This is a genomic window from Bartonella sp. EBT8 (genome assembly GCF_055796165.1).
In genome coordinates this window covers 115344-173014 of sequence record NZ_JBTTDJ010000003.1, presented here as the reverse complement: position 1 = coordinate 173014, position 57671 = coordinate 115344, and the positions used below count along the sequence as shown (strand labels likewise).

Below are 57671 nucleotides of genomic sequence, written 5' to 3'. Positions count from 1 at the left end.
GATCTCGCCTTTTATAACTCCATAAGATAACAGAGTGTCAAGATAGAAACCATTGTCATGCTGTAGGCTTGCATAGGCTGTCAGAGACCATTTATCCACTGTGCTCTTACTGACATCTGCTATATCCTTTGGTGTGAAGGACAGTTGCCCATAGGTTCCTAAAAGACCAAAACGAGTATTGACGTTTTGTCTCTCAATTGGTGCCAAAGTCACACCGGCTTGGAGAGCCGCATAGCGAATATCGGCGCCATAACCATATTTGAGAGGACCACGTTCAGAGGATAATGTTCCAGTACTTCCATAAGTATAGAGGAAGAAACCGGTGTTTTTCTCTTCTTCTTTTCTTGGGATGGATGTTCTGATATTAGCTAAAAGTGCGTTTTGCTTGGCCATATCGGTTAAGCCTGTGTAGAAGAGAGCATTTGGCATGACCAAATAGTTCGCGGTTTGTGGGACAGGGGCAGCTATAGCACCACCAGAGCCACCACTGGAGCTTGAATTACCACTAGGATCGGTTTTAAGCAGTTCAGGTTGTAAGCGGAAATCCCAGAAGTCTTCGTTCTTTTCATCCAATAGGTTTTGCGCAATATCGGCTTTCCCATGGCTTGAATCTGGTCCATAGGCACGGAGTGTATACATATCTGGTGAACCACTTCTTGTGGTATAGCCATGTGCTAATTTAAAGGAGTCTTCTTGTGCTTTTCCAGAAACTTGAATGAGTGAAAGACCACGTCCATTGGCAGCGGCAGAGGTATTTTCTTCAACATTGTTTTCTCCTAAGCGCCTTGTGACATAAACCGCTGTTGTTCCAGATACATCGCCATTGATCAAAAGTCTGTCGGTTTTTTGATCGGCAATTGCTGCACCATCACTCCATTCAGCATTAAAGTAAATCTTCGCTTCCCCTGTTGCCTTGTAGACTTCTTGTGTGTCTGGTTTACCAGACCCTATGTGCAATGTGTGATAATGCTCTTCTGTTGGATCATTAAAAATAACAGAGCTGTCATTGAGATTAAGCACAGAAACATCAGACCGTGATCTTTGCGCAATATCAAGTAGATTGCCATCCTTATCTTTTTCTTTCGTGCTGTTTTTTAATGTCCATGTGGTGTTGTTCAGATCAAAGTGTACATTTCTGTTTTCAGCAATACTCGCTCTGCCCTCTAGGGTAGAATGATCTGCGTTTAATGTGAAGGTACCATTGGAGATCGCTTTAACATTTTTATCGTCCCAATAAGTGCTTTTTAGTGTAAATTGGGGATCCTCAAACATCCCGTCTGCTAATAGGACGTCGGCATGGATTTCTGAGTTTTTGAGATTGACTCTACCAACCGACAAACCTGAAAAATCTTGAATGCTATCGTTCGTAAAACCTCCAGCAAAAATTCCTGTGCCATTTTCAACGTGAAGATTTGCATTGGTTAAATTAATTTCATTGCTTTGACATTTTAGTGGATCATATGGATCACTTTTATCAATATCAGAGATAGCTAAGAACTGCAAACCACTTTTTTCTGCTGTTATAGAAACATTTTGGAGATCAACATATCCGCCATTTATTACAAATATAGCAACTTTTTTTACTGCTATTTTATTTTTCTTCGAAGCACTGAATTTGTTATCTAAACCTTCAGAATGAGCATCAATAGTGCTGTTACTTGTTTTAATTGTAGCATCATCAGTTGCAACAAGACCAATATCAACATTTTGAATGGTTGTTTTGCCATTTAATTCAACTACACTATTAGGCTCCGAACTGCTAATACCAGTAGTTATTTCTTTGGAATCACCACCGGTTATTGTTAAATCCCCGCTAATGAGTTTGCTTCCATCCTCTACAAGAAAACCTTTATCAAAATTGTGAATGGTTGTTTTGCCCGTTAACTTAATTTCACTCCCAGAGCCTGTTGTCCATATACCAGAGCGTTTTTTGTTGGGTTTTTCATTTGTTACTTCACCACCAATGACTGTTAAATTTTCGCTGGTAATTTTGCTTCCCTTTTTTGCTATAAGTCCGTTTTTAACATTTTCAATGGTTGTTTTGCCTTTTAATTCAATTATACTTCCAGAGTCATTGGCACCTGCACCGATCCCGAAGTCATTTGTTGTTAGAGTAACATCCGTAACTTCAATATGTCCACCAGCTGCTACGGTTAGTGCAATTTTTTTTGCTGCTATTTTATTTTCTACTGCACTTTGTGTTGCACCAACATCACCATTTTTCATCTTAATCGTGCTATTATTGACTGCAGCAAGTCCAGTATCAAAATTTTGTATGATTGTTTTACCATTTAATTCAATTGCACTATTAGGCTCATAACTTCCTATACCAACGGTTGTTATTTCTTTACTTTCACCACCGATTATTGTTAAATCTCCGCTAATGATTTTACTTCCACCATCGGCATAAAAACCTTCATCAACATTTTTAATGATTGTTTTGCCCGTTAACTTAATTTCACTCCCAGAGCCTGCGGTCCATAGACCAGAGCGGTCTTTGTCGAAATTTTTATCGCTGGGTTTTTCATTTGTTACTTCACCACCAATGATTGTTAAATTTTCGCTGGTGATTTTGCTTCCCTTTTTTGCTATAAGTCCATTTTTAACATTTTCAATGGTTGTTTGGCCTTTTAATTCAATTATACTTCCAGAGTCATTGGCATTTGCACCGATCCCGAAGTCATTTGTTGTTAGAGTAACATCTGTAACTTCAATATGTCCACCAACTGCTACGGTTAGTGCAATTTTTTTTGCCGCTATTTTATTTTCTACTGCATTTTGTGTTGCACCAACATCACCATTTTTCATCTTAATCGTGCTATTATTGACTGCAGCAAGTCCAGTATCAAAATTTTGTATGATTGTTTTACCATTTAATTCAATTGCACTATTAGGCTCATAACTTCCTATACCAACGGTTGTTATTTCTTCGGAATCGCTACCGGTTATTGTTAAATCTCCACTAATGATTTTACTTCCACCGTCGGCATAAAAACCTTCATCAACATGTTTAATGATTGTTTTGCCCGTTAACTTAATTTCACTCCCAGAGCCTGCGGCCCATATACCAGAGCGTTCTTTGTTGGATTTTTCATTTGTTACTTCACCACCAATGACTGTTAAATTTTCGCTGGTAATTTTACCACTGTCAACGGCTTCAAGTCCGTTTAAAGTATTGTTAATTGTTGTAGCGCCATGCAATTGAATTATGCTGTTTTTGCCAAGTGCAACCGCACCAGTTCCTTTGCCACCTGTTGTTAGAGAAACATTCGTGGCATCAATCCGTCCCTCTTTTTCCGCAGTTAATGCAGGGCTTTCATTCTTTGTTGTTACTGTTCCTCCTGCCATTGTGATCTGAGATCCTAGACCCTCTGCATGGAGACCTCTGCCTTCAGAGGATGTGATTGTAGCACTGTCTTTTAATATAACGGTGCTGTTGCTTCCAGCATATACACCATCAGCTTTTCCATCGAATGATCCTCCAGAAACTGTTATTGTGGAGTCATTATTTGCAAATATGCCTGTCGTTGCTTGAGTGACGGTTACTTTGTTTAAAGTCACGGTGCTTTTTTCGGCACTTATTCCCTTATCCATCAAGGTGTCATCTTTACCACTCGATAGCGTTACATTCTCCAGCATGCTTACAGCATTCTTGCCCTCATTAAAAAGAGCACCTATTTGAGAAGCTACAATAGAACCATCGGTCATCTTGATTGTTGCTTCATTGCTTACCTCAAGCCCATTTTTGAAATTTTTAATGGTTGTCGTCCCCATTAAATTAATTTCACTACCAGCACCTTTTGATGACGCACCAGTGTGAATTTTTTGAGGATCAGAAGAGATTACGTTTAAATTTTCGCCGTTTATTTTTCCACCACTTGTTACCTCAATTGCATCATAGGAACTACCGCTAGGGGCAGTCTTTTCTTCTCCACTTTTAGCGCTAAGAATTTCGGCATACGCGTTGAAATGGGTATTAAGAAGCATAACAGCTACGGCAGCTGTACAGGATAAAAGAAATTTTTTATACATTGATATTTTCCTAACTTATAAACCCACACATTCCTCCCCCGCTTACAAGAAGGATATCAAATGGATGGTTATCTTTATGATGACTTAGATTGTTTTTATTTTTATGTAAAGTATAATAATAATTTTATAGTAAAATACAGAATGCTTTGTTTGATTTTATATTCCGTTCTATTTGAATTTTATTAATATTGTTTTTCTATAATAAAATTAAATTCTTATAAGAATTATATTGTTATATTGATGTTTTTATTAATATTAAACATCATTTTGTATTAATCTTAATTGATCTAAAATAAGAGAGAAAATAAAACAAGAAGAAAAATAATCATTGAGAATAGGGGGATTTGCGCAACTGTAACCGTGCAAATGGAAGATTTTTTTTATGTTGTCATTTCAAAATCAGATAGGAAGGTCAAAATCAGATGGAGAGGTTTTGAGAAATTCTTACAAAGTATTTGGAGATTTCAAATGATCTTTGGAAAGGTCTTTGAAGCCCCTTTGAGAGCCCTTTGAAAAAATGAAAATCCCTTGAAAAGGAGGTTATTTTTACAAAATATGATGCAAATTATATAAAATTCATTGATGTCTACGCACATATTTTACAGATTTTAGGTGTAAAATGATATGGTGCTGCAAAAGATGGATCATCATAAATTGTAATTCTGAGCAGAGCAAAATAAGATTCATGAAAGCGGCTCTAAACACCTCTCTTAAAGCTGCTTTGAAAACCGCCTAAAAATGCTGTGAAAAAAGTGAATTGTTGCAAAACCTAGTGGCAAGATATAAAGCTAAAGACAATGCTTTGAAAAATATTCCAAGAAAGAGAATGGTAGCGGAGGAGGGATTTGAACCCCCGACACAAGGATTATGATTCCTCTGCTCTAACCTACTGAGCTACTCCGCCGAAATTAATAAATATGATTGTAACTTATCTCATCTTTTGCGGATATAAGAGGTAGAATAGTAAGATGTCAAGCATCGTTTTAAGCTTTTTGCTTGTCATTCTATTTTATCCTCGATATGGAGTATAGAAGAATATAATTTTTATGGGATGAGTAGGGTAAGGCATAAAAATGGTGCCACGTGTAGCGGTTTTAGGGTGCGGTCATTGGGGTGGGAATCATATACGAACTCTCCATGGACTTGGTGCTTTAGCAGCAGTTTCTGATATGAATATTGAGCGTGCTGCAAGCTTTGCTTGCATGTACGGTGTTGATGTTGTTGCACCTGAAGATCTTTTTACGCGTAAAGATATTGATGCAATGGTGCTCGCGTTACCTCCGCAATTCCATACAGAGAATGCGCTATGCGCTCTTGAAAATGGCAAAGATGTGTTGGTTGAAAAACCAATTGCTTTGAATGTAGCAGATGCTGAAAATCAACTCGAAGTTGCTGGTAAATATGGACGAATTTTTATGGTGGGCCATATTTTGCGATTTCATTCTGCTTTTGAAAAAATGTGTGAATTGGTAGAAAAGGGAGAATTAGGGGAGGTACGCTATATCTATTCTCATCGATTAGGCTTTGGAAAATTCCATATTCAAAGCGATGCTTTATGGGACCTTGCTCCTCATGATCTCTCAATGATTTTAGCTCTGACAGGATGTGAACCTTCTGAAGTTCGTGGTGAAGGTTCTGCTGTCATTGATCAGCTTTCTGATTTTGCCCATATTCATATGATTTTTCCAAATGGTATACGGAGTCACCTTTTTACTTCACGTGTTAGCCCCTATCGTGAAAGGCGTTTAACTGTTGTTGGTACAAAGGCTATACTTGTTTTTGATGATATGGAACCATGGAATCGTAAATTGGCATTGCATCGTTTTGCTGTTTGGAAGGAAAAACAAGAGTGGGCTTTTAGCACTGATGCGTTGCATTATATCGATGTTTGTGAAAATTTGCCACTTACTTGCGAATTGCGACACTTCCTACATTGTATTGAAACGCGTCGATCACCTCGCACAAATGGTGATGATGCTCTTGCTGTTTTACGGATTCTAACTGCTGCGAGTGTCAAATCTTATTAGATAAAAAAGATAAGCAGCACTTTTGCATTATTATGATGAGCAATGGAGTTAATATGCAATTCATCGACCTTGGAGCGCAGCGTGCGCATATTGAAGAGAGGATTAATTCTGCAATTGCACGAGTAGTTGCGAGTGGTAAGTATATTTTAGGACCAGAAGTAACAGAGTTTGAAGAAAAATTAGCAGATTATCTTGGTGTTAAACATGTGGTGGCATGTGCTAATGGAACCGATGCTTTGAAAATGCCTCTTATGGCTCAAAATATTGGTCCAGGGGATGCTGTGTTTTGTCCTAGCTTCACATTTTGTGCAACTGCTGAAGTTGTCGCTTTGGTAGGGGCTGAACCTGTTTTTGTTGATGTCCTTCCCGATACATTCAATATTGATGTTGAGAAACTTTGTGAAGCAATCGAAATGATTAAAAAAGAGGGGCGTCTTAAACCAAAGGCAATTATTGCTGTTGATTTGTTTGGCCTTCCTGCTGATTATAGGCAAATTACTAAAATAGCTGTACAAGAAAATCTTTTTGTTATTGAAGATGCTGCTCAATCGATAGGGGGAAGACGCGATAATATTATGTGTGGGGCTTTTGGTAATGTTTCTGCAACAAGTTTTTATCCAGCAAAACCATTGGGATGTTATGGTGATGGAGGTGCTATGATGACCAATGATGATAATTTGGCAGCACTTTTACGTTCTCTTTTGTTCCATGGGAAAGGTGAGACTCAATATGACAATGTGCGTATCGGTATGAATTCACGTCTCGATACTCTTCAGGCAGCAATTTTGCTTGAAAAGCTTGTGATCTTTGAAGAGGAGATGGAAAAACGTGTGGCAATTGCCCAACATTATTCTGAGGGTTTAAGAGATATTGTCACCGTTCCACAAATGGAAGAGAATGTCCGTTGTGCCTATGCACAATATACTATTAAGGTGAGAGAACGTGATAAATTAAAGGAATATTTACAAAAAAAATCTATTCCTACAACAGTTTATTACAAGACTCCATTGCATCAACAGCTAGCTTATAAACATTTTTCCTATGTAAAAGACTCTCTTTCTGTTTCTGAAACTTTAGGAAACTGTGTTTTAAGTTTACCAATGCATCCTTATTTAATGAAAACTGATCAGGATATGATTATCCAGACAATAAGAGACTTTTACCATTCTTGAGCAAATATTTTTACCCTTAAAGTTGCTTAAGAGGGGGCTTGGTTGTTGGTTTTCTTCTTGGAAGAGATTTTTGATTTGTAATTTAAAAATAAAGTTAGAATGATTATCTCTTCTGTTAAAAGAAGAGCTTACTTCTCCAAGACATCCCTTATAAACTTTACACAATATGACAATGAAGATGTTTGCATCATGAGAGTGTCGCCATATTCGCTTGAGTCATTTTCTTAAGTAACTTATGGAAGGGGCGTTTTTTTGCTGGAGGTTACTTTTTCGCGAATACGTGATGCTAGATCGTTTTTACTTTTAGCATTTTGGATCAATGTGTTGATTGGGGATGCTTCACCTTCTTGTAATGCTATTTGTGCAGCTAATGTTGCTGCTAATTCCTTTATTTCTTCACGCAATTCGTCCAAGAGTTGGCGGTTTGTTTTGGTGTCAAGTGCATTGGTTTGAATTTTTTGTAAAAGTTGCTGATAATGTGCGATTTTTTCACGCATAGTTTTGATTTCCATTGTAAAACTGTTTGTTGTAAGACCATTTTGCTCGGTTACAAGTTTCTCTTGTGAAGGAGAAGATGTGTTTTGTGTGGGGGGACATAATTTATAAAGCTGCTCGGTTACTTGGCTAAGCTGTATTTTTTGTTGGGCATATTTTTTATACAAAGAGTTGTACTTTTGTTCATTTTGCACTTGTTCTACAGCATGTTTTGCACGAAGAAAATCATAGTTTGCTTGCATTTCAATGGATGATAGGGGAATTTGTGCAGAAACATGTTTATGAGCAAAATGAATGGCTTTGCGCCAAATAAGAGGGGCAAAAAGCACAAGTAACCACGAAGTGCAAGCAATTCCAAAAATAAAAAAAAGAAACGATTGTATAAACATAAGTTCTCTTTTCAATAAGAGTTGGCTCTAAAATGGATTCCATGTCGGTTTCGGTGTTAATTTTAAATACCCCACATTGATGCCAAGACGTGCACCAATTCCTGTGCGGATTGGAACTAACAAAACATTGTGGTGTTTGAGGACATGAAAACCAACACCTGCAATTAAATAGGCCGAACCCGAAATACCACCATAGCGTCCCCATAAATTATTTATATGATTAAGATCATAAACTAAGATCATTAAACGAGAACCTTGTCCGCCAAAATCCCATCCCACAGAGGGACCTTGCCAAAAAACTCTGTGTTGACCATAAAGTTTGGTAAAAATTGTTCCTTCGCCATAGGTTAATCCAGCAAAAAAAGCACCAGAAGCTTCTTCCCCTAAAATATAGGCATTTGGATAACCGTACTGTGAAAAGATATTTTGAATTGCTACTGCTATACCGCTAGCAGTTTTTCCAAAAAAAGCATGACCGGAATCGATAATTTCTTGTAGTGAATAATGGGGTTCGTTTTGTTCTATTTGTCGGAATTGAGCGTTTGCCGTATTGGTGATGATGAATAAAAGGAAGATTACAGATACAATCTTTTTGTACCAGCGGTTTAGAAGAGAGAGAGCCATAGAAATTTTCCCTTAGTTACAAACAAAAAGATAATATTAGCATTTTCATTCTACTCAAATAAAAAATAAGATGGAAGATTATTTAAATAATTGTTTTTTTTTAAACATTTTTAATGTGATTGTTAAAATTCCGTGTATGTGTGCATGGGATGTTAAGAGTTTTTCTTTAAAATGAAGCTTGTTTTTAAATCTTAGGAGTTCTCAAAATTATGATGTTAGCTGTTTCTTTAAAGCCTGCCGATCTTGCTGCTTTACTCTGTAGTCGTATTTGTCATGATTTGATTTCACCTGTTGGTGCTATTCAAAATGCGATGGAGCTCTATGATGAAGGGGGGGCTGAAGAGGATGCTTTGCAATTGGTGCGTTGGTCCGTTGCCAGTGCTTCCGCACGTCTACAATTTGCACGGTTGGCTTTTGGATTTGCAGGGGCTAATGGGGAACAAATAGAGACACGTTCTGCTGAGCAGGTTGCACAACAATATATGAAGGAAGAAAAAGCAATTTTAAATTGGCAAGCTCCCTCTCTCCTTTTACCAAAAAATGAAATTAAACTTTTGCTTAATTTAGTATTGATTGCAAATGCAACAGCTTCTCGTGGGGGCGAAATCGTTGTTATGATTTTACAGGAAGAAAATAAACGTTCTTTTCGTTTTAAAATTTCCGGTAAATCTTTACGTATTCCTTCTCATTTTATTGCATTATATAATAGAGAAATTCAGGAAAAATGTATCGATGCTCATGCTATCCAATTTTATTATACGATGTTACTTGTTGAGATGACAGATATGCAAATAAATATTAATGAAACGGAAAATTGTATTCTTTTGGAAAGCGTAAAAAAGCTTTGAATGAGATAAAGGCGATTGAGCTATGTCGAGAAAAGAGGGTTTAGATTGTATTGGTGAGCGATAAGGTTATACCCGTAAAGGGGAATGTTGGTCTTTCTGCGCTTTAAATATTCTCATACATAAGAGATTTTTTGTGTACGAGACTTTTATTGCAACAGAGAAAAAATCTCGGCCCGCTATACTCCGAGATTTTACGATGTGCATTTTTACTGCTTAAGCGGTTTTACGTACGTTTTCTTCAACTGGATCACGTAAAACGTAACCACGTCCCCAAACTGTATCAATGTAGTTTACATGAGAAGAGATTGCTTCTAATTTCTTCCGTAGTTTACAGATAAACACGTCGATAATTTTAAGTTCTGGTTCATCCATCCCACCATAGAGATGATTAAGAAACATTTCCTTGGTGAGGGTAGTGCCTTTGCGTAGAGAAAGAAGCTCTAGCATCTGATATTCTTTACCAGTTAAATGAACGGGGTGCCCAGCAACTTCGACTGTTTTTGCGTCAAGGTTAACGGTGAGATCGCCGGTAACGATAACGGATTGCGCATGCCCTTTAGAGCGACGAACAACGGCATGAATACGCGCAATAAGCTCATCCTTATGGAAGGGCTTGGTCATATAATCATCTGCACCAAAGCCAAAACCACGCACCTTATCTTCAATGGCATTCATACCAGAAAGAATAAGAACAGGAGTTTTTATCTTTGCCAGTCGCAGGGTCCGCAGAACATCGTATCCTGACATATCAGGAAGATTCAAATCAAGCAAAATGATATCATAATCATAAAGCTTTCCTAAATCGACTCCTTCTTCACCAAGATCGGTGATGTAGACATTAAAGTTTGCGGACTTTAACATTAACTCAATGCTTTGAGTCATCGCTTTATCATCTTCAATTAATAATACGCGCATTTTAGATCCCTCACTTTGTTCCTCCGAATCAAGAGGAACAGTTTTGTTTTATACAGCTGGTAAAACCACCGTTTATAAAAACAATTCATGAAATCAAACACTTATAATGTAAAGTGTCTATGAATATTTCAGCGGTACGCGTAACAATCACCACTGAGTTCCCCCACTATCTATGATAGTGGTTAACAAAATATTTTCATTTTTAAAAGAGGTTATAAAATTATTTTAGAAAAATTGCATCTTTTTAACAAATAAAAAAAATTGTGCTTGTTTCACTCACTTTAACTTTTAAAAACACCTTATTAAAAGATTTTTTTAAAGTACTTTTTAAATTTCAGTGTTTATTTACTGAGCTTTAAATCTCTTTCTATAGTGTAGGTGAAAAGTAAAGAAAAAGTTATATCTCTTTAAAGCAGGCTGTGTTCACAGGTGCTTTAGGGGAAGACGAACGATCGAGTTACAAATTAAAAACGGATGTTTTCGTCAGAAAGGGTATAGCTGAAAGCATATGTAAAAGTGCGAATGCAAGTTTTGAGTTTGCGCAGTCGAGGAGTAGTAAGTATGAAGCCACGAAAAAGTATGGTGCAATTGAGGATGTTTCAAGCACGTGGGAAGCGTCGTGAAATTGCACAGCTTGATATGATGATCGCAGAATTTGAGCGAATGGTGTTAGAACTGGAAGCGCAAATTGTTAACGAAGAACGTAAATCTGGAAATAATGACGTTCACCATTTTGCTTATTCTGCTTTTGCTCGGGCTGCGCGGCAAAGGCGCGATAATCTTATAAATTCGATTCGTGATTTGCAGGTTCAAAAAACAAATGCTGAAATTGCTCTCCATGAAGTCAATACGGAGTTGCAACACGCACAGCTTCTTGAGGCACGGGAAAAGAAGGCCGCAGTAGATGATGAGAGTCTTTTAATTCCCTCGAACTCAATGACTGGATGATAAAGGGACTGGATGATAAAGGCTATAGCTTGAAAAGACATTCTTTGCGATAATTATGCCGAAAACACAAAAAAACAGCCAAACTTGATAAAAGTTCGGCTGTTTTAGGGGGATAGCCGTTACCAAATCATTATCAAGCGTAACTAATGCCTATAATGTTGGATTCTGGTCGTTCGTAATCCAGCTAAACCGTGTTCATCGATCAAACTTTGCCATGAAAGAAATTCTTCTACGGTCAAAGTGTAGCGTTGACACGCCTCATCAAGACTTAACAATCCACCTCTAACAGCCGCAACAACTTCAGCTTTGCGACGAATCACCCAGCGCCGTGTTGTTTTTGGCGGTAGATCAGCGATTGTCAGTGGACTTCCATCCGGCCCAATAACATATTTCATTTGTGTTTTTATCAAATTGGTCATTGTATCCTCTACCTTTAGTCAAGGACTTGATTCGTTTATAAAACATGAAATTTAAAAAAGAACTAAACACGTTGAAAGAAAAAATTAATAAACTAAGCTAGCATATAAAAATTAGGCTCCAAAGTGAAAGGCATAGAAGAGCGTCTTACAATGCTTTTGTTGGCGTTTTTTTAAGAGTAAAAAGGATTTTCATCGTGCCTTCTTTCTATCAGTCTTTTTTGTTTGCAGCTTCTTTAAAGAAAGTGATGCTATTGGTTGTGAAAAAAATAAAAAAACAATATAAAAAATGAATGAACGGCGCGCATAACGCTCTTAACCAATGGATGATTATTGATAGAGAATGAGTACATGTTTTTGAACAGTCTTGATTTACCAGGACCACCTGAGAACTCCCGTATTGTTGTAGCAATGTCGGGGGGAGTTGATTCATCGGTTGTTGCAGGTCTTTTAAAAAGGGAAGGCTATGATGTCATTGGCATTACTTTGCAGCTCTATGATCATGGCGCTGCAACACATCGGGTAGGGTCGTGTTGTGCTGGACAAGATATTGAAGATGCTCGCCGCGTAGCAGAAACATTGGGGATCCCTTATTATGTTCTTGATTATGAAAAGCGGTTTCGCGAAGCAGTGATTGATCCTTTTGCAGAAAGTTATGCGCATGGAGAGACCCCTGTGCCATGTGTCTCATGCAATCAAACTGTCAAGTTTGCTGATTTATTAGCAACCGCACGTGAATTGGGGGCGGATGCTTTGGCTACCGGCCATTATATTCGCTCGCGCCTCCATGGCGCGCATCGGGCACTTTTCCGTCCTCTCGATAGCGATCGTGATCAGAGCTATTTCCTTTTCGCAACGACGCAAGAGCAGATTGATTATTTGCGTTTTCCACTTGGTGACCTTCCAAAAGCACGTGTTCGTGAAATAGCAGCAGAAATGGGTTTTGTCGTTGCTCATAAGCATGACAGTCAGGATATTTGTTTTGTTCCGCAAGGAAAATATTCTGATGTTATCACAAAATTACGACCAGAGGCGGTCAATCCTGGCGTTATTATGCATATCGATGGGCAGATTTTAGGCAAACATTCGGGAATCGTTAATTATACGGTTGGTCAACGTCGTGGTATTGGTGTTGCAACCGGTGAAGCACTTTATGTGATTTATCTCGATGTAGAAAATGCGCGTGTTATTGTTGGTCCGCGGGAAATGTTGGAAACACATAAACTCTTTTTGCGTGATGTGAATTGGCTTGGTGATGAGCTCTTGGAGAATTTTCCTTCTGATGGTGTTGAGATGGCTGTAAAAGTTCGTTCAACGCGTCCTCCCCATCTTGCTCGCTTGCATTATCAAGAGGGTGTTTTTTCTGTTGATTTGTTGGAACGTGAAAATGCGGTGGCACCAGGGCAGGCTTGTGTTTTTTATGATGGAAATGGTCATGAAGCGCGTATTCTTGGCGGGGGATTTGTAACACATTCAGAACGTGCTGCTGATACTGAAGTGATGTTGAAACGCGTTTTATGCAATCTGGAAACGAACACGACCGTTGTTTCTGAACTTAAAACAACCACTTCTTATAATTGAAAATGATAGGCTTATGGGGATTGTTTTGCACCTTAAACTATTCTTATTGTTAGGAAACTTTATCAAAATCGCTAAAATGGGCGAGCGCAATGCCTGTTGCTGTAGAAACATTGAGACTGTCAAAGCCGGGAGCCATAGGAATCCGTAAGGTTTCTGATTTTTGTAGGATATAGGTTGGTAAGCCATCACCTTCTGTTCCTAAAATGAGTGCTATCCTTTTGGGTGTTTTTGCTTGCTTGAGAGTGCATGGGGCAGAGGGAGAAAGTGCATAAGTATGAAAATCTGCTTCATGGAGCGTTTCTAGAATATTACTAATATTAGCACCTTGCGTATAGGGTACCTTTAGAGCTGCGCCAGCAGAAACTCTGATTGATTTGCGGTAAAGAGGATCGCATGAGGTTTTGTCAACGATAATACCATTGCTGGCAAAAGCGGCAGCGTTGCGAAAAATAGCGCCCATATTATCATGGTTAGAAATACCGCATAAAATGAGAATTAAAGCCTCTTCTGGTAAATCTTGTAAAAATTGTTGTAAGGATGGTAACGTTTTGCGTTTACCGATACCCAGTATACCACGATGAACATGGAATCCCACAATATTATCCATGACTTTTTGCGGTACGCAGTAAATGGGACATATTGGCTGTGTGTTCTCTAAAAGGGGCATGAGGCTAGGAAGACGTTCTGTCACTATGAGCAATGAGAGAGAAACAAATTCTTTCGAATGGAGCAATGCCGATAATATGACTTTGCCTTCAGCAATAAACTTATGTTGCCGTCCTACAAGATCTTTTTCACGAATGTTATGATAATCTCCAAGACGTATATCATCAGTTTCGTAGATTGGTATAATATTCAAACGCATACAGGGGTTTTTAGTGCTCTTTTTTCTCAATTACTAGATGTTAAATATTCGCTTTATTTTGATAAAAGAGGAGAAAAATTTATTTTTTTAAAACCTATGGTAGAATTTATGTTGACACAACACAACTATAGGTATAATATGAGAATACCAAATGCAGAACAATGTAGTTTGTTTTTGTATTGGTTGTAGGGTTTTAGGTCCCCGCTATTTCCTAAGCTCTGCATACCCTTAATTTTAAGGGAAAAGAATCTGGGTCCCCAATGCCCAGATTCTTTTTTTTTGAGGGATCATTGTGTTTTTTCTTTGTTTGTGAAGATGATTGTTGTTTTAGCGGCCCTATTTTTTGATACAGTTACGATGTAAGGGGGGGGAAAAATGGTCAGTGATTTTTTGAGCTGTCTGTGATTATGCTGATAGAGTGATTGGTTTAAGACTCACAAAAATTAAATCATCGCACGGAAATAGGATGCTTTTTAGAAAAAACAACAGGTGTTTTTTCAATCATAGGAACGTAACAGCATTACACTATTCAAAAAAATTTGATAATCAGGAATATATCTTTGATTCCTCTTAAAGATTTCTTTTGCTTGTTTAAGCGATATGTGCATTCCTTTATTTGTCATATTCTATCCTATCGCCGGACAGTTGTTGCAATAACAATAGTGGGGTGTTTTCGTTGTTTCTATCTTGTGAAGCTTGTGTGATATTGAAGAAATATTGGCGATACGTCAAAAATATCATAGAGTCTATGAATGAGAGTGTTATTCCTTATTGGGTGAAGATGAGGGTGTAGATGTGGCTGTAAAAATCAATATACAAAGCTTAACGTTATATTCTATTTTCGTCGCGTGTGTTGTTTTTGCTTTAAAATATTGGGCATATTATATCACTGATTCGGTTGCACTTTATTCTGATGCATTGGAATCGATCGTCAATATACTTGCTGCATTGGCAGCATGGTGGGCTGTAAAAGTCAGTATGAAACCGGCGGATCATGATCATCCTTTTGGACATCATAAAGTGGAATATTTTTCTGCGATTCTTGAAGGAATCCTGATCATTATTGCGGCAATTATTATTTTAAGAGAAGCATGGATGGCTCTTTCGACTGTTAAAGTGTTGCAAACGCCGGGGATATGGATCGTTATGCATCTTGGTGCCAGTCTCATAAATTCCCTCTGGGGTTTTGTGCTGATCCGGCAGGGAAAAATACACCGTTCACCAGCTCTTAAAGCTGATGGGGTGCATTTCATAACCGATGTTTTTACTTCTCTTGCCATTTTAGTTGGTTTGATTGCTGGATTTATGGGTGGATGGAGCATCTTGGATCCGATCTTAGCAATTATCGTTGCCCTTAATATTCTTTTGCAGGGTTGGAAGGTGATTAGCAGCGCCGTTCAAGGGCTAATGGATGTTGGAGTTGAGTTGAATGAAACGATGCGGATTCGTGAGCTTATTTCTGCAAATGCACAGGGTGCACTTGAAGTTCATGATTTGCTTACGCGTGTTGCTGGTAGAGTCACTTTTATAGAGTTTCATTTGGTTGTACCTGCAGCAATGTCGGTAGGAGAAGCACATCAGATTTGCGATAAAATTGAAGATGTTCTGCATAAAGAATTTGATAATGTGCGCATTTCTATTCATGTTGAGCCTGAAGATGAGGCGAAGTTGCCTCTAGGGACAACGGTCGTTCCTTTTATATAAAATTTTTCTCAATGATCTGTAGCACCGTAAAATATTCTGTTTCAGGGAAGAGAATAAGGGGCCGTCATATTAAAAATCACGGTTTTCTGTATCTTCTTTTTGTTTTCTTTTGTGTCAGCTAAGCACAGAGAAAAAGGAAAGGTAAAAGGAAGATTTAAAGCGAGTTGTCCATAGGGCTTGTCAAATAAATTACTAAATTCCATAAGTGATGAAGAATATCTAAGGGAAATGAATTTGTTATCAGTTTTGTGGTTAAGAATCTTTTTCTTTTATAATCAAGGGGAACCCAAGTTACTTTTTAAAGGGATATGAAGTTAAAGAGATTTTCGTTCTTTGCTTATTTTTGCAGCTTTTTGGTTGCGTTGACCGCGTGTTTAAAGATTAATTGTTTCAGTGCAGGTTATTTCATTGTTTTGATTGATAAGATTATAACGGTGCAATTGGCAATGCCATCGATTGTGAGAGCTTTCAATGGCAAATAAATTGAAGCCTGCGGGTGGTTTTCTATCACCAAAAGCTTGCGATGCAGAAGAAACACCAACAATAGGAATTGTTCCCATTGGTCCTGTAATAGTATGCAAGGTAGGGAGATGGGTGTGGCCATGAAGAACGAGTTCGCAACCGTGGTGTTTGATAACCTCTAGAAAACGATTGATGCCCCATAATTTTTTATGCCAAGAAGTTGCATGATGAAAGGGAGGATGATGTATCAGGACAACACGAAAAAGATTGCGTGTTGCAGCTTCATTTAAAAGTTTCGATAAAGCTTGCGCTTGCCTTTTGCCAAAATAACCAGAAGCTTGAAAAGGTGGTGTAGCAATCGCTGAGGAAGTTCCTATAATGGCGATGTTCTTGCGAATGCGCATATAAGGAAAGGAAAGGGTAGGATTTTGAGGAAGATCACCTGTAATCCAAGGTTGAAAGAGAGTACAAGCTTTTTTGAATGCTCCACGGACATAAGCATCATGATTGCCAAATGTTAAAGAAATATCTTGAGGGTGTCCTTGGTTAAGCAACCAGTTGCGTGCTTGTTCAAATTCTTTATCGAGAGCAAGATTCACCAGATCACCAGAGATGATAAGATGATCAGGATTTGTTTTTTTTAAGGCTTCCATTAAAGTTTCTAAAACATTGGATGCCATTTTGTGTTTTCGTTTTTTTTGCCAATTAAGATAGCCCGTAAGACGCTTTCCACAAAGTTCAAAAAGGGAAGGTTGTGGGAGGGGGGAAAGATGCACATCCGATATATGAGCAAGATAAAACATGGGCTGTTAGCATAGCGTTGAAAACGATTTAAGCAATAAATAAAAAAGAGTATAGGACAAGTTCATGCACTTTTTTAAGGCAAGAGAGAATTATAAAATCAAAAAAATAATTTTCAGAAAATGTGAGAGAAACCTTTTATAAGCCCATAGGTTATTGTTTTTTATTAATAATGAAGCAGATATGCTTTGCTCTGTTATTATTTGTTTCATCGGTATAAATCTTTTGTAGGATGCGCAGCATTGTAAAATTGTCGTATAATCTTTAAGTTTTTTAACGGCTTTCACGATACCACATGCTGTTCAACAGTAAAAGACAAGCAAGCAGTGCAAAGAGACCAGAAAAGATCGAAAAATAAAAACTATTGATTAAACGGGTCTCTGTTGCTTCTTTTAAAACAATTGAAGGGGCACGAGAAGATGGCAAGTTCTTTTGCGATTGAATCAGTTTAAATGGAGGAAGATGAATCCCTTGTTTTTCTGTGTCGTATAAACGGACAATGTGACCCCCAGTGTGTTTACTAATGGGAGCTAGTTTTTCTTTCGTTGAAATTAAGTCAAACAGTTCGAGAGTATCAAGCATCCCTACAGAGGAAAATGCTGTTAAATCACCATTTTTGATAGTAAAAATTCCTGTTTCATTGGTATTAAGAGTTGCTGTAAAAACACCTTCGCGCTCTTTTGTAAGGGTGATATTTTCTTCTTTTCCAGAAGGAAAAGTTATTTTTGCTGGTTCTGGATGATCTTTGAGTGTTTGGCGACGAATTGTTAAGTGATGATGGTTGCTGGTAGCACTTAACTTTTCTTCTTCAAGTTCTGGCTCTTTCATAAGCCAATGAGCAATTCGACGATAAAGAGCGGCATAGGGACCTCCACCTTCGAAACCTCTTGCCCAAAGCCAGCTTTCGTCGGAAAGAAGCATACCTACACGTCCTTTGCCAACATGGGAAAGAAGTAAAAGGGGTTGTTCATTAGCACCTTTCATGAGGGCCGTGCCTTTATATGTATTTTGAATAGCAATTTGTCGTAGCCATCTTCCCCATTGAGAGGTTGGAGAGGCAGATGTTGCAAGATCTCTTGTTACAGGATGACGTTCACCCTGTTTGGTTAATGTAGGGCGAAAAGGTTGTTGAAGGATAACACCAGTGGGTAATGCGGGGAGGACGCTGATTAAAGGTGTTTTTGCAAGCGAATTTTCTTTGGTAAATTCGGGTCCTGTTACTATCAGCAACGCACCGCCTTTTTGCACATACTGAGCGATATAATCATAATAGACTAATGGTAGAACAGAAGAATGTTGATAGCCATCAAGAATGACGAGATCAAAATTATCAATCTCTTCAACAAACAGCTTTCTTGTGGGGAAGACAACAAGGGATAATTGGCTTGATGGTGTATTATCTGCTTTGTTGGGGGGGCGCAAAATAGTAAAATGAACAAGATCTATATTAGAATCACCTTTGAGAAGATCACGCCATGTCCGTTCACCATTGTAAGGTGCACCTGAAATAAGAAGGACACGTAAATTTTCTCTAATACCTTCAATAACAGCTATAGCACGGTTATTTTCAAAGCTTAATTCGCCTTTGTGCGTATTGGTGGAAACTTGAATAATATTTTTTTCAGCATGAGGAAGGGGGATTTCAGTTTGAAAAATCATCCCTGGGGTTACAGAATAATGACCAACTCCTTGTCCGTTGACGCTTACAGTAATCTTTGCTTGCTTTGGTAGAGATTCTTGGCTGTGTCCTTGATCTTCTACCAAGATAGAAAGCATCTGTGGTTTGTTAATAAGAGCAAAACGAGGGGGAGAAATAATTTTGATTTGGCGGTCAAATTCATCTGATCTTCCTGTTATAAGAGCATTGATCGGTGCTTTTTGATGAAGCTCTGCCATGGAAGGGATGTCATGCACTTGTCCATCGGTGATAAAAATTGTCCCCGCATAACGAGAGGGGGGGATATCAGATGTCGCTTGTGTTAAAGCATGAAATAAATTTGTTGAGGGTGCATATTGATTATCCGCAAGTTTTCCAGCTTCAATAAAGCGTGGTTCAAATTGTGGATAATGCGCCAATGCATTGATTAATTGTACACGCGCTTCGTCACTATCCTTGGTACGTGTCCCAAATGTTTGGCTTTTGCTGCGATCAATGACAATTCCTACCGTACTTTTAAGAGGTTCACGCTGTTCTTTTATAATCATTGGATTAAGCAAAGCAAGGATGAGTGATGCCAATGCCATGAGGCGTAAGAAAGATCCTTTCCGCTGGGTAACAAGGCCAATAATGACAAAAAAAGCAGATATTCCTCCTAAGAAGAAAATCCAAGAGAGAGGCAAGAAAGGCTGAAAAGTAAAGGATGGTATCATTGCCTTCTTTCTCGTTTAAAGCGTTCTAAAAGTGCTGGAACATGAACTTGGTCAGCTTTATAGTTTCCTGTAAGTACATAGATAACTATATTTAATCCTGCGCGAAATGCCCAGAGTCGTTGCATCGGATCATTGGGAATAAGGGGGTATTTCCACATGCCTTTTTCATCTAGCGCCCAAGCACCAGCAAAGTTATTTCCAGTAATCAGGAGAGAACTTACATTATCACCGAAGAGAGGAGAATTTTTTTCTTTTTTATTGGTTGATGATGATTCAACCCACAAAGGTGATCCACGGTAGAGACCGGGAAAATCGGGCATGATATAAAAAGAACGCGCAATCACGTGATCCGTTGAAGCGGGTTCAATAGCTGGGATGTTTAAGTCTTTTAAGATGGTCCGTAATCTTTGTGTGGTAGGGGTGGTTTCTCCTTCAAGATTAAGGTTGGTATTTATCTGATCACGCGTGTCAAAGAGAATTGTGCCTCCGTGTTGCATAAAGCTATTTATTTTTTCAAGGCTCCTTGGTGTTGGTAAAGGACTGTTAGCGTCAATGGGCCAGTAAATCAGTGGATAGAAGGCGAGTTCATCTTTATCAAGATCAAGAGCGACCACGGAACTTGGTGAGAGCATTGTCCGTTCTGCGATAAATCGGCTGAGTGCTTCGAGGCCACTCTTACTGGTTGTATCAATTTCGGGGTTATGCGTTACAACGTAAGCAAGATGTGTTGCGCCCGCTGCTTGTATTATCGTTTCATTGTTATTTTCTGTTCCTTGTGCATGAACTCTTGAACTATAGAGAAAAAAAGCAATGAGACTTATTGTTAGGGATAAAAAAAGAAGAATATTGCGCCGTCGGTTCAGAGAAAAAGCGCTTCCCCTCCATAAAATTAGAAAAGTGTCAAAGGTGAATAATAGGACTGCTAATCCTAACAGTGGACCAATAAGGTGTTTTTCTTTTGTATCGTAAGATAAAGGGATTCCTTTTAAGGAGGATGGCAATGATGATTGTTTGATCAAATGTGATGAAGGCTTTAAGAGATTGAGTGCATAAAAGTTATTTTTTACACCGTAGAGCCCAGGTGGAGTAAGAGAAGAGGGTTGGGGTGGATTTTGGCTATCTAGAATCAGTGAAACAACAGAAGAGGGGGGCATTTGTAATTGTCCATCAGCGGTCATTGTTCGCCAAGGCTTTTGGATGGTTGTTTCTTCTTTTATATGCGTTGGGTTGGTGTTTTCATAGGTACTCAATGTGATCAATTTTTGCAACATTTGCGCAAAAAAACCAGAAAGAGGAAGATTTGACCATGTGGGGTCTGGAGCAATGTGAATAAAAATGAGTGTTCCTTTGCCACTTTCAGCCGCTGTAATAAGGGGGGTTCCATCAGAAAGACTAAGCCATGTTTTTTCAAAAAGATCTGGGCTTGGTTCTGCTAGAATTTGTCGTGAGATAATGACATCTTCTGGAAAAGGAAGATCAAAAAATAAGCTGTTTTTTGTAAAGGGCGCAAGTTTTTGTGGTTTCGTCCAAGACATAATACTACCAAGGGAACGTTTACCAGGACGAAGCGGTACCGGAAGGAGACGATCGTAGTGTTCTGCGGTACTCAGGTTTTCTCCTGCAAAGCGGATGAGTGTTCCTCCTTTATTGACAAAGTCAGATAGTTTTTTTTCAGCTTCTTGTGACATGTTTACAATGTCACCTATAATGAAAACAGAAGGATTTTGTTTGAGTAAGTGATCAAGATCAGAGGAAAGCTCTCTTCCATCGGCTGTTATAAGCTGTGTATGGTCTTGTAGTGCTTTGATGATATAGTAAAATGGAGAGAGCAGAGGTTGTACCATTTCATGCGTATTGGGTGAGAGAAGAGCAACACGGCTTATTCTATTATGGCTGCCTACTAGGAAGGTCGCAGCAGCGTGGGTTTGGTTGTTAAGTTTTATCCAAGCAATATCATTGCGGAGTTCAAGTGGTACATTAAAAGGAACAAATGCTGTTGTTTTCCCCTCAAGAAAATTTGCCGTAAAGCGATTGAGAAGTTGATTGTTTGCATCGTAAAGGTTTAATGTGATGGGAGTTTCGCCATGTGTTGTTGAACGGATAACACGCACGACCATATTGCCATTATTCTTTTCTATGGCTGTTATGCCGGTTAAATCGGAAATATCAGATAAGCACCATAGGAATGTTTTGGGTTTTAATTGTTCAATAAGAGTGAAAGTTTGATCATCCTCATCTGTTTGTAAGCCATCACTTAAGTAAGCAATATCAAGAGATTCCCCTTTGGTCATTTCAATAAGCTTTTTTAGGGCATGCATACGATTGACAGCCCATGGGCGGGGATGCAAATGCATTAAATGTTGTTTTATAACTTCCGCAGGAAGGGGTCCCATATTGACGGTATCATTTTCAGCTGTTGCAAGAAGATAGATATTTTTTTGCTGTTTTTCTGCTTGTGCAAGGAGGGTTTCAGCAAGAGAAATCCGTTTTTTCCAGTCTTTTATAGATGCCCATCCATTGTCGATAATGAGTGCAAGGGGTTGTGAGCCAGAAAGGATAATTGGTTTTGGATTCCAAATAGGGCGCGCGAAAGCGATAATAATTGATGCTGCTATGGTTAAGCGTAATAATAGCAACCACCAAGGTGTGTGGTTTGCGGTTTCCTGTTGATGCGTTGGTTTTGGAAGAAAACGCAAAGGAGGAAAGAGTTCTTTATGCGGAGAGGGAGGGGTTATGCGCAATAACCACCAAATGATTGGTAGAGATAAAAGTCCTAGTAAAAGCAGGGAAGCAGCAAAACTCAAGACAGCCTCCTAGAGTGAGAGGGAGAGTGCCCTATTTTGTTTGCAAGATGCAAAATGGTTTCTGTGAAAGATTGGGTTGTTGTACTCACGTGATAGGTCCATCCTTGGCGTGAGCAAAAGTTTTTTAATTCTTGTCGCCTTGCTTGGTAGAGTTGACAATAGTTTTCACGAAGATTTTCTGCTTTTCCAAAAAGATGCTTTTCTTTTGTTTCGGGATCAAAAAATTCTGTATGACCTTTGTAGGGAAAGGATTCTTCTGCGGGATCCGCAATTTCAATGAGATGAGCAGTGATCTGTTTTGTCGATAAAAGGGTTAAATCTTGAATGATTTTTTCAGGATGATCGAGAAAATCGCTTATTATGATGGCCTGTGAAAAACGCGTAATGGTCGAAAAATTTGGAAATGGATTTTCACTTTGATGGTTTGCCAAAGCTAGCGCTATGCGTTCGATACCATTGGTTGCCATTGTGGGGGGCATTAAAGTCGGGATAGCAATATGTTCGCCGCTGTGTGCAAGAAGTGATGCCAAGATTAGGGTAAGAATAAGTGCATAATCACCCTTAGAGATTTTAGAAAAACGTGAACAGTAATGCATCGATGGACTTTGATCAGGCCAAAGCCAAACTGTTTGTGTCACTTGCCATTCGTGTTCCCGTAGGTAGGTGTGTTCATCACGTGCGGAACGGCGCCAGTCAATGTGGGTGATGGATTCTCCCTCAATATAGGGACGAAATTGCCAAAAATTTTCCCCGCTCCCTCGTTTACGTTGTCCATGCCATCCAGTCATTACTGTATTGGCAATCTTACGTGCTTGTAAAAGAAGAAGGGGCATTTTCGCGGAATCTTCATGTAGCTTGGCAGTCAATGACAGTGGAGGCTTTGGAGAAACTTTTTTGCCAATCGCCATTTAGAGAACATCTTTCATGAGATTATTGAGAATATCTTTTACAGTTATATTTTCAGCATGTGCAGAAAAATTGAGGGCCATACGATGTTGTAAGACAGGATAAGCCAATGCTTCAACATCATCAAGGGAGGGAGCTAAACGTCCATAATAAAGGGCGCGGGCGCGGACACAAAGTGAAAGCGCTTGTGATGCACGTGGACCAGGTCCCCAAGCAACATAAGTTTTTGCAAGCGTGTTGTCTTGAGAAGGGCGGGCTAAACGAACAATTTTTAAAATGGCTTCTATAACATTTTCCGAGAGAGGCATTTTACGAACAAGTTCTTGAATTTTCTGTAGTTTTTTTGTTGATAAAATCGGTTTTGCCTTTTGTTTTTTTTCTCTTGTTGTTTCTAAAATGATCCGCCGTTCTGTCGTTAGATCAGGATAGTCAATATCAATTTGCATCAAAAAGCGATCTAGTTGTGCTTCAGGAAGGGGGTAAGTTCCTTCCTGTTCAAGAGGATTTTGGGTTGCAAGAACATGAAAAGGTTGTGGTAAATCGTAACGAGCACCAGCAACAGTGATATGATATTCTTGCATGGCTTGTAGGAGAGCTGATTGCGTTCGAGGAGAAGCACGATTGATTTCATCTGCCATGAGAAGTTGCGTAAAAATAGGGCCTTGAACGTAGCGGAAAGAGCGCTTGCCGCTTTTATCTGAATCCATAATTTCAGAACCGATAATGTCCGACGGCATTAAATCGGGGGTAAATTGAATGCGTTTTTCATCAAGTCCCAAGACTGTTCCCAAAGTTTCAACAAGACGTGTTTTAGCAAGTCCTGGAGCACCGACAAGAAGGGCATGTCCACCAGAAAAAATAGCTATCAAAGCATATTCAATCACATGATTTTGCCCAAAAATAACTTTGTCAATTTCTTGTTGTAGGACATTCAACTCTTTGTGTGTTGCATCAATATCATCAATGATCCCTTGGGCTTCATCATTAATATTAGCTTTTTTAAGAGAATTGGATGATGTATCGCGTTGACTCATATTTCTTCCTTAAGGCGTTTGTCGCAAAATCGATAATTTTCTCTGTATGATAATGAATATTTTATGATTTGTAGCAGAAAATGAAAAGAAAAGAAGTGTAATATGTTGTTTTTTAATATTTGCATACACAGAGTCCTCAATTTGAAACAAGAGTGTTATGTAAGGAGAAGTCTTGGAAAGTGTGTTCTCGTAAGACTATCTGTTTAAGGCAATGAGGGCAAATTTTGAAAGGTTAGCGGATTGAGTATAAGACAAAATTTCAAACACGTTACATGGTTGCAGCAGAGTGATATTCAAACACTTCTTCACGTTCTGTCTATGGGGGGGGAAGACGCGCGTATTGTGGGGGGGGCCGTGCGTAATCAGCTGTTAGGGCAGCCTATTAGTGATATTGATATTGCTACAACTTGTTTGCCGCAACAGGTTATCATGCGTGCGGAAGAAGCAGGATTTAAAGCTATTCCTACAGGACTTGCATTTGGTACAGTGACTGTGGTTTCTCCGTCATGTTCTTATGAGATAACAACGCTTCGCTCTGATCTTGAAACGGATGGTCGTCATGCAAAAGTAGCATTTGGTCGTGATTGGAAAAAAGATGCTGAACGGCGAGATTTTACAATGAATGCGCTTTATTGTGATGCCGATGGAAACCTTTATGATGATGTTGGAGGCTTGAGAGATATTGCCAGCCGGACAGTACGTTTTATCGGCATTGCAGAAAATCGTATCCGTGAAGATTATTTGCGTATTTTGCGGTTTTTTCGTTTTTTTGCTTGGTATGGAGCAGGACGACCTGATGTGCAGGGATTAAAAGCATGTGTTTGCTTAAAAGATGGTCTGCAAAAACTGTCTTCTGAGCGTATTTGGGGAGAAATGAAAAAACTTCTTGCTGCTTCAGATCCAACACGTGCTCTTTTATGGATGCGTCAAAGTGGAGTTTTGACACGCGTTTTTCCTGAAACAGAAAAATGGGGCATTGATGCAATCCACGCATTGGTGAAAACAGAACAGACTTTGGGTTGGAAAAGTGATCCATTGTTACGGCTGGAGAGTCTTCTTCCTCCTGATCCTATACGTCTTCATGAAATGGCACAGCGTTTGCGGCTCTCTAATAAGGAAGCAACGCGATTAAAGGAATGGGCAGAGCTAAAAATGATTAGCCAAAACTGTTCAGATGATTTTGTGCAAAAACTGATTTATTTTCATGGTCGTCAGCCGGTTTTAGATCAATTGTCCCTGTGCGTAGCAGCAGCACATGTTGCCATCCTACAAAAAGATGAGGCTTCGCAGAAAGCAGAAAGTTATATGAGGCTTTATCAGCTTGCTCAAAAATGGCAAATTCCTACTTTTCCTGTTAATGGTAAGGATTTGATGAAGAAAGGTTTGTCTAAAGGGATTTTGTTAGGAAAAAAGCTCAAAGAGCTAGAAAAGATATGGATTGAAAGTGGATTTTCAATGGATCGTGAAGCATTATTAGAAAGAATTAATTTATAATATAGAATGTTACAAAGAAGTTTTATTGCTTTCATAGGAGAGTTTTTTATAGCCTTTTGACTACTGATAGTGGCAATGGTGCGATGAAGGATTAAAAGCTCTCTTAAAAAAACTGTTTCTCATGTGTAGAGCTTTGCATTTTATCAAGATATTAAATTTCTTAATGGGATTTTTTGTCTTTTTTATAAAGTTTCTCTTTTTTCCTGATAACCAATTTGACGAAGCGCTTCTCCTGTTGTTATGGCTACGCTCATTGCGAGATTTAGGGAACGCGCATGGGGTTGCATGGGAATTTTTAATGCATAATCAACAGCTTCATGAACATAATCAGGAACGCCTGCCGATTCACGACCAAAAAGTAAAACATCATCTTTCTGATAGCATATTTGCGTATAACATGTTTGTGCTTTTGTGCTCAAAAGCAAAAGACGACGGTTAAAGTGTTTCATGGCACGTATGAAGTGGAGCCAATCAATGTGTCGCTCTAGCGAAGCATATTCGAGATAATCCAATCCTGCACGCTTAAGATTGCGATCTGACAGATTAAAGCCTGTTGGTTCAATAATATGGACATGTAAACCGAAACAGGCACTAAGACGCAAAATCGTTCCAGTATTCCCAGCAATATCAGGTTGAAAAAGAGCAATATGAAGTGTCATATGCTCTATAGTATGTTTTTTTCTCCGTATTTGTAAAGAAGCTCTTTTGCTTATCCAAAAAATCTCATTGAGATACATAGAATTTTTGCATTTTACTACCATTAATTCTGTATTTTAGAAAGGAGCTACACTCTCGAGTTTATTATGGATATATACAGCATGGAATTAGGGAAAAAGGATATTACCTGATGCTTTTTAATACGGATGTGAATTATTATAAGAACATGTTTGATTCAAAGGGTGCTCCTTTATTCGCGAAGTTTTATTGTCTATGATAGAGGCGTATCGGTGTGAGCGCTTTATTGGTAATAACAATAGCATGTGAGAGTATGGTAGTTAAAAAATGGAAATTTATCATTTTTTATCCGTATGAATACAGTCAAAATTCTATGACTTCGATGAAGTTATAAAAAAATTGAATGCACAATTTAAGTCTTTTTTATAGAGGTTGGTTCTTAAAAAGCTTCTTTATAAATCTTTTTTTCTCAATAAAGGCTTCAGTATTTGGTGAATTGTTGGTTGGAATATTACTTTAATTTAAAAAATTCTTAGTCTTCATGATAAGTGTTATAGCAAGAGCAGAGAATATCTCTGGAGAGACAGCTTTATAGTTAAGGGTCTTGAGAGTGAATGGGTAAGGATAGCACTTTTTCCTAGAATAGGGACCAAGAGTTTTTTGGAAAGACAAATAAATTCCATAGATGATCAAAAGTTTTTTTGAAGTATTTTTATGGTTTAGGAAACTAAATAATCAGAGATTGTACAATGGGGGAGGGTATGATACAAAAGTCTTTTGGGCCATAGACACCTTGTAGTTAAGGTCATGAGTGAGCAAACAAGGCGCGATTTTCTATTTTTGCTAACAGCCGTTACAGGGGCTGTAGGGGTTGGTGCTGTTGCTTGGCCTTTTATTCGTCAATTGCGCCCAGATGAGGCTGTTTTGGCATCTTCCTCTGTGGAAGTGGATCTTTCCGGAATTGAAGAAGGCATGTCGGTGACAGTTAAGTGGCGTGGGCAGCCTGTCGTTATTCGTAACCGCACCACAAAAGAAATCGCTGAAGCTCGTGCTACCAAACTCAATCTTCTTAGAGATCGTCAGGCACGCAATCCTAATCTTGAAGGTGAAAAAGATGCAACAGATTTTGCCCGTTCGGCTGGTGAGGGGCGTGAAAATTGGCTTATTATCATTAATCTTTGTACGCATCTTGGTTGTGTAACACTTGGACAATCAGGTAAATTTGGGGGGTGGTTGTGTCCATGTCATGGATCTGTTTATGATACAGCTGGAAGAGTCCGTTCAGGACCCGCTAACTATAATTTAGCTATACCACCTTATCGTTTTCTTTCTGATACCTTGCTGAAAATAGGGTGAAGTGATGTCAAAATTTCCTCCTTATATGCCTCGAAGTGCTCTTGCCCGATGGTTTGATAAGCGTTTGCCTCTTGCCCGTTTTTTTTATAATGCATTTATTATTTTTCCTGTTCCACGTAATCTTAATTACTTTTATACATTTGGCGGTATTTTGACCGTTATGCTTTTATCACAGCTTTTGACAGGCATTGTTTTGGCATTGCATTATGTGCCAGATGTTCATTTGGCTTTTGAAACTGGTGAACGATTTAGACGTGAGGGACAGTTTGGTTGGCTTTTTCGTCTATGGCATTGTGTAGGATCTTCCTTCTTTTTTATTGCTGTTTATATTCATTTAGCGCGCGGACTTTATTATGGTTCTTATAAAAATATGCGAGAAGTGGTGTGGGTTACAGGGGTTTTTATCTATATAATTATGATGGCAATAGCATTTTTTGGTTATGTGCTTGTTTGGGGAATGATGTCTTTTTCAGCAGCTTCAGTGGTGGCAGGTCTTTTAAAAGCTATCCCTTTGGTGGGAACGTGGTTACATGAGACACTTCTTGGTGGTTATAGCGTAGGACAACCGACCTTGAATCGTTTTTATGTTTTTCATTATGTTTTGTCATTTGTTTTACTTGTTTTGGTGGGGCTTCATATTTGGGCACTTCACCAAGTCGGACAGGGGAATCCAACCGGCCTTGCAATACAATCAGAGAAGGAAATTGTTCCTTTTTCGCCCTATGCGCTTCTCAAGGATATCTTTGCTCTTCTTGTTTTTTTGATCTTTTTTTCTTGGTTTTTATTTTATATGCCTGATTATATGGGGCAGGCTGAAAATTATAGCATAGCTAATCCTTTAAAAGCTCCTCTTCGTGTTGTACCAGAGTGGTATTTTTTGCCTTTTTACGCAATGCTGCGTGCTATAACTTTTAATATTGGTGTTCTTCCATCAACTTTTGTGGGCGTTATTCTCTTAGCTGGTTCGATTTTTGTTTTGATTCTTGTTCCATGGTTAGATCGCTCTAAAATATGCTCCGCAAGATATAGACCTGTTTATAAGATTTTCTTTTGGACCTTTATTATTGATGTTCTTTTTCTTGGGTGGTTGGGGTCAAGAGAAATAAGTGAGAGCACTCTTTTATGGACGCAAGTGGCTACAGCCTATTATTTTATATTCTTTTTGATTGTTTTGCCGGTTTTACCGACTTTTGAAAAGGGGCTCTCTGTTCCTTCTTCAATTACTGAAGATATGAAACAGAAAAAAAAGAAACTATGGTGAAGGCTTTTATTGGATTGATCGTTATAGCGGTCATTAGCTTTTCTTTTCAGAGTGTTGCGGGTAATGTCTCTGATAAAGAGGAAGAGTTTGTTGCTTTTCCATTACGGGCTCCTAAGAAACAAGAATGGAGTTTTTCAGGACCCTTCGGGGTTTATGATAAGGCGCAATTGCGGCGTGGTTTAAAGGTTTATAAACAGATTTGTTCCAGTTGCCATGGTCTAAAATATGTAGCTTTTCATGATTTAAAGGCGTTAGGCTATGATGAAGAACAGATTAAGAATTTTGCCAAGCAATATGAAGTAAGAGATGGCCCTAATCGGGAAGGAAAATTTTTTAAACGTGTGGGTGTTACAACAGACACTTTCCCTTCTCCCTTTGCTAATGAAGAAGAAGCAAGATTTATTCTTAATGGTGCTTATCCTCCAGATCTCTCGTTGATGGCACGGGCCCGTGCCATATCTTTGCCATTTCCTGCTGTTATTTCTGATGTGTTAACGCATTATAATACGGCGGGTCCAGATTATATTACAGCTCTTTTAACGGGATATCAGAAGGCACCAGAAAGTATAAAAATAGCTGATGGGTATTGGTATAACCCTTATTTTATTGCAAGTGATACTTTAACGATGGCGCCTCCATTGCATGATGGTCTTGTTTCCTATGAGGATGGGGCAGAAGAAACAGTTGAACAATATGCGCGCGATGTTTCTGCTTTTTTGATGTGGGCGGCAGATCCTCACATGGAAATTCGTAAAAAAACTGGTTTTCGTGTTATCTTATTTTTAATCGTTTTGGGAGGACTTGTTTATATTTTAAAAGTCCGTGTCTGGCATGGTTTAGAAGAAAAATTGGAAGAGGAAGATGAGAGACTGAAAAGGAGAGAAGGATAAGGTGCTGGTCTTTAAGGAGTATGGAACAAATCTGAATATGATGCATTGAGTTTTGTAAATTAAAAGAAAAGTAAAAACGGAGATGTTAAAATGAAGAAAATTGCATATACTACTCTTATATCAGTTTTGATGGCTTCTAGTCCTTATGCTCAGCCTCTCACAATTCCTCAACCTGAAATGATTTCTTCGACAGGGACTATACAGGTGGGTTCGGATATGTCTGCGCGTTATGTGACACCTTTAGCAACAGATTTCGTTGCTTCAAGCCTTATTGGTGCGAATGTATACAATATAGACGATGAAAATATTGGTGAAGTAAAAGATATCATTTTGCGTGAAAATAACATTGCGGGGTTTGTTATTGCTGTTGGTGGTTTCCTTGGTATAGGGGAAAGTTATGTGGTTGTTTCTCCAGAAACAATTCAGATGATAAATGATTATGGCAAATGGAAGCTCATTACCAATGCAACAAAGGATTCTTTAAAGCAAGCTCCAGCATTTAAATATGAAGGACGTTGGGCACGTTAATTTCGTGTTTTCATTTTCCATAAAGAGAGCAGTGTTATTATATCATGTGATGTCACTGCTTTTTTATGCGAATTCTTCAAGACAAAACCTTAAGATAAAGGGGATTTTAAGTATTATGTTTAAAGAGGATAATGTCACCGTCTTGCACAATGTATTCTTTTCCTTCATCGCGGGCTTTGCCTGCTTCTTTTGCACCGTTTTCTCCACTGAAAGCGATATAATCTTCGTAGCTGATCGTTTGAGCACGAATAAAGCCACGTTCAAAATCTGAATGAATAACACCAGCAGCTTGAGGGGCCTTCGTGCCACGCGTAATTGTCCATGCTCGTGTTTCCTTAGGTCCACAGGTAAAGTAAGTAATGAGATCGAGCAAAGAGTAACCAGTGCGTATAAGGCGATTTAAACTTGGTTCAAAGAGTTCTAAGGCATTAAGATATTCTGAAGCTTCTGCATCATTGAGTTGGGTGATTTCTGCTTCTATCGAAGCAGAAATGATAATGCTTTGAGCATTTTGTTCTGTTGCCATTTTTTCAACGGTTTTTGTAAAATTATTTCCGTGAGCGGCGTCATTTTCGCTCACATTGCACACATAAAGTACCGGTTTGGAAGTTAAAAGGTTTAAATTATCAAGGATACGGCGTTCATCGGAAGAGATATCTTTGAGTAATAATCGGACAGGGCTTCCTTTTTGAAGTAAATTTAAGGCTGCTTCCATGACGGGAAGAATTATTAGGGCTTCTTTATCTTTTCCGGCTGCACGTTTACGGATTTGTACGATTCGTCGCTCAAGGCTTTCAAGATCTGCAAGCATGAGCTCTGTTTCAACGGTTGTAGCATCCGAAACAGGATCAATCCGGCCTTCTACATGAGTAATATCGTCATCTTGAAAACAGCGTAAAACGTGAATAATGGCATCGACTTCTCGGATATTGGCTAAAAATTTATTGCCTAAACCTTCACCTTTTGAAGCGCCACGTACGAGTCCAGCAATATCAACAAAACTGATGCGTGTGGGAATGATTTCTTTTGATCCAGCGATCGATGCAATTTTTTCCATTCGTAAATCTGGAACAGCAACCTCACCAGTATTCGGTTCAATTGTACAAAAGGGATAATTGGCAGCTTGCGCTGTCGCTGTTTTTGTTAATGCATTAAAAAGGGTCGATTTACCAACATTAGGTAATCCCACAATACCGCACTTAAAACCCATGAGTAGTCTTCTTTTCTATTGATTGTATGGTTAAAACGAAGTGTCTTTGATATTTTTATAGCATATCTTGAGAAGAGTTATAGTCTCTTGTTGTTGTAGATAAGAAAAAAGTCTATGTTAGAGAATGATTTGTTTTTTCTACATCTTTAAAAGTTCTTTCTCTTAATGATTTAAGAGATTTTCAAATTAACGTTAACAATACGCTAAGTTTTTCATAGTATGCAAGTCTGCATGAAGAATTAATTGGAGAGAATATAAGAGTGTTATCTCGTCGTGCTTTTTTATTTGCAGTACCTTTGGCTTTGGCTGGATGTGCTACGCGTCATTCGGATATGTCAGTTGTTCCATCTCAACAAGTTATGCACATTCCAGCAGAAATGCAGGCTTTGTATGGGCCTGTAACAAATGAACCTTACTTCTTGCCGACTATTGATCTTTCGACAATTGATCCAAAATTTTGGCGCCAAAAAGTGGTGTATTATACATCTTATCCACCGGGAACATTGGTTATAGATACGCAGGAGTGCTTTCTTTATCTTATTGGTGAAAATGGACAAGCTTTGCGTTACGGTATTGGGGTGGGAAAGGAAGGTTTGGCATTTGAAGGAGAAGGGGTTGTACAGCGTAAGCGCCGGTGGCCAAATTGGGCTCCTACGGCGGCAATGATGGCGCGAGAACCAGAACGTTATGGTCATTTGGGACAAGGAATGCCACCAGGACCCGATAATCCATTGGGTGCGCGAGCACTTTATCTTTTCAAAAATGGGCAGGATACACTCTTCCGTATTCATGGTTCACACGAGTCGTGGTCTATTGGTCGTGCTATTTCAAGCGGATGTATTCGTTTGCTTAATCAAGATATTATTGATCTTTATGATCGTGTTCCCGTTGGCGCGCGTGTGGTGGTCTTGCAAAATAGTGAGCGGGCATCTAGAACTTTAAGTCAACAATCAAAAGTGTCTGATCCGCTCCTGTCTACTATTAATCCAGATGGATTCTTTTAATTTTAGGGATGATGATTTTGGTTCGTATTTTTTGATAATTTTCGCTTTGTTTCTCAATGACTTTCCTCTCAAAAAAGAGAACATTCTGTGCAAGAATTGCATAATGTGTGATTTCTTTCGTACCCTAGAAAAGTGAGTGGTTATAGGAGGTTATCACTTTTTATTGCTTGGGCGATTTTGCTCATAAAGAGACATTCGTCACCCTTGATGAGGAGCGTGATGTTTTTTGCAATCGCTTGTAAAAGAGGGGGGAGCCATTCTTGGTCGGATTTTGTAAAATTTCCCAAAACATGTTGATGAACAAGTTCTTTGGAATTGGGGCGTCCAATCCCTAAACGTATACGGTAATAATCAGTACCACAATGGGCATCAATGGATTTTATACCGTTATGTCCGTTATTTCCTCCACCGATTTTTACACGTACTTTCCCTGGTGGTAAGTCTAGCTCGTCATAAATGATAATCAAATTTCTTAAATCTAATTTATAAAATCGCAAGGCTTCACCAATGGCTTGGCCAGAAAGATTCATGAAAGTTTGCGGCTTTATAAGAAGAGTTTTTTCATTATTTATGAGACCATTGGAGATTTCGGCTTGAAATTTTTTCGACCATGGAGAAAAAGAAAAAGCTTGGTAAATGGCATCAATAGCCATAAAACCAATATTATGGCGGTTATTTTGGTATTGTGAACCAGGATTGCCAAGACCAGCAATAAGCCACATGTGCGCCTTCAGTAAAGTATGAGGGGGTTAAAAATTTTAAATAAGGGAAGGCGGGAATCCTCCCGCCTGCTAGAATTTATCAAGCTTTTTCGTTGTTTTCGTCATTCTCTTGTTCAGAAGTTTCATGACTGATATCCATACCAGCAGGAGCTGCGATGGTTGCAATGGTAAAGTCTCGATCTTGAATAACTGGGGTTACCCCTTCTGGTAATTGCACTGCTGAAATATGGATAGAATCACCAATAGAGTAGCTGGCAAGATCAATCTCAATCGCTTCAGGAATAGCATTGGCTGGAGCAGTACATTCAATTTCGTGGCGAACAATATTGAGGACGCCTCCCTTTTTAAGTCCGGGTGCTGTCTCTTCATTGAGGAAGTGGACAGGAATATTGACTTCAACAACTGATTTCGCTGAAATACGTAAGAAATCCACATGTAAGGGAAAGTCGCGCACTGGATCTAATTGATAATCTTTTGGTAACACCAAAATTTTTTGTTTGCCAATGACAAGAGTTGCAGTGGTGGTACGAAAGCCACCAGCGTGAATTTTGTAAAAAATTTCTTTATAGGGAACTGTAATTGCCAAAGGTGGTTGTTTTTCACCATAAATCACAGCAGGAATAAGACCGTTACGGCGAAGTTCACGGGAGGACCCCTTACCAACCCGCTCGCGTATTTCGGCCTTAAGAGTGTAGCTTTTGCTCATAATTTAAGTCCTTTTATATAATTGGAGATTCATCAAAAACTAACAACAGCTTTTGCATGAATATGAAGATATACGCTGCCAAGCAGCGATTGCTCCATTCTGCGTTGCCTCCAAGGGTGTCTACGCAGAAGGTTGTTCTATAATTCAAACCATTCACAGATGCAAGAGTTGTGGGAAAAATCGATGATTTCTATCGTTGAGAAAAAGGAAATGCTACAAGCATGGTGTAGATGGAGAATAAAGATGAGCCGATATATTCAAAATCAAAGACGGAGATGTTATGAAAGTTGATATCGCCTTGGGTGAAATGACAGAAGGTCGTGCTTTGCGTCAATCGGTGCCTGCATTCGTCGATTTGGAAGAGTTATTGGCAACGCGTCTTCTTGTACAAGGCAATTCAGGTTCAGGAAAATCACATCTTCTCCGTCGTCTTCTTGAACAAAGTGCTTCATGGGTGCAACATTGTGTGATTGATCCAGAGGGTGACTTTGTAACTTTAGCGGATAAATTTGATCATGTTGTTGTTGAGGCTCAACGTAGCGAATTAGAATTGACACGTATTGCCCATCGAATTCGTCAACATCGGGTTTCGGTGGTGTTTAACCTTGAAGGTCTGGATACTGAGCAACAGATGCGCGCTGTAGGTGCCTTTCTTGGGGCATTATTTGATGTAGAACGTGATTATTGGTATCCTATGCTCGTTGTGGTCGATGAAGCACAGTTGTTTGCTCCAACGGCGGCAGGAGAGGTTTCCGATGAAGCACGGAAGATTTCGCTTAGTGCTATGACCAATCTTATGTGTCGAGGGCGAAAACGTGGTCTTGCCGGTGTCATTGCTACACAGCGTTTGGCTAAACTTGCTAAGAATGTAGCTGCTGAAGCATCAAATTTTTTAATAGGGCGGACTTTTTTAGATATTGATATGGTGCGTGCTGCTGATCTTTTAGGGATGGAACGTCGTCAGGCGGAAATGTTTAGAGATCTTGAACGGGGGCATTTTATCGCTTTAGGTCCTGCTTTGTCACGACGTCCCTTACCAATTATCATTGGTCCTGTCGAAACATTGGCACGTTCTGCTAGCCCTAAATTAATGCCCCTCCCAACAGAGCGGGCTGATGTAAAAGAACTCGTTTTTACTGCTTCTCCAGAGGAAATTTTAATTCCCTTTAAACAATCACGAGAACCGGTGAGAGAAAAGTCAGTTCATGAGATGCTAGAAGAGGCTATGCATAAGAAACAAGAAGTGTTGGAAGAAGAACCAAGCTTGTTTCCTGAATTGTCTACTGTTGATCGTGATATTCAAACAGAACGTGTTATTCGGGAAATTCTTGATGATCCTGAAGCTTTTTATCGTTCAACAGCTGTGCTCTATCAAGATTTCTTGGTTCGTTGTCGTATTCATGGTCTCTCAGGCGATTTTTTAAATCTTTCACAATTTCGGCGTAAGTTGGCTGTGGCTCAGGCTTGTGTTGATGAAGAAATCGCGGAAAGTGAAGATTGGAAACACATTTTGCATCTATCAGAAAGTTTAGAAGATGATGTTCAGGGGGTTTTTTTAAATGTAGCACAGGCCGCTTTAGGTGGAAAGCCATGCCCATCAGATGTATTTTTAGCACGTCTTTATGGGACTCATTCTTTAAGTCGTGCGCGTCGACTTTTAACCTACTTTGAAGAGCGCGGGCTGGTTGTTGTTCATACACATTTTAACGGTCAACGCGTCATAGCTTTTCCTAATCTTGGTGTAGAAACAGCCCCAGGAGACCCCAAAGGAGAAGCTTAACCGAATAAGCTTGAGACAGATTGTTCTGCTGCTGTTCTAGCAATGGCTTCTCCAATCAAATCAGCTATAGGGAGAACACGAATATTATGTGCTTTTTCAATTGCTTGTGTTGGCATAATTGAATCGGTAATAACCAATTCCTTCATTTCTGAGTTGGTAATGCGTTCAATAGCATTGCCAGAAAGAACACCGTGGGTGATGTAAGCGGTAACACTATTGGCACCATGTGTAAGGAGAGTACTTGCTGCATTGCAGAGCGTTCCACCTGAATCAACAATATCATCGAGCAAAAGACAATCTTTTCCTGATACATCTCCAATGATATTCATAACCTCTGATTCACCAGGACGTTCACGACGTTTATCAACAATAGCCAGCAAACTATTTAAACGCTTGGCGAGCGAACGTGCACGGACGACTCCACCAACATCAGGTGAAACAACAATAACATTTTCAAGGGAATAGTGCATTTTGACATCCCGAGAAATAACCGGAACGGCATAGAGATTGTCTGCCGGAATATCAAAAAAACCTTGGATTTGTCCCGCATGAAGATCTAATGTTAAAACGCGGTGTGCACCTGCTTCAGTAATCAGGTTGGCAACAAGTTTTGCGGAAATGGGAGTACGTGGTCCAGGTTTACGGTCTTGGCGGGCGTAACCAAAATAGGGGATAACAGCGGTGATACGACGGGCCGAAGAACGGCGAAGCGCATCAATCATGATGAGCAATTCCATCAAGTGATCGTTGGCAGGATAGGATGTGGATTGTAAAACAAATACATCTTGTCCGCGTACATTTTCGTGTAATTCTACGAAAATTTCTTGATCGGCAAAGCGTTTCACAGTTGCCTTGCCTAAGGGAATATTTAAATAATTTGTAACATCTTCAGCAAGGCGTGGGTTAGAATTGCCGCAGAAAAGTTTCATAATAGAACCTCTGAGTGATAACGGTAGAGACGGTTTTTAACTTCTTGTTACCAGATTGCAAGGAAACAATTACAACAGCATTACAATTTTATCTATCATTGTTAAAGAGCTATGCGTTTGGTTTTTTCTTTTTCCAGAATTTTTGTTACTGTGAAGCAGAGTTTTTTTGATTATGAGGTAAAGAAAGATCACTTGATTAAGCTTTTTTGCTTTCACGTTATAAAAGAACGATTCCAAATATAGGTAATTTATGTATAAACATTTTTTTGTCATCATAAGAAAATATTGAAAATAATATCAGTTAAAGCATTTACATTCTTTGAGTTAAGAGATCATTTTTTATAAAAATCTATAGGAGAGCTTCTTAATTTATTGAGATACAAAAAATGTTGGGCGATTTTGCTGTTTTCTTTAGACTGAAATAAGCCTTATCTCTTTTCCAGCATAATAGCAGAAATTTGCCGTCCGTAATCAGGTTCGTTGCGGTGTATCGCACGGCGATAGGAGAAAAAACGCTGTTCATCTTGATAGGTACAAAGCTCTACACAAGAAGCATGGACTCCTCCTTCTTTGAGTTGCTTCATAATGAATGCCCATAGATTAAAGCGAAAGTGATTTCCTTTCTCTGTTTTTACAAAATATTTTTGGAACTTACTATGACAATCAATAAATTGGTTATAAAATTCGCTCGTTACTTCGTAGTGGCAAGGACCAATGCAAGGACCAAGGACTGCAATTATAGATTGTCTTTTGGCTCCTTGTTCTTCCATAACGGAAATTGTTTTTTCTACAATGCCATTTAAGCTTCCTCGCCAGCCAGCATGTGCTGCGGCGATGACACCTGCTTGTGGGTCAGCAAAGAGGATTGGTCCACAATCTGCTGTAAGAATGCCGATTACCAGTCCTTGTGTGCTGGTAACGAGAGCATCGGCTTTCGGAACTTCACCAATAAAAGCTTGATTAACGACAACAACGTCACAGGAGTGTGTTTGATTGACAGTAACTAAATTTTGCACCTCAACACCAAAATAATCAGCGATCAAAATACGATTTTGTGCAATATTTTCAGGTTGATCATTTGAATTTTTGCCAACATTAAGACTTTGATAAAGACTTTTTGAAACACCGCCTTGACGTGTAAAGAAACCGTGTTTTATCCCATGCGTGTGTAAAGCAGAAAGATCTTTTGCTAGGAGAGGGACGAAATTCATAAAAATTCCTTATAGAGATAGCACTTTTCGAAGTAAGAATGATCTATGAGATGTATTTGTCAATAAGCATTATTACTGATCATTAAAACTGAGGAGGCACAGGTATTTTTTTATCACTCACATGTAAGACTTTAAACAATTTGCCCATTTGATCTTTGCCGGCCAATCGTTCAATATCTTGGCAGATTTTCTTTTGCTGTTTAGCGCTTTTACCTGCTCCAAGCTGATTTGCGCGCTCCAGCAGTCCCATTTTTAAAAGAAACTCTCCTTGTTCTAGAATTTCAGCAAAACAGCCTTGTTCAAGGGCTATTTTTTTTAAAAAAGAAAAGCCAACGTGGGATGTTAAATCATGTTGACCAGGAGCCTCAAAAATATCACGGAATTTATGTTTTGAGACTGCTTGCAGCGTATCACCAAAGGCAAGATCAGAAGCGCCATAATCGATAAGCAAAGCAGAACCTTGTCTTTGTACTAAGTTGTTGCTGATTTGTTGCATTAATTGATGTCGTGCGGGTGCATGTTCAAAAATTGTGCCGTCAGGTATTTTAGAACAATAAGACTGTAAGCAGGAAGAAGGAAGTTTATTTGGAGTAGCAACAAAGATGAAGTTTCCCTCTTGATTCACTGTAATACGGCGTTCTCTCCATTTTCCATTGATTTTAATATATTGATTGATGGGAAGTGTATCGAAAAACTCATTGGCAATTAAGAATAGAGGTTTTGAGGGGATTTGATCAAAGTTTTTAATGCTGTAGATTTTTTTTTGATAAGAAGAAAGACGCTTTTTTTGTTCCTCGGCAAGCTTTCTACTTATCTCAATAAGGAAAATTTCAGCAGCATTAAAGGCTGTTGTGGATAATTTTTGAATGGTCCGCAAAATATCATCCATGAGTGTTCCACGTCCTGGACCTATTTCAGCGAGAATGAAAGGTTGAGGACAGTTATGGGCTTTCCAGCTTGCGAGGGACCAAATGCCAATCATTTCTCCAAATAATTGGCTTATTTCGGGGGCTGTGATGAAGTCACCTGTGCGCCCGAAGGGTGTTTGGGTTTGATAATAGCCAAATTCAGAATCGGTAAGAGCTAACGTCATATATTGACTAACAGTGATTGGCCCATTGAGCGTAATGATTTCTGTAATTTTTTCTTTGAGGCTAATCATTTTCTGTCGGCTTGTGTTTAAAGGCTTTAAGAATGAGATAAACCCCCACAAAAAGCATGGGAAGAGATAAAGCCATGCCATAGGTTAATCCAGTAGAATGAAAAAGGGTAGAAAACCATTCTGGATCTTCTTGAGGAGCACGATAAATTTCTGAAATACTGCGTGCTATTGCATAGCCTACAATAAAGGTTCCTGCCACGGTGCCGGGGCGCTTTAAGGCTTTGAAAGCGAAAATTATAACGCATAAGATGATGAAAAGAAGAAATCCTTCCATAAAAGCTTCGTAGAGTTGACTTGGATGACGGGGGAGATAATAGGGGTCTAAGGGAAAGCAAACAGCCCAAGGGTGTGTAGTGATATTGCCCCATAATTCTTGGTTAATGAAATTGCATATTCTCACAATGCCAATACCAATAGGTGCCCCTGCAGCAATGATATCAAACATTGCTCGTATGTTGATGTTGTTTTTTCTGGAAAACCAGACCATTGCAATGATGATGCCAATTAGTCCACCATGAAAGGACATCCCACCATCCCATACTGCAATGATAGCGCTTGGATGGCTAAAGTAATAAATGGGATCCCAGACAAGCACCTGTCCTAAGCGTCCTCCAATAACAATGCTGATGGCAGACCAGACAACAAAATCGCCTATTTTCTCTTTATCCATAGGAGGAAAATTTGCATACCATAGAGAGTGTTTTTTTAATAATTTTTGTGCGTACCACCAAGCAAAAAGAATGCCTACGACGTAACCAAGTCCATACCAATGAAGAGATACGGGGCCTAAATGTATAATTACGGGATCGAGAAAAGAGGGAAAAGCAATGGCTGGACAAGAAAGATTGTTCATGGGTTAAGCATTTTCATTATAAAAAGTTATATGATGCTCAGGAATGACAGATGAATGCGGAATGGTCAAGCGAGGGGGGTAGGAGGTTTCCACTGATTTTAGTGTTAAAACTTTATGATGGTAAAAAGAGTATAAAAAGGCTTAAAGCAAATCTGTATGGTAAAAGAAATCCTATAGGATAAAAGGGATAAATACGATATCTAAATGTTATGAAAATACGCTATAATGCGTGTGTCAGTCAGTTTACTTAAAGGAAAATCTCATGCGTAATGGATCAAATCGTATTCTTGATGAATTAGCAAAATTAGCAACCGATGCAGCGAGTGTTGCACAAGGTATACGACATGAAGCTGGAACAGCTTTTCGTTCGCAAGCTGAAAAGATAGCCAATAAACTTGATCTTGTTTCACGAGAAGAATTTGAAACATTTAAGGAGATGGTCTTGAAAATACAGGCTGATAACGCTGATTTAAAAAAACGTCTCGAGGCGTTAGAAAGAGGGAAAACACGAAAAAAAGAAGGGGCTTAGAAAAATATCCCCAATTTTTCAATGCGATGCGTAAAGTTGAAAAATGCTTAATCCTGAGTCTGTTAGAGCGTATGGTCCCTTTATTTTTTGATTTGTTTTTTATAAAAGAACATTTTTTTGAATCAGGGGACTAGTACTATAAAATTGTATCAATACACTGGAAGAGCTTGGTGATTCGTTTTTTATTATCAGGCTACCGCGGGGAACATTAATTGGGTGCCGGGGTGTTGTGTACTGTCAATTGTTTTTAAGTGTGTATTTGTTTGGTGTAAAAACTTTGATTGTAACAGAATATTGTTACAGTTCGGGTGGTTTATGTTCTGTTGACACTGTTTTTAATATAATTGAGGGTTATGATGAGGCTTGCATTTTGCGCCACAGAAAGGGAAGAGCATCCTGTTGACTTTATTGAACAGATTGCCTGTAAATATGATTGGTCGTTTGAGCGGGAGGTACAAGATGAAATTAGTGTTTGCGTGGAAGGAAAACGGGCAAATTATCGCCTTGCTTTTTCATGGATGGAAGAGCAAGAGGCACTTCATTTAGCCTGTGCATTTGATCTCTCGATAGAAAATGCTCGAACAGCAGAAATGCATCGCTTATTGCTGGCAATTAATGAAAAATTGTTGCTGGGACATTTTGATTATTGGCAAGGGAATAATTCAGTTATTTATCGGCAGGGACTTCTCTTAGCTGGTGGGGTACATCCGTCTCATGTACAGGTTGAAACATTGTTGATACACGCGCTTAAAGTCTGTGAAAGCCATTATGTTGCATTCCAGATGGTTGCTTGGAAAGGGGAGAGTGCTTACAAGGCACTACAATATACTTTGTTTGAAACTGTAGGGAATGCTTAAAGCACATTTTTTGTGGTTTTTCTTACAGACGATTTTTGAAAGATTGCTCTCATAGAGGGATATCAAGAGTAGCGCGCAAGCCTCCTAGAGGGCTGTCGTTTAATTGAATGTTGCCTCCATGGCTGCGTGCTATATCTTGAGCAATAGAAAGACCGAGACCCGTTCCACTTGCATCTTGATTTCGTGCTTTATCGAGTCTCAGAAAAGGCTTAAAAACTTCTTTACGCATATTTTCCTGAATTCCAGGCCCATCATCATCAATAGTCAAGATGAAAGATTCTTTTTGGGATGTCGCTGTCAATTGGACAGTGTTGGCGTAACAAAATGCATTTGACATAAGATTGCTCACAAGGCGTGTGAAGGCGCGAGGGCGTACTTGTATGTGTGTAGGACCTTCAATGCTATAGGAAAATTGACGTTTATGAAGATGGGCCTCAGTGGAGAGTTTTTGCATAAGGACATTTAAATCAAAGCTTTTAACACTTTCGTTTCCTTCGCCACGGGCAAAAGCGAGGTAGTCTTCTAACATATGTTGCATGTCACTGACATCTTGCTCAAGCGGTTTAATATCAAAGTCAGTATCTGCTAATGCTAGCTGAAGTTTAAAGCGTGTAAGAATGGTTCTTAAATCATGACTTACTCCTGAGAGCATCATGGTGCGTTGTTCAATTTGCCGTTCAATACGCTCACGCATGCGTAAAAAAGCGATGCCAGCACGACGAACTTCATCAGCTCCTTGTGGTTGAAATCCTTTTGGTAAAGGACGTCCACGTCCAAAACTTTCTGCTGCTTCAGCCAATTGTTGAATCGGTTTGATTTGGTTGCGCAAAAAGTAAATTGCTATCAACAACAAAACAAGAGCTGTTCCTACCATCCAGCTTAAAAAAATAGCGGTGTTGGAAGCATAGGTTTGGCTGCGCAATGCAAAGACGCGCAAGATATTATGACCAAGGTGAACTCTGATTTCAATGAGATTAGAATCGCCTACGGTGTCAATCCAGAAGGGGCGGTTAATTTGGCGTTTAATTTCTTCACTTAGAAAATAATCAAGAATAGCAAAAAATGGTTTAGGTCCTGCTGGGGGAAGGGGCGATGGAGGTACGATAGAAATGTTTAATCCCATGCGCTGTTGTGCAATACGCTTGATCTCTTCATAGTTATCTTGTTGCGGATAAGTTTCAATAATATCAATAAGAGCAGAAATATCATGGACAACGGTGGTTGAAAGACGTTCAGCTACCATTTGCCAATGGCGTTCCATAAAGATATAGCCAATTACTGTTTGCAGGAGTACCATAGGAGCAATAATAATGATCAAAGAGCGAGCATAAAGCCGTTTAGGCATCTTCTTTGTTAGCCATTGGACAAATTTTCTTAAAGGCTTGATCATTGTATGACTATTCAATTGAGAGTTTATAACCTATTCCTCGTACAGTTTGGAGCCATATGGGAGTTGTAGGTTCTTGTTCGATTTTACGGCGGAGACGGTTGATCTGTACATCAATGGCACGTTCACTGATATCGTTGCCCTGCGTCGTGAATTGATGGCGCGGAATTGTCTCGCCTACATTTTTGGCAAAGAGGACCATCATTTCTTGTTCTTTGTCTGTTAATTTAATAATTTCTCCTCCTTTTTTAAGTTCGCGTCGTGAAATTGAAAAAATGTAAGGTCCGAAAACAATCTGTTCAATTTTGGGTTGATGAGGGGGGAAAACACGCCGTAAAATAGCATTGATACGAAGTAAAAGCTCACGAGGATCAAACGGCTTAGAAAGATAATCATCTGCACCTGCTTCTAAGCCATGGACGCGATTATCTGTTTCTGATAAAGCTGTGAGCATGAGAATGGGAACCTCTTTTGTTTGACGCAGTGAGGAGGTGAGATTGATGCCGTTTTCACCCGGCATCATGACATCGACGATAAGAAGATCAAAATCTAAGCTTGTGAGCTGCCGTCTTGCTTGAGCTGCATTGGACGAAACTGAAACGCGGAATCCATTTTTAATGAGAAATTGAAATAAAAGATTACGAATACGGGTATCATCATCAATTACAAGAAGGTGAGGGGCATCATCACATAAAATTTGAACGTGATCGGTCATTCTTAAAAACCTTGACAAAAATTTAGTTTACACAAAATCTAAGTTTACATAAGTTGCATAAAACTGTCGAGCAGGCTCTTTTTCTGTCGAGGGAGAAGGAATGCTCCTTATAAACTGAGAAAAATTTTATTTTTGGGCAGGACGTCATGGGGAAGCTTAGTACATGGATTATTCCAGTCACACCTTTTCAACAAAATTGCACTTTGCTTTTTGATAATGAACAAAAAGTGGGTGTTCTTGTTGATCCTGGTGGTGATTGGTTTCGAATTCAAGAAGTGATTGAAAAAAGTGGCATTCTAGTGGAAGCCATTTGGATTACACATGGTCATTTTGATCATGTTGGAGCTGCTATGCAAGCAAAAAAAGCACTTGATGTTAAGATCCTTGGTTCCCATCGTGATGATAAGCCTGTTATGGAGAGTGCGAGCGAGAGTGCAAAAAATTATGGCATGACTGACGTATGTATTTGTGTTCCTGATCAATGGTTAGAAGATAGCGCGTGCGTTCATTTTGCTGGGCATGTTTTTAAGGTTTTTCATACACCCGGACATTCCCCTGGTCATGTCATTTATTTCAATGAAAAAGAACGTCTTGCTCTGTTGGGTGATGTTCTCTTTCGTGGTTCTATTGGGCGCACTGATTTTCCATTCTGCTCTCATGAAAAATTAATGAAATCTCTTCGGGAAAAAGTTTTGCCTTTAGGTGATGATGTTCGTTTCATCTGTGGCCATGGTCCAGGAAGTCACATAGGCTATGAGCGCCAAAACAATCCTTTTCTTCAAGGAATTTAACAGGTCAAGATAATAAAACCCGCTTTAGGGCGGGTTTTTGCAATGTTAATTCAATAGATTTCTTTCAATCAATTTACTGGAGCATAGCAGACATGATCTAAACCATCATTGCCTCGAAAAGTTCCTGTTCTAGGGTTGAATGAACGATATTTTTTTGTGCAATATTCAAGCCAATCCGATGTCTCTTGTTGTTGAAGTGGCTCATAGCCCACCGTTGTCGGTACTTGATAAATGACCTGATTTTGTGGTTGGACTTGATAGATAACTTGAGGCTGCTTTGGTTGTTTCAAAACATTACCCAGAATTGCACCTGTTGCAAGACCAAGAATGCCTGCCGCTAAAACATTTCCTGAGTTATCGCGATTCACATAAACATTACGGTATTTTGTCTTTTCGCGTTCAACATAATGATATGTATTACGTTCAACCTGATGATAGCTTTTTTCTTTTCTTTTATGGTCAATATGATGATGGTGATGATATCTCTCAGAAGTATAAGAAGGGTGATACTTCTTAAGAGCTGAACGAGAGTTATAATCATCAGAACGGATGCTAAAGCTAGGAGAAGGGAAACGAGCTTCTTCCTGCATTTTTTTCATCGAATGATCCATTTCTTTTCGCATACTCTCTATTCTTCTTGTGACAGTTTCACGATGAAAGGATGCCATATCTGCAAGTGTTGTACCCAATGGTATCAAAACGGTTGCAGTTGACATCGCTGATAATACCGCTAGTTTAATTATTTTTTGCATAGCGACACTCCTTATATAAATTCGCATTTTCTAGTATCTTACACATGCCAAACTGAATAGAACCTGAACAATTTTGGACTTTATTTTGACAGAACGAATAAAAAGCTATTTAGTTGAGTATAGACTGCGAAATCATAGAACAATATAAATCATAGAATAATATCATGTCAAAAATTTGATTTTAAACACTGTCTTCCGCTTAGCTTAATTTATAAGATTGGATTAAGAGCACTTTATTTTTTTACTATGGATGTCAATTCTATATTAAATAATACTTTATCTTTCTTTTCTTGATCCCATAGAGCTTGGATAGGAGGAACATAAGCAAGGAATCTCATTTTTATCATTATAGGGATATGGAATAGTGATAAAATATTCCTTTGCTTCTTTACGGTATGGAATTTTCTCTTGTTTTCTTTTGTAAGGTTGATGATCTTTAAGCTATAGGATTGTATGCGCGGACGATGCCTATGATGTATGAGGATTTTTACATTTTTAGGGATTTTAAAACGTGTTTGAACAAGAAAAATTGTTTAAAAGTCGTTAAGTTAAAGTATTTTTCGTAAAATGCTCTTCCTTATGTTTTTTGAGACAAATTGGAGCCTCTTTGATCTTGTAAGATTATCTCTTTTACGCTCTTTACTCTTGATCTTTAGTCGTTTTTTAAGAGTAAAAGACCATTTTTAGCAGTTTAAAATTTTTTGCTTTTTCGTTGGGTGCTTTTTTTCATTTTTTTGTCGCTTGATTGAGGGGGATGAGATTTTCGTTTTGTTTTTTTATTTTCCAAAATACCAGTATCCATCGTTGGTCCCATGTGATTAAGGTCTGGTTTGGAGAAAAGGCTTGATTGTAACATGGGATCATGGGGGGATTGTTCGTTTTGATGTGTTAAGGGATCATCTGCTATTGCTAATTCGATTTTTTGTAAGTGTTTAATTTCATCGCGAAGTCGCGCTGCTTCTTCAAAATTAAGGTCAGCGGCGGCTTTGCGCATTGATTTTTCAAGATGTTGAATATGAAGGGCTAAATTGTTACCAACCTTCTTGTTTTGCATAATAAAGTCAGGAATATTTGTGGGAGTAGGGTTGTTTTCACCCCCTAAATTAAGAATATCAGTGATATTTTTTTTGATACTGGTTGGTGTGATATGATGCTCTTCATTATAAGCTATTTGTTTTTGTCGACGTCTTTGCATTTCTTGTAAGGCTCGTTCTATGGAACCAGTTATTGTATCTGCGTAAAGGATAACACGGCCATCCACATTGCGTGCAGCGCGTCCGATTGTTTGTATGAGTGAAGTTTCAGAGCGTAAAAAACCTTCTTTATCGGCATCTAGAATGGCAACAAAACCACATTCTGGAATATCTAAGCCTTCTCGAAGGAGATTGATACCGATTAAGACATCAAAGGTACCGAGCCGCAAATCGCGAAGAATTTCAATACGTTCTAAGGTATCAATATCGGAATGCATATAGCGTACGCGGATTCCTTGTTCATGGAGATATTCTGTCAAATCTTCGGCCATACGTTTGGTCAAAACAGTGACCAATGTACGGTAGCCTTTTTGAATTGTTTGACGAATTTCATTGATAACATCATCGACTTGATTGCTGGCTTTGCGAACTTCTGTTGGTGGATCGACAAGTCCTGTTGGGCGAATAATTTGTTCCGCAAAAGTGCCGTGTGATTGTTCTATTTCCCAGCGTCCTGGTGTTGCAGAGACGGCAATCGTTTGCGGACGCATGGCATCCCATTCTTCAAAGCGTAAGGGACGATTGTCCATACAGGAAGGGAGGCGAAAGCCATATTCTGCTAAGGTTGCTTTTCTTCGAAAGTCACCTCGGTACATACCACCAATTTGAGGGATTGTTACATGACTTTCATCGATAAAAACAAGAGCATTGCTTGGAATATATTCGAACAAGGTTGGTGGTGGTTCACCGGGGTTTCGGCCTGTTAAATAGCGTGAATAATTTTCGATTCCTGCACATGATCCGGTGGTCTCCAACATTTCCAAATCAAAAATTGTACGCTGCTCTAAACGTTGCGCCTCTAAAAGACGCTCAGCTGCGTTCAACTCATCAAGGCGTTGAATGAGTTCCGTTTTAATTGATTTCATCGCTTGATTGAGTGTTGGGCGTGGTGTTACGTAGTGTGAGTTGGCATAAATTTTAATCGATTGAAGGTCACCTGTTTTTTGACCTGTGAGAGGATCAAATTCAGTAATTGTTTCCACTTCATCGCCAAAAAGCGAAATACGCCAAGCACGATCTTCGAGGTGGGCAGGGAAGATTTCAATTGTATCCCCTCGAACCCGAAAGGAACCACGAATGAAGTTTATATCTTGTCGACGATAATGTTGGGCAACTAAATCAGCCAGTAATTGCCGTTGATCCAGTCTATCACCTTTTTCTATTTTGAAGGTCATAGCCGTATAGGTTTCTACTGAACCAATTCCGTAGATACAGGATACAGACGCAACAATAATGACGTCATCACGTTCAAGAACAGCACGTGTTGCTGCATGGCGCATACGGTCAATCTGTTCATTAATAGAGGATTCTTTTTCAATATAAGTATCAGAGCGTGCCACATAGGCTTCAGGCTGATAATAATCATAATAGGAAACAAAATATTCTACAGCATTGTGGGGGAAAAAGCTTTTAAATTCTCCGTAAAGCTGCGCTGCTAGCGTTTTATTGGGGGCTAAGATCAGAGCTGGGCGCTGTGTTTTTTCAATGATTTTGGCCATTGTATAAGTTTTTCCTGATCCAGTAACACCCAAAAGCACTTGCGTATGCTCACCTTTTTCAATTCCTTCAACTAGAGTTTTTATTGCTTTGGGTTGATCTCCTGCTGGTTCAAAGGATGTTTCAAGTTGAAAGGAAAGTCCACCTTCAGATTTTTCAGGACGAACAGGGCGGTGAGGTGTCCATAAGACACCATTCTTAAAAAGAGGATTTCCTGAAGCAATGAGTTTAGAAAGAGCCTCAACTGTTGCTGTAACACCATTTTTCATTCTTGCTATCCTTTGAGAGAGAAAGGCCTGTGCTTTTCAGGGAAATATTATATTAATTTAATCGAGATAACGACAAAGCGTTTGTTAGCAGTTTTGTTCCAGCTTGCTAGATCTTTCGTAGGACATTTGATCAGTTCTTTAAAGCATTTCTTTTGGCATTTTTAGGATGATAGCAGCTGAGGTTGTTTGTCTTACTTCTTTCATTTAACCCATGATGATGTTCACCACCACTGCTATGAGTCGAGAGATCGTCCATAATGCAATTTGTGAGGGGAAACATTGCGTATGTGCGATAAAGATCATTTCCATCTTTAAATGAGAGGTAGCGAGATGATACCCAACCTGTTTGAGAGTTATATTTGATATGGCACCAGTTTTCTTTACAGATTTGGACAAAGACCAATGTTCCTGCAGGGATTAAACCACGAAGTGTATACTGCGTACTTGGTCCTGACCTAAAATTAAGATTATTGGTGACAAAAGCACCAACGGCTCCAGAGACTTTTGTGCCTAGAAGGAGAGAGCCAAACACAAAGAAAAATAGCAATTTTTTCATTTTCCCACAGAAGATTCCTCTAGAGATTTCTCTTCTTCTCTCTTCATATAAGATCTTTGTTGTTAAACTATGATAAAATAGAAAAAATTACAATTGTTTCTTCTTTGAGCCTTTCATTATAGGATTCTCGTTGAATATTTTAAGGTCGACAATTGTTGAACTTGCTAAACAAAATTTGGTGAATGCTTTCTTTTCCTTTTTATTTTTATATGGAAAATAGGGACACTGTACTATATAATATATGAGATTGTGGTTTTCGGATTCCAAAAGTGATTTTGGAAGCCGTTTTTTATGTTTTTATTGAGATTTCCGTGTGACAGAAAGGGACGGGTTATGAAAAAAGTTCCGATGACTACAGCTGGTTTTGAAAATCTTAAAGAAGAGTTGCGTTGGCGTCAACAACAGGAACGTCCGCGAATTATTGAAGCAATTTCTGAAGCGCGTGCCCATGGTGATTTGTCAGAAAATGCTGAATATCATGCTGCTAAAGAGGCACAAAGTCATAATGAAGGGCGTATCAATGAGCTTGAGGACTATATTGCTCGGGCGGAAGTTATTAATGTCTCGCGTCTTTCAGGTGACCAAATTAAATTTGGAGCTACGATTAAACTTTTGGACGAAGATACTGAAGAGAAAAAGGTGTACCAGATCGTTGGGGATCAAGAGGCTGATGTAAAAACTGGTAAGATCTCTATTTCCTCACCTATTGCGCGTGCGCTCATTGGGAAACGAGAAGGTGATGTGATTGAAGTGAATGCACCAGGAGGGGCGCATAATTATGAAATTATTGAGGTTCAATATATTTGAATTCATATGCGGGTGTCTTTAAAAGAAACTGAGATTATTGCTCCTCACTTTAAAAAGCGCTTATCGGGAGTAACATCGACAGTTGTTCAGCTTATTCCATTACAGCGTGAGCAAGGTGTGCGTATATCTACTTTTGGTTTTGGGTTACCGAAAAATTTACCTGCTCTTGCTTTTAAGGATCTTTTCGGCCTTTGGAAAAGCCCGAAGGGCAGGCCGTTTCGTATTTGGCATGCACGGCGCAATATTGAAATGCTTTGTGGAGTCTTTTTACGCGATATTTTGCGGATGAAACTAAAACTCATCTTTACATCAGCATCTAGGCGTCATCATAAACCTTTTACTAAATGGTTATTGCGTCGTATGGATAAGGTTATTGCTACCAGTGCATGCACGGGGTCCTATTTAGAGGTCCCTCATCAGGTTATTATGCATGGAGTTGATGTAAGGCGCTTTTCTCCACCAGAAACTGTTGATGATCACTTTGCTTCATCAGGGTTTCCTGGAAAATATGCCGTGGGATGTTTTGGACGTGTCCGCTACTTAAAGGGCATTGATCTGTTTGTCGATGCAATGATAGCGCTGCTCCCCCGTTATCCTGAGTGGACAGCGATTATTGCTGGTCGTACGACAGAACAACATTATAATTTTGAAAAAAAATTACGTCAAAAGATTGCTGAAGCCGGTTTGGATGATCGCATTATTTTTCTTGGCGAAGTGTTAAATACACCTGTGTGGTATCGTCGTTTGTCGCTTTATGTAGCACCCTCTCGTCTGGAAGGTTTTGGTTTAACGCCGTTGGAGGCAATGGCCTCACAAACAGCAGTTGTGACGAGTGATGTTGGAATTTTTAAAGAATTGGTGGTAGAGGGTACAGGTACGGTTGTTAAAGTAGACGATGGACCAGCTTTAACGACAGCAATTGAATCTTATTTTGCTGATTTGAAAAAAACATTAGCGGCAGGGCAAAAAGCTTTAGAGCACGTTCGCACTCATTTCCCTCTGGAAAAGGAGGCGGCAGCAATCGGAAGTGTTTATGAAGAACTCTTTACAGAAAAAACACTTTAAGGATATTAGAAAACTTCTTGAGAAGCAATGAAAAGCGTCATTTTTAAGCGTTTTCATGAAAAAAGGCTTTAAGGCAGCAGTTTAATCATACAAATGTTATTTTACAACATTGAGTATGTTTTTAAGATTTTACAATAATAAGCTGTAAACACTTTTGATGAAACAATCGGTATTCTCTTTTTTAGCCGATGTGAAAGTACACAAAAGGAGTAATAGTTGCTTATTTCAGTAACGCTCTTTTGAGAAGAGAGTGTGCTGTTTTTTATGGCTGAAATCTTTAAGCTATTTGTATTGGCTCTAGTCGTGAAAGGTGTTGTCCTTTTTCAGTTATAAAAATTTATATCAGCTGTTTTGTACTAGAAAAAATATTTTTAGGAGAAAATATTGATATTTTTAAATTAGAGATCGTTTGAGTTCTTGTCTCAATCTATTTTCATCGTTGAGGAAGAAGATCCATAAAGCAGTGCGATAAGAGATTATCTGATGTGAAGACCTTTGCGTGTCTTTATAGTATTCTACAATTTAAGTGCTTGAAACTCTTTACAGGTTTTTCAGTAAATTGAAGTTTATAATGTGCATGATATTTTTAAATATTTTTTCATTCCAAAATTCATGCTGTGCATTAAAATTGTTCACGCCAAAAAGCGGGGATAAAAAGGACGAATATGGTTATAATTTCAAGACGTCCAGCTAGCATGAGAAAACTCAAAATCCATAGGGCATTATCGTTAATTGTAGAGAAGTTACCAGCGGGACCAATAATATCTCCAAAACCTGGGCCAATATTTGAAAGAGCGGTTAAGACACCAGTAAATGAAGATGTAAAATCAAGACCGGTTGTGAGAAGAAGTGCCGTGCCAATAACAAGACAGAACATATAAAGAGAGACAAAAAATAAAACTGCTTTGGCAACGTCGCTCGATATATTTGCGTTATCATAGTGAGCTTTTACAATGACGTTTGGCGAAAGAAGTTTTTCTATATTTGCTTGGGTAATTCGCCAGAGAATAATTAAGCGATTGATTTTCATTCCACCAGAGGTAGAACCCGCACAGCCACCTGTAAAAGAGACAATAAAAAAAACGCCAAGGGCAAAAGATCCCCAAAGCTGATAATCTTCAGCGCTATATCCAGTGGTGCTGATAATAGATGTGAGATGGAAAATAACATCAAGGAAGATCCAGTGGAAGGAGCGATGGTCATGAAAATGTAGCCATGCTGCCAAAGCAAAGCTAAAGAAGAAAACAATATTGAGAAAAACAATCACTTGTGAATCAATAAAACGTTTGGAGCGGCCAGGAAGTACGAGTTTAACATAAAGCACGAAAGGTAAGGCGGAGAGTAACATAAAGATTGTTGAGACAATTAAGATAGCTGGGTTTTTAGAAAAATAACCAAAAGAGGCGTCGTGGGTTGAAAAGCCAGCTGTCGCTATCGTACTCATTGCATGGTTAATGGCATCAAATAAACTCATGCCTGAAGCAAAATAGGAGAGCATACATGCCAATGTTAATCCAACATAAGCTATGATGATTCCGTTGGCAATTTGATTGATACGAGGCAATATTTTTTCAGATTTATCTGATGATTCCATGTGAAAAAGGCGTACTCCTCCAACACGCAGTGAGGGTAAAAGCAAGAGGGCTAAACCGATAAAGCCAATACCGCCAATCCAACATATAATCGAGCGCCATAGCAAAATACTTCGTGATAAAGTGTCAAGACCTGTGAGTACTGTGGAACCTGTCGTTGTAATTCCAGAAACAGATTCAAAGATTGCTCCTGCTAGAGAAATTGAAAGAGGAGAAAGGTAAAGGGGTAAAGCACCCACGATGCTTCCTGTTAGCCAAAGACAAACAGTGAGCATAAACCCTAGCCTTGCTGAGAAACGACACGTAGCTCCTTTGGTTGCTAACAGAATCAGTGTCGCTAACATAGTGGTTATGGCACAAGAGTAGAGGAAAGTTCTCCAATTATGGTTTTTGTCGTGCAAATCTACAAAAACCGGCAGAAGCATTGCTGCTCCCATAATTAATGCAAAACGTGCACAAACATTGATAATAAACTGAAAAATGATCGTTCCCTATCTTTGTATCACTTTTTATTACGATTTTGTGCTCATAAAAATTTACATTTTTTATCTTTAAAGATAAAGATCAATTTTTACATTACGCGCATCTTTATCAATTGGCAATCGAAGCTTTTTACCAAACTTGAAAGAAGTACATATACACCATAATTTAAACTGTTGAAAAATGTTTTTTTAAAGACTGTATTCCGTTATAATTTATAGATAATTAAAGAACAATAAGTGAAGGGGATTCCATGGCACGATCGCATATTCGTCTGCTCATCCTTGGCTCTGGTCCAGCTGGCTATACAGCAGCAATCTATGCAGCAAGAGCAATGCTCAAACCAGTTTTAATTACTGGTTTGCAACAGGGCGGACAGTTGACGATTACAACTGATGTTGAAAATTATCCAGGTTTTGCTGATTCAATTCAAGGACCATGGTTGATGGACCAAATGGCAAAACAAGCTGAAAATATGGGAACAAAAATTGTCTATGATAGCATTATAAAGGCTGATTTATTGCAGTATCCTTTTATTTTAGAGGGGGATTCTGGGGCTCAATATTGTTGTGATGCGCTCATTATTGCAACGGGAGCGAAGGCACGTTGGCTTGGTTTGGAAAGTGAACAGACTTTTATGGGTGGTGGTGTTTCTGCTTGTGCTACATGTGATGGCTTTTTTTATCGTGATAAGGATGTCATTGTTGTGGGTGGTGGTAATACAGCGATTGAAGAAGCTCTTTATTTATCGCATTTGGCGAAAAGTGTAAGCGTAGTGCATCGGCGCAATTCTTTCCGAGCGGAGAAAATTTTACAAGATAGATTGCTTTCTTGCAAAAATGTCCGTGTTCTTTGGGATCACGTCATAGAAGAAATCGTTGGTTTGCCAGCTCAGGATTCAAGAGGAGCCGTTGTGACAGGTGCACGCCTTAAAAATGTTAAAACGGGACAAGAAATGAAGGTCAATGCGGAGGGAATATTTATTGCCATTGGGCATGATCCAGCTGTTTCTTTGTTTGAAGGACAACTAAAACAAAAACGAGGTGGCTACTTATGGACAGTACCAGATTCAACAGCAACAAGCATTACTGGTGTTTTTGCCGCAGGTGATGTAACAGATGAAGTTTTCCGCCAGGCTATAACAGCGGCAGGAAGAGGGTGTATGGCAGCATTGGAGGCAGAACGTTTTTTAGATTCGCAAGTATAAAACAGACATAAAATTGATTTAAAATAAGAGGTCAAATTGTGACATCACCGTTGGATTGGGATAAACTAAGGGTTTTTCATGCTACGGCAGAAGCAGGTTCTTTTACACATGCGGCTAAAAAGCTTCATTTATCTCAATCAGCTATTTCGAGGCAGGTTTCAGCTTTGGAGCAAGATGTCGGTGTATGTTTATTTCAGCGTCATGCGCGTGGATTAATCTTAACGGAGCAGGGTGAAATTCTTTATCGTACAACGCATGATGTTTTGATGAAGCTTGAGAGTGCACGCTCACAATTAAGTGAAAGTTGTGAAAAACCAACAGGGGATCTACGGATTACATCAACTTTTGGAGTGGGGGCAGGATGGCTTGTCGAGCGTATGCCAGAATTCCTTAGCCTTTATCCAGATATACAGGTTCAACTCTTATTTGATGATAAAGAACTTGATCTAACGATGCGTCAAGCAGATTGTGCTGTTCGTTTGCATCAGCCTCAACAGCCTGACCTTATACAAAGAAAACTCTTTACAATTCATATGCATGTTTATGCTTCAAAAAATTATATTGTAAACTATGGGAAACCAGAAACATTGTCTGAACTGGATACACATCGTATTATTTCATTTGGAGAACCTATTCCACACTATTTGGCTGGTTTGAATTGGTTGGAAAAGGCTGGTAGAAATGATAATTCTTTGCGCCTTTCAGTCTTACGAATTAATAACATTATTTCAATAAAGAAAGCGATTATATGTGATCTTGGTATCGCTGTGCTTCCTGATTATATCGTGAATAATGATGAGCGACTTGTGCGCCTTTTTCCTGATATGGTTGATATTCCTTCCTTTGATACTTTTTTTTGTTACCCTTATGCTTTAAAAAATTTGGCAAAGCTGAAAGCTTTTCGAGATTATATTTTTTTAAAAGCGCGTCAGTGGTCCTTTTAAAGAGACAGTATTTTAAGCTATGTGTTTATTGCATAGCAGATGCGCTGAAGTCTCTCTTGTGATTCTTCTGATAAAATGACATAGAGTATTATCTCTTGATTATGTTTGCCTCCCATTGCATTTTCTTGAGTGTTCCCTTATGAAAGTCTGCCAGATTGATTTTATCTCTGGAGATTTTCCAAATTGGCCGGACATTTGTCCGGCTTTTTTTTAGCTTTTGAAATAAGCATTTAAAAATGCAAATCTTTTAAATCTTTTAGAAGACAGTAACGAAAAATTTTCACAAGTTTTATGAAAGTCCAACAATTTTTTAGGAAACATCAAGGTGGGTGAGAAGCTTAGGATTATAGTGATCATTGCAAAACAAAACAGCTTTGAATGAGAGATGTAGTTTTTATAAGCGTTCAATTTTCAGTGCATAAATTGAGTGAAGCAGTGTATATTTTACGAGCCTATAAAAGCTTTTTTAGTGCTGATCATTTAAGATGATTAAAGCATTCAAAAAGAATTGTTTCTTGATGATAAAAGTAAAATAGCTGAAAGTATAGATCTCAATATGGGGGAAAAATATGTAAAAATTTCATTTTTAAAATTACACCTGTTTCATCTTTTTGAGTAGAACACTTCAGTTTTTTAAATTTGCTCTTGGTTTCTATCTTCATACAGTTTCACTGGGACACATTTTTACAGCCTCTCTTTATTTATGCCATAGTCTAACGGTCAATACTCTTTCAAAAAATTTGATCAGCAAGAAAGAGGGAAAGCGCTTTTTAAAGTAAACTATGACAAAAGCGCTGGATACGTAAGCAAGCTTCTTCAAGCAACTTCTCCGATGCCGCATAAGAAATGCGAAAAGCTGGCCCTAGTCCAAAAGCAGATCCATGAACGACAGCGATTGATTCTGCTTCTAGAAGTGCTATGACAAAGTCTTCATCATGAGAAATCACTTTACCTTCCGGTGTTTTTTTTCCAATGAGTCCTGCACAGGAAGGATAAACATAGAAGGCGCCTTCTGGTGTTGGACAGTGAATACCAGGAGCTTGGTTTAACATGGAAACGACGAGATCACGGCGCGCTTGGAAAACACTTTTATTTTGAGCAATAAAATCTTGGGGACCAGTAAGTGCTTCGACGGCAGCCCATTGTGAAATAGAACTTGTGCCGGATGTTTGCTGACCTTGAATGATATCCATGGCTTTAATTAATTCCTGTGGTCCCCCTGCATAACCGATTCGCCAACCTGTCATGGCATAAGCTTTAGAAACACCGTTCATGGTGAGTGTGCGCTCATAAAGCTTCGGTTCTACTTCTGCTGGAGTGACAAAGGTAAAACCGTTATATGTTAGATGTTCATAGATATCATCGGTGAGGATATAAACATGAGGATATTCTATTAAAACATCTGTTAGCTTTTTTAATTCATTGTGCGTATAAGCCGCACCTGATGGATTTGAAGGAGAATTAAAAATAAACCATTTGGTTTTAGGCGTGATAACAGCCTCTAACTCTTGCGGTTGAAGTTTATAAGAAAACTCAGCTTTTGTTTCTACGAAGACAGGTGTACCGCCATTGAGTGTAACCATTTCTGGATAACTGACCCAATAAGGAGAGGGAATGATGACTTCATCTCCTTTATTTAAGGTTGCCATCAACGCATTGAAGAGGATTTGTTTACCACCGGTACCAACAATAATTTGCTCTGGTTGGTAGTTAAGATTATTTTCTCTTTTAAATTTGGTTGCAATTGCTTGACGTAATTCTGGAATTCCAGAGATGGGGGTATATTTTGTTTCTCCCCGTTGAATAGCTTCAATGGCAGCGTTTTTGATATTATCTGGTGTATCAAAATCGGGTTCTCCAGCGCTTAAAGCAATAACATCACGACCTAACGCTTTCAAATTACGTGCTTTTTGAGAAACAGCAATTGTTGCAGAAGGTTTGATATGAAAAAGCCTTTCGGCGATAAAAGCCATGATTCCAATCCTTAGATGATAGAAGCAAATAATTCTTGATTTGAGGTATTTTATAAGAGATTACATTGTATGCAATAAAAAATTGCAAAAAAATTCTTTAGTGTTATGTGCTTGAATAAAGGCTTCAAAAGATAATTGTAGTATTTTATTTACAAACAACGAAAATATTCTCATAAAAAAGTTTTCATCAAGGGTTAGAGTTTAGCAAAGGTTTTACGGTTTATTAAGAAAAGTTTTTTTATGAGAATGAGGACTGGAAATTTTCTTCTATCCTTAAGAAAGTGTACAGGAGCGGTAAATGTTACGCATCTTTGTGTGGAATAAATAACACAACGGATTGATTTATAAAGATAAATCATTATTTTTATAACTTGTATCATACCCCCGAATATTGTAAGATTCTTTCATCTTATTTCATTTTGAATCAATTAAAACTATCTCGTTGCACATCACAAGTGGGATTATTGTGTGGATAAAAAATAGAGAAGAAAGGAGTAAAAATGCCTCTTATGAATCGTCTGAAGAGCAAGGGCTGTCGCAACATTGGGGCCGGTGAATAGTATGATAGGGTCGGTTTGTACCTTCACAAACGTAAAGATGGTGGTGCTCGATGGATTTATCAGAATACCATTCATGGGCGCCGTCATGAAATGGGTTTGGGTGCTTTAAGAGACATCCCTTTAAAACAAACCCGTGAATGTGCAACCCAATGGCGCTCTGTTCTTCGTGAAGATGACACAAGTTTAGAAAAATTTATCAAGGGCTCTGAATATAAATCTAGAATGGTTTATGCTCTCTTTATCCGTACCGATCTCTCTCATTG

General features: G+C 38.8%; 45 protein-coding genes, 1 tRNA gene and 2 pseudogenes (1 of these 48 only partly in view). 21 read left to right on the top strand and 27 right to left on the bottom strand.

What is annotated here, in order from left to right:
• Both AC0QT4_RS03615 and AC0QT4_RS03610 read right to left on the bottom strand, forming a co-directional pair.
• On the bottom strand, window positions 1-4032 hold the 5' portion of the coding sequence (locus AC0QT4_RS03615; protein WP_473200357.1) for an autotransporter outer membrane beta-barrel domain-containing protein. It extends 498 nt beyond the left edge of the window; the window shows 4032 of its 4530 coding nt (coding positions 1-4032); the start codon lies at window positions 4030-4032; its stop codon lies beyond the left edge, outside the window.
• A gap of 827 nt (window positions 4033-4859) precedes the next feature.
• A tRNA-Met gene (locus AC0QT4_RS03610) sits at window positions 4860-4936 on the bottom strand.
• Between the two features lie 169 nt (window positions 4937-5105).
• Here AC0QT4_RS03610 and AC0QT4_RS03605 point away from each other — a divergent pair.
• Window positions 5106-6059: a Gfo/Idh/MocA family protein gene (locus AC0QT4_RS03605; protein WP_473200356.1), complete on the top strand. Its 954-nt coding sequence runs from the start codon at window positions 5106-5108 to the stop codon at window positions 6057-6059.
• A 53-nt stretch (window positions 6060-6112) separates the two neighbouring features.
• Entirely contained in the window at window positions 6113-7231 is a 1119-nt protein-coding gene (locus AC0QT4_RS03600) for a DegT/DnrJ/EryC1/StrS family aminotransferase (RefSeq protein ID WP_473200355.1), read from the top strand.
• Between the two features lie 233 nt (window positions 7232-7464).
• Here the strand turns inward: AC0QT4_RS03600 and AC0QT4_RS03595 are convergent, their stop codons facing one another.
• The gene (locus tag AC0QT4_RS03595; RefSeq protein ID WP_473200354.1) at window positions 7465-8115 is read right to left on the bottom strand and encodes a hypothetical protein; all 651 of its coding nucleotides are present in this window, start codon (window positions 8113-8115) and stop codon (window positions 7465-7467) included.
• A 27-nt stretch (window positions 8116-8142) separates the two neighbouring features.
• Window positions 8143-8739 carry a DUF1134 domain-containing protein gene (locus AC0QT4_RS03590; RefSeq protein ID WP_473200353.1) on the bottom strand — a complete coding sequence of 199 codons (597 nt, stop codon included), beginning with the start codon at window positions 8737-8739 and terminating at the stop codon, window positions 8143-8145.
• A 209-nt stretch (window positions 8740-8948) separates the two neighbouring features.
• Between AC0QT4_RS03590 and chpT the strand changes: the two genes are divergently transcribed.
• On the top strand, window positions 8949-9587 hold the full coding sequence (gene chpT / locus AC0QT4_RS03585; protein ID WP_473200352.1) for a histidine phosphotransferase ChpT: 639 nt from the start codon (window positions 8949-8951) through the stop codon (window positions 9585-9587).
• Between the two features lie 213 nt (window positions 9588-9800).
• On the opposite strand, the gene ctrA is transcribed toward chpT, so the two are convergent.
• Entirely contained in the window at window positions 9801-10502 is a 702-nt protein-coding gene (gene ctrA, locus AC0QT4_RS03580) for a response regulator transcription factor CtrA (RefSeq protein WP_254769885.1), read from the bottom strand.
• A 561-nt stretch (window positions 10503-11063) separates the two neighbouring features.
• Here ctrA and AC0QT4_RS03575 point away from each other — a divergent pair.
• Window positions 11064-11450, top strand: coding sequence for a flagellar export protein FliJ (locus tag AC0QT4_RS03575; protein WP_473200351.1), 387 nt, complete (start codon window positions 11064-11066; stop codon window positions 11448-11450).
• Window positions 11451-11593: 143 nt separating this feature from the next.
• Here the strand turns inward: AC0QT4_RS03575 and sciP are convergent, their stop codons facing one another.
• Window positions 11594-11869 carry a CtrA inhibitor SciP gene (gene sciP, locus AC0QT4_RS03570; RefSeq protein ID WP_004863244.1) on the bottom strand — a complete coding sequence of 92 codons (276 nt, stop codon included), beginning with the start codon at window positions 11867-11869 and terminating at the stop codon, window positions 11594-11596.
• 348 nt (window positions 11870-12217) lie between these two features.
• Here sciP and mnmA point away from each other — a divergent pair, with 348 nt between their 5' ends.
• Entirely contained in the window at window positions 12218-13447 is a 1230-nt protein-coding gene (mnmA, locus tag AC0QT4_RS03565) for a tRNA 2-thiouridine(34) synthase MnmA (RefSeq protein ID WP_473200350.1), read from the top strand.
• 49 nt (window positions 13448-13496) lie between these two features.
• On the opposite strand, the gene AC0QT4_RS03560 is transcribed toward mnmA, so the two are convergent.
• Complete coding sequence (locus AC0QT4_RS03560; RefSeq protein WP_473200349.1) at window positions 13497-14312, bottom strand: TrmH family RNA methyltransferase; 816 nt, start codon at window positions 14310-14312, stop codon at window positions 13497-13499.
• A gap of 795 nt (window positions 14313-15107) precedes the next feature.
• On the opposite strand from AC0QT4_RS03560, the gene AC0QT4_RS03555 reads away from it, so the two are divergent.
• Window positions 15108-16016, top strand: a complete 909-nt coding sequence (locus AC0QT4_RS03555; protein WP_473200348.1) for a cation diffusion facilitator family transporter — start codon at window positions 15108-15110, stop codon at window positions 16014-16016.
• Between the two features lie 374 nt (window positions 16017-16390).
• On the opposite strand, the gene AC0QT4_RS03550 is transcribed toward AC0QT4_RS03555, so the two are convergent.
• The 5 genes from AC0QT4_RS03550 to AC0QT4_RS03530 all read right to left on the bottom strand — a co-directional run bounded on the left by AC0QT4_RS03550 (window position 16391) and on the right by AC0QT4_RS03530 (window position 24393).
• Window positions 16391-17281, bottom strand: coding sequence for a metallophosphoesterase family protein (locus tag AC0QT4_RS03550; protein ID WP_473200347.1), 891 nt, complete (start codon window positions 17279-17281; stop codon window positions 16391-16393).
• Window positions 17282-17552: 271 nt separating this feature from the next.
• Window positions 17553-19649 carry a hypothetical protein gene (locus tag AC0QT4_RS03545; protein ID WP_473200346.1) on the bottom strand — a complete coding sequence of 699 codons (2097 nt, stop codon included), beginning with the start codon at window positions 19647-19649 and terminating at the stop codon, window positions 17553-17555.
• Window positions 19646-22453: a DUF4159 domain-containing protein gene (locus AC0QT4_RS03540; RefSeq protein WP_473200345.1), complete on the bottom strand. Its 2808-nt coding sequence runs from the start codon at window positions 22451-22453 to the stop codon at window positions 19646-19648. Before AC0QT4_RS03540 ends, AC0QT4_RS03545 begins: the two co-directional genes overlap by 4 nt.
• Window positions 22450-23361: a DUF58 domain-containing protein gene (locus tag AC0QT4_RS03535; RefSeq protein WP_473200344.1), complete on the bottom strand. Its 912-nt coding sequence runs from the start codon at window positions 23359-23361 to the stop codon at window positions 22450-22452. Before AC0QT4_RS03535 ends, AC0QT4_RS03540 begins: the two co-directional genes overlap by 4 nt.
• Window positions 23362-24393, bottom strand: a complete 1032-nt coding sequence (locus AC0QT4_RS03530) for an AAA family ATPase (protein WP_473200343.1) — start codon at window positions 24391-24393, stop codon at window positions 23362-23364.
• Between the two features lie 240 nt (window positions 24394-24633).
• On the opposite strand from AC0QT4_RS03530, the gene AC0QT4_RS03525 reads away from it, so the two are divergent.
• Window positions 24634-25887, top strand: coding sequence for a CCA tRNA nucleotidyltransferase (locus AC0QT4_RS03525; RefSeq protein WP_473200342.1), 1254 nt, complete (start codon window positions 24634-24636; stop codon window positions 25885-25887).
• A 182-nt stretch (window positions 25888-26069) separates the two neighbouring features.
• Here the strand turns inward: AC0QT4_RS03525 and AC0QT4_RS03520 are convergent, their stop codons facing one another.
• A complete protein-coding gene (locus tag AC0QT4_RS03520; RefSeq protein WP_473200341.1) occupies window positions 26070-26546 on the bottom strand; it encodes a tRNA (cytidine(34)-2'-O)-methyltransferase in 477 nt (158 codons plus the stop codon).
• A gap of 823 nt (window positions 26547-27369) precedes the next feature.
• Between AC0QT4_RS03520 and petA the strand changes: the two genes are divergently transcribed.
• From petA to AC0QT4_RS03500, 4 genes are all read left to right on the top strand, one after another.
• Window positions 27370-27918: a ubiquinol-cytochrome c reductase iron-sulfur subunit gene (petA, locus tag AC0QT4_RS03515; RefSeq protein WP_473200340.1), complete on the top strand. Its 549-nt coding sequence runs from the start codon at window positions 27370-27372 to the stop codon at window positions 27916-27918.
• A 4-nt stretch (window positions 27919-27922) separates the two neighbouring features.
• Complete coding sequence (locus AC0QT4_RS03510) at window positions 27923-29179, top strand: cytochrome b (protein ID WP_473200339.1); 1257 nt, start codon at window positions 27923-27925, stop codon at window positions 29177-29179.
• On the top strand, window positions 29173-30069 hold the full coding sequence (locus AC0QT4_RS03505) for a cytochrome c1 (protein WP_473200338.1): 897 nt from the start codon (window positions 29173-29175) through the stop codon (window positions 30067-30069). Before AC0QT4_RS03510 ends, AC0QT4_RS03505 begins: the two co-directional genes overlap by 7 nt.
• A gap of 90 nt (window positions 30070-30159) precedes the next feature.
• Window positions 30160-30597 (top strand): PRC-barrel domain-containing protein, encoded by a 438-nt coding sequence (locus AC0QT4_RS03500; protein ID WP_473200337.1) that lies wholly within the window; start codon window positions 30160-30162, stop codon window positions 30595-30597.
• Window positions 30598-30703: 106 nt separating this feature from the next.
• Here AC0QT4_RS03500 and ychF read toward each other — a convergent pair whose 3' ends face one another.
• The gene (gene ychF / locus AC0QT4_RS03495; protein WP_473200336.1) at window positions 30704-31807 is read right to left on the bottom strand and encodes a redox-regulated ATPase YchF; all 1104 of its coding nucleotides are present in this window, start codon (window positions 31805-31807) and stop codon (window positions 30704-30706) included.
• A gap of 260 nt (window positions 31808-32067) precedes the next feature.
• Here ychF and AC0QT4_RS03490 point away from each other — a divergent pair, with 260 nt between their 5' ends.
• Window positions 32068-32811 (top strand): L,D-transpeptidase, encoded by a 744-nt coding sequence (locus tag AC0QT4_RS03490; RefSeq protein WP_473200335.1) that lies wholly within the window; start codon window positions 32068-32070, stop codon window positions 32809-32811.
• A 140-nt stretch (window positions 32812-32951) separates the two neighbouring features.
• Here the strand turns inward: AC0QT4_RS03490 and pth are convergent, their stop codons facing one another.
• Both pth and AC0QT4_RS03480 read right to left on the bottom strand, forming a co-directional pair.
• The gene (gene pth / locus AC0QT4_RS03485; RefSeq protein ID WP_473200334.1) at window positions 32952-33533 is read right to left on the bottom strand and encodes an aminoacyl-tRNA hydrolase; all 582 of its coding nucleotides are present in this window, start codon (window positions 33531-33533) and stop codon (window positions 32952-32954) included.
• A 79-nt stretch (window positions 33534-33612) separates the two neighbouring features.
• Complete coding sequence (locus AC0QT4_RS03480) at window positions 33613-34239, bottom strand: 50S ribosomal protein L25/general stress protein Ctc (protein WP_473200333.1); 627 nt, start codon at window positions 34237-34239, stop codon at window positions 33613-33615.
• Window positions 34240-34519: 280 nt separating this feature from the next.
• Between AC0QT4_RS03480 and AC0QT4_RS03475 the strand changes: the two genes are divergently transcribed.
• Window positions 34520-36019, top strand: coding sequence for an ATP-binding protein (locus AC0QT4_RS03475; RefSeq protein WP_473200332.1), 1500 nt, complete (start codon window positions 34520-34522; stop codon window positions 36017-36019).
• Here the strand turns inward: AC0QT4_RS03475 and AC0QT4_RS03470 are convergent.
• From AC0QT4_RS03470 to lgt, 4 genes are all read right to left on the bottom strand, one after another.
• Window positions 36016-36948 (bottom strand): ribose-phosphate pyrophosphokinase, encoded by a 933-nt coding sequence (locus tag AC0QT4_RS03470; protein ID WP_473200331.1) that lies wholly within the window; start codon window positions 36946-36948, stop codon window positions 36016-36018. The genes AC0QT4_RS03475 and AC0QT4_RS03470 overlap by 4 nt on opposite strands.
• A 428-nt stretch (window positions 36949-37376) precedes the next feature.
• A complete protein-coding gene (gene pgeF, locus AC0QT4_RS03465; RefSeq protein WP_473200330.1) occupies window positions 37377-38159 on the bottom strand; it encodes a peptidoglycan editing factor PgeF in 783 nt (260 codons plus the stop codon).
• 82 nt (window positions 38160-38241) lie between these two features.
• Window positions 38242-39321 (bottom strand): class I SAM-dependent methyltransferase, encoded by a 1080-nt coding sequence (locus AC0QT4_RS03460; RefSeq protein ID WP_473200329.1) that lies wholly within the window; start codon window positions 39319-39321, stop codon window positions 38242-38244.
• Entirely contained in the window at window positions 39314-40174 is an 861-nt protein-coding gene (gene lgt / locus AC0QT4_RS03455) for a prolipoprotein diacylglyceryl transferase (RefSeq protein WP_473200328.1), read from the bottom strand. Before lgt ends, AC0QT4_RS03460 begins: the two co-directional genes overlap by 8 nt.
• A 262-nt stretch (window positions 40175-40436) precedes the next feature.
• Here lgt and AC0QT4_RS03450 point away from each other — a divergent pair, with 262 nt between their 5' ends.
• Both AC0QT4_RS03450 and AC0QT4_RS03445 read left to right on the top strand, forming a co-directional pair.
• Window positions 40437-40703, top strand: a complete 267-nt coding sequence (locus tag AC0QT4_RS03450; protein ID WP_473200327.1) for an accessory factor UbiK family protein — start codon at window positions 40437-40439, stop codon at window positions 40701-40703.
• A gap of 356 nt (window positions 40704-41059) precedes the next feature.
• On the top strand, window positions 41060-41560 hold the full coding sequence (locus tag AC0QT4_RS03445) for a type III secretion system chaperone family protein (protein WP_473200399.1): 501 nt from the start codon (window positions 41060-41062) through the stop codon (window positions 41558-41560).
• Between the two features lie 49 nt (window positions 41561-41609).
• On the opposite strand, the gene AC0QT4_RS03440 is transcribed toward AC0QT4_RS03445, so the two are convergent.
• Together AC0QT4_RS03440 and AC0QT4_RS03435 are read right to left on the bottom strand one after the other, a co-directional pair.
• On the bottom strand, window positions 41610-42950 hold the full coding sequence (locus AC0QT4_RS03440; RefSeq protein ID WP_473200326.1) for an ATP-binding protein: 1341 nt from the start codon (window positions 42948-42950) through the stop codon (window positions 41610-41612).
• 7 nt (window positions 42951-42957) lie between these two features.
• Window positions 42958-43662 carry a response regulator gene (locus AC0QT4_RS03435; protein ID WP_473200325.1) on the bottom strand — a complete coding sequence of 235 codons (705 nt, stop codon included), beginning with the start codon at window positions 43660-43662 and terminating at the stop codon, window positions 42958-42960.
• A 146-nt stretch (window positions 43663-43808) separates the two neighbouring features.
• Between AC0QT4_RS03435 and AC0QT4_RS03430 the strand changes: the two genes are divergently transcribed.
• Window positions 43809-44453: an MBL fold metallo-hydrolase gene (locus AC0QT4_RS03430; protein ID WP_473200324.1), complete on the top strand. Its 645-nt coding sequence runs from the start codon at window positions 43809-43811 to the stop codon at window positions 44451-44453.
• Between the two features lie 68 nt (window positions 44454-44521).
• Here AC0QT4_RS03430 and AC0QT4_RS03425 read toward each other — a convergent pair whose 3' ends face one another.
• The 3 genes and pseudogenes from AC0QT4_RS03425 to AC0QT4_RS03415 form a co-directional block, all read right to left on the bottom strand.
• Window positions 44522-45205 carry a BA14K family protein gene (locus tag AC0QT4_RS03425; protein ID WP_473200323.1) on the bottom strand — a complete coding sequence of 228 codons (684 nt, stop codon included), beginning with the start codon at window positions 45203-45205 and terminating at the stop codon, window positions 44522-44524.
• 691 nt (window positions 45206-45896) lie between these two features.
• On the bottom strand, window positions 45897-48224 hold the full coding sequence (uvrB, locus tag AC0QT4_RS03420) for an excinuclease ABC subunit UvrB (RefSeq protein WP_473200322.1): 2328 nt from the start codon (window positions 48222-48224) through the stop codon (window positions 45897-45899).
• 262 nt (window positions 48225-48486) lie between these two features.
• Window positions 48487-48780, bottom strand: a pseudogene (locus tag AC0QT4_RS03415) (SH3 domain-containing protein); the annotation flags it as partial.
• 333 nt (window positions 48781-49113) lie between these two features.
• Between AC0QT4_RS03415 and greA the strand changes: the two are divergent.
• Together greA and AC0QT4_RS03405 are read left to right on the top strand one after the other, a co-directional pair.
• Window positions 49114-49587, top strand: a complete 474-nt coding sequence (greA, locus tag AC0QT4_RS03410) for a transcription elongation factor GreA (RefSeq protein ID WP_473200321.1) — start codon at window positions 49114-49116, stop codon at window positions 49585-49587.
• 6 nt (window positions 49588-49593) lie between these two features.
• Window positions 49594-50652 carry a glycosyltransferase family 4 protein gene (locus AC0QT4_RS03405; protein ID WP_473200320.1) on the top strand — a complete coding sequence of 353 codons (1059 nt, stop codon included), beginning with the start codon at window positions 49594-49596 and terminating at the stop codon, window positions 50650-50652.
• Window positions 50653-51274: 622 nt separating this feature from the next.
• On the opposite strand, the gene AC0QT4_RS03400 is transcribed toward AC0QT4_RS03405, so the two are convergent.
• Window positions 51275-52669: a TrkH family potassium uptake protein gene (locus tag AC0QT4_RS03400; RefSeq protein WP_473200319.1), complete on the bottom strand. Its 1395-nt coding sequence runs from the start codon at window positions 52667-52669 to the stop codon at window positions 51275-51277.
• A gap of 308 nt (window positions 52670-52977) precedes the next feature.
• Between AC0QT4_RS03400 and trxB the strand changes: the two genes are divergently transcribed.
• Together trxB and AC0QT4_RS03390 are read left to right on the top strand one after the other, a co-directional pair.
• Window positions 52978-53931: a thioredoxin-disulfide reductase gene (gene trxB, locus AC0QT4_RS03395; protein ID WP_473200318.1), complete on the top strand. Its 954-nt coding sequence runs from the start codon at window positions 52978-52980 to the stop codon at window positions 53929-53931.
• 38 nt (window positions 53932-53969) lie between these two features.
• Entirely contained in the window at window positions 53970-54875 is a 906-nt protein-coding gene (locus AC0QT4_RS03390; protein WP_473200317.1) for a LysR family transcriptional regulator, read from the top strand.
• A gap of 770 nt (window positions 54876-55645) precedes the next feature.
• Here AC0QT4_RS03390 and AC0QT4_RS03385 read toward each other — a convergent pair.
• Entirely contained in the window at window positions 55646-56848 is a 1203-nt protein-coding gene (locus tag AC0QT4_RS03385; RefSeq protein ID WP_473200316.1) for a pyridoxal phosphate-dependent aminotransferase, read from the bottom strand.
• A gap of 500 nt (window positions 56849-57348) precedes the next feature.
• Between AC0QT4_RS03385 and AC0QT4_RS03380 the strand changes: the two are divergent.
• Window positions 57349-57579 (top strand): annotated as a pseudogene (locus AC0QT4_RS03380) (Arm DNA-binding domain-containing protein); the annotation flags it as partial.
• Window positions 57580-57671: the final 92 nt, after the last annotated feature.

Bases quoted from the DNA above. Each gene is read 5' to 3' on its own strand.
- ctrA (WP_254769885.1), bottom strand. From the start codon at position 10,502: ATGCGCGTATTATTAATTGAAGATGATAAAGCGATGACTCAAAGCATT.
- AC0QT4_RS03405 (WP_473200320.1), top strand. From the start codon at position 49,594: ATGCGGGTGTCTTTAAAAGAAACTGAGATTATTGCTCCTCACTTTAAA.
- AC0QT4_RS03505 (WP_473200338.1), top strand. From the start codon at position 29,173: ATGGTGAAGGCTTTTATTGGATTGATCGTTATAGCGGTCATTAGCTTT.
- AC0QT4_RS03535 (WP_473200344.1), bottom strand. From the start codon at position 23,361: ATGGCGATTGGCAAAAAAGTTTCTCCAAAGCCTCCACTGTCATTGACT.
- AC0QT4_RS03575 (WP_473200351.1), top strand. From the start codon at position 11,064: ATGAAGCCACGAAAAAGTATGGTGCAATTGAGGATGTTTCAAGCACGT.
- AC0QT4_RS03440 (WP_473200326.1), bottom strand. From the start codon at position 42,950: ATGATCAAGCCTTTAAGAAAATTTGTCCAATGGCTAACAAAGAAGATG.
- greA (WP_473200321.1), top strand. From the start codon at position 49,114: ATGAAAAAAGTTCCGATGACTACAGCTGGTTTTGAAAATCTTAAAGAA.
- chpT (WP_473200352.1), top strand. From the start codon at position 8,949: ATGATGTTAGCTGTTTCTTTAAAGCCTGCCGATCTTGCTGCTTTACTC.
- AC0QT4_RS03595 (WP_473200354.1), bottom strand. From the start codon at position 8,115: ATGTTTATACAATCGTTTCTTTTTTTTATTTTTGGAATTGCTTGCACT.
- AC0QT4_RS03435 (WP_473200325.1), bottom strand. From the start codon at position 43,662: ATGACCGATCACGTTCAAATTTTATGTGATGATGCCCCTCACCTTCTT.
- AC0QT4_RS03550 (WP_473200347.1), bottom strand. From the start codon at position 17,281: ATGTTTTATCTTGCTCATATATCGGATGTGCATCTTTCCCCCCTCCCA.
- AC0QT4_RS03460 (WP_473200329.1), bottom strand. From the start codon at position 39,321: ATGATTAGCCTCAAAGAAAAAATTACAGAAATCATTACGCTCAATGGG.
- AC0QT4_RS03400 (WP_473200319.1), bottom strand. From the start codon at position 52,669: ATGCTTCTGCCGGTTTTTGTAGATTTGCACGACAAAAACCATAATTGG.
- uvrB (WP_473200322.1), bottom strand. From the start codon at position 48,224: ATGAAAAATGGTGTTACAGCAACAGTTGAGGCTCTTTCTAAACTCATT.
- AC0QT4_RS03560 (WP_473200349.1), bottom strand. From the start codon at position 14,312: ATGCGTTTGAATATTATACCAATCTACGAAACTGATGATATACGTCTT.
- AC0QT4_RS03530 (WP_473200343.1), bottom strand. From the start codon at position 24,393: ATGAGTCAACGCGATACATCATCCAATTCTCTTAAAAAAGCTAATATT.
- AC0QT4_RS03480 (WP_473200333.1), bottom strand. From the start codon at position 34,239: ATGAGCAAAAGCTACACTCTTAAGGCCGAAATACGCGAGCGGGTTGGT.
- AC0QT4_RS03385 (WP_473200316.1), bottom strand. From the start codon at position 56,848: ATGGCTTTTATCGCCGAAAGGCTTTTTCATATCAAACCTTCTGCAACA.
- AC0QT4_RS03430 (WP_473200324.1), top strand. From the start codon at position 43,809: ATGGGGAAGCTTAGTACATGGATTATTCCAGTCACACCTTTTCAACAA.
- AC0QT4_RS03545 (WP_473200346.1), bottom strand. From the start codon at position 19,649: ATGATACCATCCTTTACTTTTCAGCCTTTCTTGCCTCTCTCTTGGATT.
- mnmA (WP_473200350.1), top strand. From the start codon at position 12,218: ATGTTTTTGAACAGTCTTGATTTACCAGGACCACCTGAGAACTCCCGT.
- AC0QT4_RS03500 (WP_473200337.1), top strand. From the start codon at position 30,160: ATGAAGAAAATTGCATATACTACTCTTATATCAGTTTTGATGGCTTCT.
- AC0QT4_RS03445 (WP_473200399.1), top strand. From the start codon at position 41,060: ATGAGGCTTGCATTTTGCGCCACAGAAAGGGAAGAGCATCCTGTTGAC.
- AC0QT4_RS03520 (WP_473200341.1), bottom strand. From the start codon at position 26,546: ATGACACTTCATATTGCTCTTTTTCAACCTGATATTGCTGGGAATACT.
- sciP (WP_004863244.1), bottom strand. From the start codon at position 11,869: ATGACCAATTTGATAAAAACACAAATGAAATATGTTATTGGGCCGGAT.
- trxB (WP_473200318.1), top strand. From the start codon at position 52,978: ATGGCACGATCGCATATTCGTCTGCTCATCCTTGGCTCTGGTCCAGCT.
- AC0QT4_RS03425 (WP_473200323.1), bottom strand. From the start codon at position 45,205: ATGCAAAAAATAATTAAACTAGCGGTATTATCAGCGATGTCAACTGCA.
- AC0QT4_RS03475 (WP_473200332.1), top strand. From the start codon at position 34,520: ATGAAAGTTGATATCGCCTTGGGTGAAATGACAGAAGGTCGTGCTTTG.
- AC0QT4_RS03605 (WP_473200356.1), top strand. From the start codon at position 5,106: ATGGTGCCACGTGTAGCGGTTTTAGGGTGCGGTCATTGGGGTGGGAAT.
- petA (WP_473200340.1), top strand. From the start codon at position 27,370: ATGAGTGAGCAAACAAGGCGCGATTTTCTATTTTTGCTAACAGCCGTT.
- pth (WP_473200334.1), bottom strand. From the start codon at position 33,533: ATGTGGCTTATTGCTGGTCTTGGCAATCCTGGTTCACAATACCAAAAT.
- pgeF (WP_473200330.1), bottom strand. From the start codon at position 38,159: ATGAATTTCGTCCCTCTCCTAGCAAAAGATCTTTCTGCTTTACACACG.
- AC0QT4_RS03600 (WP_473200355.1), top strand. From the start codon at position 6,113: ATGCAATTCATCGACCTTGGAGCGCAGCGTGCGCATATTGAAGAGAGG.
- AC0QT4_RS03510 (WP_473200339.1), top strand. From the start codon at position 27,923: ATGTCAAAATTTCCTCCTTATATGCCTCGAAGTGCTCTTGCCCGATGG.
- AC0QT4_RS03470 (WP_473200331.1), bottom strand. From the start codon at position 36,948: ATGAAACTTTTCTGCGGCAATTCTAACCCACGCCTTGCTGAAGATGTT.
- ychF (WP_473200336.1), bottom strand. From the start codon at position 31,807: ATGGGTTTTAAGTGCGGTATTGTGGGATTACCTAATGTTGGTAAATCG.
- AC0QT4_RS03450 (WP_473200327.1), top strand. From the start codon at position 40,437: ATGCGTAATGGATCAAATCGTATTCTTGATGAATTAGCAAAATTAGCA.
- AC0QT4_RS03590 (WP_473200353.1), bottom strand. From the start codon at position 8,739: ATGGCTCTCTCTCTTCTAAACCGCTGGTACAAAAAGATTGTATCTGTA.
- lgt (WP_473200328.1), bottom strand. From the start codon at position 40,174: ATGAACAATCTTTCTTGTCCAGCCATTGCTTTTCCCTCTTTTCTCGAT.